Source organism: Kitasatospora sp. NPDC024654, from assembly GCF_055559155.1.
The window spans coordinates 1-57267 of sequence record NZ_JBVHLF010000018.1; the positions used below are offsets into that span (position 1 = coordinate 1).

Annotated in this window: 45 protein-coding genes and 1 riboswitch (1 of these 46 only partly in view); of the genes, 26 read left to right on the plus strand and 19 right to left on the minus strand. The window is 74.3% G+C overall.

Going from position 1 to position 57267, the window contains the following annotated elements:
- The 6 genes from ACZ38L_RS13555 to ACZ38L_RS13580 all read left to right on the plus strand — a co-directional run.
- On the plus strand, positions 1 to 2975 hold a 2975-nt coding region (locus ACZ38L_RS13555), incomplete at its 5' end, for a type I polyketide synthase (protein ID WP_465692358.1).
- Positions 2968 to 9153, plus strand: coding sequence for a type I polyketide synthase (locus ACZ38L_RS13560; RefSeq protein ID WP_465692360.1), 6186 nt, complete (start codon positions 2968 to 2970; stop codon positions 9151 to 9153). The genes ACZ38L_RS13555 and ACZ38L_RS13560, both read left to right, overlap by 8 nt.
- The gene (locus tag ACZ38L_RS13565; protein WP_465692362.1) at positions 9150 to 10022 is read left to right on the plus strand and encodes a 3-hydroxyacyl-CoA dehydrogenase family protein; all 873 of its coding nucleotides are present in this window, start codon (positions 9150 to 9152) and stop codon (positions 10020 to 10022) included. Before ACZ38L_RS13560 ends, ACZ38L_RS13565 begins: the two co-directional genes overlap by 4 nt.
- A complete protein-coding gene (locus ACZ38L_RS13570) occupies positions 10019 to 10321 on the plus strand; it encodes an acyl carrier protein (protein ID WP_465692364.1) in 303 nt (100 codons plus the stop codon). Before ACZ38L_RS13565 ends, ACZ38L_RS13570 begins: the two co-directional genes overlap by 4 nt.
- Positions 10314 to 11435, plus strand: coding sequence for an acyl-CoA dehydrogenase family protein (locus ACZ38L_RS13575; protein WP_465692366.1), 1122 nt, complete (start codon positions 10314 to 10316; stop codon positions 11433 to 11435). Before ACZ38L_RS13570 ends, ACZ38L_RS13575 begins: the two co-directional genes overlap by 8 nt.
- Positions 11432 to 12502, plus strand: coding sequence for an HAD-IIIC family phosphatase (locus tag ACZ38L_RS13580; RefSeq protein WP_465692368.1), 1071 nt, complete (start codon positions 11432 to 11434; stop codon positions 12500 to 12502). The genes ACZ38L_RS13575 and ACZ38L_RS13580 overlap by 4 nt, the downstream gene beginning before the upstream one ends.
- Before the next feature lie 51 nt (positions 12503 to 12553).
- Here ACZ38L_RS13580 and ACZ38L_RS13585 read toward each other — a convergent pair whose 3' ends face one another.
- On the minus strand, positions 12554 to 13219 hold the full coding sequence (locus tag ACZ38L_RS13585; protein ID WP_465692370.1) for an O-methyltransferase: 666 nt from the start codon (positions 13217 to 13219) through the stop codon (positions 12554 to 12556).
- A gap of 24 nt (positions 13220 to 13243) precedes the next feature.
- The gene (locus ACZ38L_RS13590; RefSeq protein ID WP_465692372.1) at positions 13244 to 15148 is read right to left on the minus strand and encodes an AfsR/SARP family transcriptional regulator; all 1905 of its coding nucleotides are present in this window, start codon (positions 15146 to 15148) and stop codon (positions 13244 to 13246) included.
- Between the two features lie 356 nt (positions 15149 to 15504).
- Between ACZ38L_RS13590 and ACZ38L_RS13595 the strand changes: the two genes are divergently transcribed.
- Positions 15505 to 16260, plus strand: coding sequence for a thioesterase II family protein (locus tag ACZ38L_RS13595; protein WP_465692374.1), 756 nt, complete (start codon positions 15505 to 15507; stop codon positions 16258 to 16260).
- Positions 16261 to 16271: 11 nt separating this feature from the next.
- On the opposite strand, the gene ACZ38L_RS13600 is transcribed toward ACZ38L_RS13595, so the two are convergent.
- The 6 genes from ACZ38L_RS13600 to ACZ38L_RS13625 form a co-directional block, all read right to left on the minus strand.
- Positions 16272 to 17690 (minus strand): aldehyde dehydrogenase family protein, encoded by a 1419-nt coding sequence (locus ACZ38L_RS13600; protein ID WP_465692376.1) that lies wholly within the window; start codon positions 17688 to 17690, stop codon positions 16272 to 16274.
- A 121-nt stretch (positions 17691 to 17811) separates the two neighbouring features.
- Positions 17812 to 18579, minus strand: a complete 768-nt coding sequence (locus tag ACZ38L_RS13605) for a 3-oxoacyl-ACP reductase (RefSeq protein ID WP_465692378.1) — start codon at positions 18577 to 18579, stop codon at positions 17812 to 17814.
- A 3-nt stretch (positions 18580 to 18582) separates the two neighbouring features.
- Positions 18583 to 19974, minus strand: a complete 1392-nt coding sequence (locus tag ACZ38L_RS13610; protein WP_465692380.1) for an aldehyde dehydrogenase family protein — start codon at positions 19972 to 19974, stop codon at positions 18583 to 18585.
- On the minus strand, positions 19971 to 20699 hold the full coding sequence (locus tag ACZ38L_RS13615) for a gamma-glutamyl-gamma-aminobutyrate hydrolase family protein (RefSeq protein WP_465692382.1): 729 nt from the start codon (positions 20697 to 20699) through the stop codon (positions 19971 to 19973). The genes ACZ38L_RS13610 and ACZ38L_RS13615 overlap by 4 nt, the downstream gene beginning before the upstream one ends.
- Positions 20696 to 22054, minus strand: a complete 1359-nt coding sequence (locus ACZ38L_RS13620) for a glutamine synthetase family protein (RefSeq protein WP_465692384.1) — start codon at positions 22052 to 22054, stop codon at positions 20696 to 20698. The genes ACZ38L_RS13615 and ACZ38L_RS13620 overlap by 4 nt, the downstream gene beginning before the upstream one ends.
- On the minus strand, positions 22054 to 23646 hold the full coding sequence (locus tag ACZ38L_RS13625) for an amino acid permease (protein WP_465692386.1): 1593 nt from the start codon (positions 23644 to 23646) through the stop codon (positions 22054 to 22056). The genes ACZ38L_RS13620 and ACZ38L_RS13625 overlap by 1 nt, the downstream gene beginning before the upstream one ends.
- 221 nt (positions 23647 to 23867) lie before the next feature.
- On the opposite strand from ACZ38L_RS13625, the gene ACZ38L_RS13630 reads away from it, so the two are divergent.
- The 4 genes from ACZ38L_RS13630 (at position 23868) to ACZ38L_RS13645 (ending at position 27535) form a co-directional block, all read left to right on the plus strand.
- Positions 23868 to 24614, plus strand: a complete 747-nt coding sequence (locus ACZ38L_RS13630; RefSeq protein WP_465692388.1) for a FadR/GntR family transcriptional regulator — start codon at positions 23868 to 23870, stop codon at positions 24612 to 24614.
- A 166-nt stretch (positions 24615 to 24780) separates the two neighbouring features.
- Entirely contained in the window at positions 24781 to 25290 is a 510-nt protein-coding gene (locus tag ACZ38L_RS13635) for a DUF4232 domain-containing protein (protein ID WP_465692390.1), read from the plus strand.
- 2 nt (positions 25291 to 25292) lie between these two features.
- Complete coding sequence (locus ACZ38L_RS13640; RefSeq protein ID WP_465692392.1) at positions 25293 to 26249, plus strand: NAD(P)-dependent alcohol dehydrogenase; 957 nt, start codon at positions 25293 to 25295, stop codon at positions 26247 to 26249.
- A gap of 179 nt (positions 26250 to 26428) precedes the next feature.
- Entirely contained in the window at positions 26429 to 27535 is a 1107-nt protein-coding gene (locus tag ACZ38L_RS13645; RefSeq protein ID WP_465692394.1) for an NAD(P)-dependent oxidoreductase, read from the plus strand.
- Here ACZ38L_RS13645 and ACZ38L_RS13650 read toward each other — a convergent pair.
- Positions 27501 to 30044, minus strand: a complete 2544-nt coding sequence (locus ACZ38L_RS13650; protein ID WP_465692396.1) for a glycoside hydrolase family 2 protein — start codon at positions 30042 to 30044, stop codon at positions 27501 to 27503. The two genes, ACZ38L_RS13645 and ACZ38L_RS13650, sit on opposite strands and share 35 nt — an antisense overlap.
- Before the next feature lie 128 nt (positions 30045 to 30172).
- Entirely contained in the window at positions 30173 to 31069 is an 897-nt protein-coding gene (locus ACZ38L_RS13655) for a LysR family transcriptional regulator (protein ID WP_465692398.1), read from the minus strand.
- A gap of 134 nt (positions 31070 to 31203) precedes the next feature.
- Between ACZ38L_RS13655 and ACZ38L_RS13660 the strand changes: the two genes are divergently transcribed.
- The 6 genes from ACZ38L_RS13660 (at position 31204) to ACZ38L_RS13685 (ending at position 36652) form a co-directional block, all read left to right on the plus strand.
- Positions 31204 to 33246, plus strand: coding sequence for an oxidoreductase (locus tag ACZ38L_RS13660; protein WP_465692400.1), 2043 nt, complete (start codon positions 31204 to 31206; stop codon positions 33244 to 33246).
- Between the two features lie 117 nt (positions 33247 to 33363).
- On the plus strand, positions 33364 to 33894 hold the full coding sequence (locus ACZ38L_RS13665; RefSeq protein WP_465692402.1) for a PadR family transcriptional regulator: 531 nt from the start codon (positions 33364 to 33366) through the stop codon (positions 33892 to 33894).
- Positions 33895 to 33949: 55 nt separating this feature from the next.
- A riboswitch (M-box (ykoK) riboswitch) is annotated at positions 33950 to 34126 on the plus strand.
- Positions 34127 to 34396: 270 nt separating this feature from the next.
- Positions 34397 to 34813, plus strand: a complete 417-nt coding sequence (locus ACZ38L_RS13670) for a hypothetical protein (RefSeq protein WP_465692404.1) — start codon at positions 34397 to 34399, stop codon at positions 34811 to 34813.
- A 465-nt stretch (positions 34814 to 35278) separates the two neighbouring features.
- Complete coding sequence (locus ACZ38L_RS13675) at positions 35279 to 35548, plus strand: hypothetical protein (RefSeq protein WP_465692406.1); 270 nt, start codon at positions 35279 to 35281, stop codon at positions 35546 to 35548.
- Positions 35549 to 35594: 46 nt separating this feature from the next.
- Positions 35595 to 36044 (plus strand): winged helix-turn-helix domain-containing protein, encoded by a 450-nt coding sequence (locus ACZ38L_RS13680; RefSeq protein WP_465692408.1) that lies wholly within the window; start codon positions 35595 to 35597, stop codon positions 36042 to 36044.
- Positions 36045 to 36154: 110 nt separating this feature from the next.
- Positions 36155 to 36652, plus strand: a complete 498-nt coding sequence (locus ACZ38L_RS13685; RefSeq protein WP_465692410.1) for a hypothetical protein — start codon at positions 36155 to 36157, stop codon at positions 36650 to 36652.
- Here ACZ38L_RS13685 and ACZ38L_RS13690 read toward each other — a convergent pair.
- The gene (locus tag ACZ38L_RS13690; RefSeq protein ID WP_465692412.1) at positions 36624 to 37859 is read right to left on the minus strand and encodes a saccharopine dehydrogenase family protein; all 1236 of its coding nucleotides are present in this window, start codon (positions 37857 to 37859) and stop codon (positions 36624 to 36626) included. The two genes, ACZ38L_RS13685 and ACZ38L_RS13690, sit on opposite strands and share 29 nt — an antisense overlap.
- 156 nt (positions 37860 to 38015) lie before the next feature.
- On the opposite strand from ACZ38L_RS13690, the gene ACZ38L_RS13695 reads away from it, so the two are divergent.
- Entirely contained in the window at positions 38016 to 39596 is a 1581-nt protein-coding gene (locus tag ACZ38L_RS13695) for a serine/threonine-protein kinase (protein ID WP_465692414.1), read from the plus strand.
- On the opposite strand, the gene ACZ38L_RS13700 is transcribed toward ACZ38L_RS13695, so the two are convergent.
- The 3 genes from ACZ38L_RS13700 to ACZ38L_RS13710 all read right to left on the minus strand — a co-directional run bounded on the left by ACZ38L_RS13700 (position 39566) and on the right by ACZ38L_RS13710 (position 42893).
- The gene (locus ACZ38L_RS13700; protein WP_465692416.1) at positions 39566 to 40135 is read right to left on the minus strand and encodes a 2'-5' RNA ligase family protein; all 570 of its coding nucleotides are present in this window, start codon (positions 40133 to 40135) and stop codon (positions 39566 to 39568) included. The two genes, ACZ38L_RS13695 and ACZ38L_RS13700, sit on opposite strands and share 31 nt — an antisense overlap.
- Positions 40136 to 40265: 130 nt before the next feature.
- Positions 40266 to 41672: a DHA2 family efflux MFS transporter permease subunit gene (locus ACZ38L_RS13705; RefSeq protein ID WP_465692418.1), complete on the minus strand. Its 1407-nt coding sequence runs from the start codon at positions 41670 to 41672 to the stop codon at positions 40266 to 40268.
- Between the two features lie 174 nt (positions 41673 to 41846).
- Entirely contained in the window at positions 41847 to 42893 is a 1047-nt protein-coding gene (locus ACZ38L_RS13710) for a PHP domain-containing protein (protein ID WP_465692420.1), read from the minus strand.
- A gap of 162 nt (positions 42894 to 43055) precedes the next feature.
- Between ACZ38L_RS13710 and ligD (ACZ38L_RS13715) the strand changes: the two genes are divergently transcribed.
- Complete coding sequence (ligD, locus tag ACZ38L_RS13715) at positions 43056 to 43958, plus strand: non-homologous end-joining DNA ligase (RefSeq protein ID WP_465692422.1); 903 nt, start codon at positions 43056 to 43058, stop codon at positions 43956 to 43958.
- A 123-nt stretch (positions 43959 to 44081) separates the two neighbouring features.
- Positions 44082 to 44279, plus strand: coding sequence for a hypothetical protein (locus ACZ38L_RS13720; RefSeq protein WP_465692424.1), 198 nt, complete (start codon positions 44082 to 44084; stop codon positions 44277 to 44279).
- A gap of 10 nt (positions 44280 to 44289) precedes the next feature.
- Here ACZ38L_RS13720 and ku read toward each other — a convergent pair whose 3' ends face one another.
- Positions 44290 to 45342 (minus strand): non-homologous end joining protein Ku, encoded by a 1053-nt coding sequence (gene ku, locus ACZ38L_RS13725; RefSeq protein ID WP_465692426.1) that lies wholly within the window; start codon positions 45340 to 45342, stop codon positions 44290 to 44292.
- Between the two features lie 239 nt (positions 45343 to 45581).
- Between ku and ligD (ACZ38L_RS13730) the strand changes: the two genes are divergently transcribed.
- Positions 45582 to 46562 carry a non-homologous end-joining DNA ligase gene (ligD, locus tag ACZ38L_RS13730; protein WP_465692428.1) on the plus strand — a complete coding sequence of 327 codons (981 nt, stop codon included), beginning with the start codon at positions 45582 to 45584 and terminating at the stop codon, positions 46560 to 46562.
- A gap of 115 nt (positions 46563 to 46677) precedes the next feature.
- Here ligD (ACZ38L_RS13730) and ACZ38L_RS13735 read toward each other — a convergent pair whose 3' ends face one another.
- Entirely contained in the window at positions 46678 to 47514 is an 837-nt protein-coding gene (locus ACZ38L_RS13735; protein WP_465692430.1) for a (2Fe-2S)-binding protein, read from the minus strand.
- 292 nt (positions 47515 to 47806) lie between these two features.
- On the opposite strand from ACZ38L_RS13735, the gene ACZ38L_RS13740 reads away from it, so the two are divergent.
- The 5 genes from ACZ38L_RS13740 (at position 47807) to ACZ38L_RS13760 (ending at position 54292) form a co-directional block, all read left to right on the plus strand.
- Complete coding sequence (locus ACZ38L_RS13740) at positions 47807 to 49045, plus strand: ATP-grasp domain-containing protein (protein ID WP_465692431.1); 1239 nt, start codon at positions 47807 to 47809, stop codon at positions 49043 to 49045.
- A complete protein-coding gene (locus tag ACZ38L_RS13745) occupies positions 49042 to 50754 on the plus strand; it encodes an IucA/IucC family protein (RefSeq protein ID WP_465692432.1) in 1713 nt (570 codons plus the stop codon). The genes ACZ38L_RS13740 and ACZ38L_RS13745 overlap by 4 nt, the downstream gene beginning before the upstream one ends.
- Positions 50755 to 50824: 70 nt before the next feature.
- Positions 50825 to 52639: an IucA/IucC family protein gene (locus ACZ38L_RS13750; protein ID WP_465692434.1), complete on the plus strand. Its 1815-nt coding sequence runs from the start codon at positions 50825 to 50827 to the stop codon at positions 52637 to 52639.
- Complete coding sequence (locus tag ACZ38L_RS13755; protein ID WP_465692436.1) at positions 52636 to 53862, plus strand: alanine racemase; 1227 nt, start codon at positions 52636 to 52638, stop codon at positions 53860 to 53862. The genes ACZ38L_RS13750 and ACZ38L_RS13755 overlap by 4 nt, the downstream gene beginning before the upstream one ends.
- A gap of 79 nt (positions 53863 to 53941) precedes the next feature.
- Positions 53942 to 54292 (plus strand): VOC family protein, encoded by a 351-nt coding sequence (locus ACZ38L_RS13760; RefSeq protein ID WP_465692438.1) that lies wholly within the window; start codon positions 53942 to 53944, stop codon positions 54290 to 54292.
- 3 nt (positions 54293 to 54295) lie between these two features.
- Here ACZ38L_RS13760 and ACZ38L_RS13765 read toward each other — a convergent pair whose 3' ends face one another.
- From ACZ38L_RS13765 to ACZ38L_RS13775, 3 genes are all read right to left on the minus strand, one after another.
- The gene (locus tag ACZ38L_RS13765) at positions 54296 to 55555 is read right to left on the minus strand and encodes an acyl-CoA thioesterase/BAAT N-terminal domain-containing protein (RefSeq protein WP_465692440.1); all 1260 of its coding nucleotides are present in this window, start codon (positions 55553 to 55555) and stop codon (positions 54296 to 54298) included.
- Between the two features lie 151 nt (positions 55556 to 55706).
- The gene (locus ACZ38L_RS13770) at positions 55707 to 56975 is read right to left on the minus strand and encodes a sugar ABC transporter permease (RefSeq protein WP_465692556.1); all 1269 of its coding nucleotides are present in this window, start codon (positions 56973 to 56975) and stop codon (positions 55707 to 55709) included.
- A 56-nt stretch (positions 56976 to 57031) separates the two neighbouring features.
- Positions 57032 to 57267, minus strand: partial view of an ATP-binding cassette domain-containing protein gene (locus ACZ38L_RS13775; RefSeq protein ID WP_465692442.1) — the 3' portion only. It continues 553 nt past the right edge of the window; 236 of the gene's 789 nt are visible here — the last part of the coding sequence; its start codon lies beyond the right edge, outside the window; the stop codon is at positions 57032 to 57034.

Here is a 57267-nt window from a genome sequence, read left to right on the forward strand (position 1 = left end):
CCCTCCGCCGCGACACCAACAACCACCACCGCTTCCTCCACTCCCTCGCCCACGCCTGGACCCACGGCCACCCCGTCAACTGGACCACCGTCCTCGGCGAAGGCCCCCGAGCCGCCACGCCCACCTACCCGTTCCAGCGACGCACCTACTGGGCGCAGCCGAGGCCGGCGACCGGCGGCGACGTGAGCGCGGCGGGCCTGGAGAGCACCGGGCACCCGCTGGTCGGCGCCGCCGTCCAGATCGCCGACACCGGCGAAACCCTCCTCAGCGGACGCGTCTCCCTGCGCACCCACCCCTGGCTCGCCGACCACACCATCACCGACACCCCCCTCCTCCCCGGCACCGCCTTCCTCGAACTCGCCCTCCGCGCAGCCGACGAAACCCACACCACCCACCTCGAAGAACTCACCCTCCACACCCCCCTCACCCTCCCCAACCCCACCCCCCACCACCTCCAAATCCGCATCACCACCCCCGACCCCACCCACCGCCGCACCCTCACCATCTCCTCCCGCCCCGAACACGCCACCCACGACCACGCCGACGACTGGACCCTCCACGCCACCGGCGTCCTGGCCCCAGCGCCCGCCACCGGCGAGCCGGAGCCGGACCCCGAGGTCTGGCCGCCGGCCGGCGCGGTGCCGGTGCCGGTCGAGGGGCTGTACGAGCGCTTCGAGTCGTTCGGGTACGGGTACGGGCCGGCGTTCCGGGGGCTGACCGCGGCCTGGCGGCGCGGTGACGAGGTGTTCACCGAGGTCCGGCTGCCCCAGGACCAGCACGGCGCGGCGGCCGCGTTCGGCCTGCACCCGGCGCTGCTGGACGCCGCGCTGCACGGGCTGTGGCTGGTGCCGAAGGACGGCGCCGACCAGCGGGAGGAGCCCGGCAGGGCCCGGCTGCCGTTCTCCTGGAACGGCGTGCGCCTGCACGCCTCCGGTGCCACCGTGCTGCGGGTCCGGCTGAGTTACGACGCGACGGGGTCGGTGGCGATCACGGTGGCGGATCCGACCGGTCGCCCGGTCGCCTCGGTGGAGTCCCTGGTGATCCGCCCGGTCGAGGTGGCCGCCCTGCGCGAGGCCCGCCCGGGGGCGGCCGACTCGCTCTTCCAACTGGACTGGCAGGCTCTGCCACTGGCACCGCGAGCCGAACCGGGCAGGCCCCTCCCGCCGACCGCACCCTGCTGGCCCACGATCGGACTGGGTGATCCGCTGCCCCCGGCCACCGCCGCGCCCGCAGGCGTGCTCGTCCGCTGCGCACCCACCGGCTCCGACCCGGGCGGCGTGCGGGCCGCGCTGGCCGACGCGCTGCGACTGCTCCAGGCGTGGCTGGCGGACGAGGACCGCGCCGGCGCGACACTCGTCCTCGCCACCCACGCGGCCGTCGCGGTCGACGCGACCGAAGGCGTCGCCGACCTCGCCGCCGCCGCCGTGCGCGGCCTGGTCCGTTCGGCGCAGTCCGAGCACCCCGACCGCTTCGTGCTGGTCGACACCGACGACCCGGTCGCCCTCCCCACGCTGCTGCCGTCGCTCCTGCCGGCGGCGTCCGCCGCCCGCGAGCCCCAACTCGCCATCCGCCGCGGCACGGTACTCGCCGCCCGGCTCACCCGGGTACCGGCCGCCGGGGCAGGCCCGTTCACGCCCTCCGAGGGCGGCACCGTGCTGGTCACCGGTGCCGGCGGGGTGCTCGGTTCGCTGGTCGCCCGGCACCTGGTGACCGCGCACGGCGTGCGCCACCTCCTGCTGACCGGCCGGCGCGGGACCGAGGACCCGGCGGCGGTGGCACTGGCCGCCGAACTCTCCGAGCTGGGCGCCGAGGCCACCGTGGCCGCCTGCGACCTCGCCGACCGCACCGCGGTGGAGCGACTGCTGGCCGGCGTCCCGGCCGAGCACCCGCTGACCGCGGTCGTCCACTCGGCCGGCGTGCTGGACGACGGGATCGTCGAGTCGCTGACCCCGGAGCGGCTCGATCCGGTGCTCCGGCCGAAGGTGGACGCGGCGCTGCACCTACACGCGTTGACGGAACATCAGGACCTCACCGCCTTCGTGCTGTTCTCCTCGGCCTCCGGCACCGTGGGCAGCGCCGGCCAGGGCAGCTACGCGGCCGCCAACGCCTTCCTGGACGCCCTGGCCCAGCAGCGCCGCGCCGCCGGGCTGGCCGGCCAGTCGCTGGCCTGGGGGCTGTGGGAGCCGCGCAGCGCGCTGACCGGCCGGCTGGGCGCGACCGACCTGCGCCGGCTCGACCGGGGCGGTGTCGCGGCGATCTCCGCCGAGGAGGGTCTGGCGCTGTTCGACACCGCGCTGGCCTCACCGCAGGCGCTGCTGCTGCCGGTCAAGCTGGATCTGGCCAAGCTGCGGGCAGGGACCGGCGAGGCCGGCGTCCCGGCGCTCTTCCGCCGGTTGGTGCGCGCGTTGCCACGCCGGATCGCCGCCGGGGCCGAGGCCGCCGAGGCTGACTCCCTGCAGCGCCGGTTGGCCGCGCTGGGCGGCGAGGAGCGGCTGGCCGTGCTGGTCGAGCTGGTCCGGGCCAGGGTCGCCGAGGTGCTGGGCCACGACGGCCCGCAGGCGGTCGACCCGGAACGCGCCTTCAAGGAGGTCGGGTTCGACTCGCTGATGTCGGTCGAGCTGCGCAACCGGCTGACCGCGGCCTGCGGCCTGCGGCTACCCGCCACGCTGGTCTTCGACCACCCGAGCCCGGTCGCGGTGGCCGAGTACCTGGCCGATCGGCTGGTCCCCACCGGGTCGGCGCAGGTCACGCCGGGCACACCGACCACCCGCCCGGAGCCGGAGATCAGCCGACTGCTGGCCACCATCCCGATCGAACGACTGCGCTCCGCCGGCCTGTTGGACGGCCTGCTCGCCCTGGCCGACCCGACCGCGGTCCAGCAGCCGGTCACCGAGCACCCCGGCCAGGGCGCGGCGATCCGTGCCATGGGCGTCGAGGACCTGGTCCGGCTGGCCCTGGACGGCGACCATGCCTGACACCCGACCGGCGGCCACCCCGCCCGAGTCCGAGAGGGGACGGAGCACCATGCACACCGACCAGGTGGTCGAGGCCCTGCGCGCCTCGCTGCTGGCCAACGAGCGGCTGCGCGAAGAGAACCGGCGGCTGACCGAACGGTCCGGCGAGCCGATCGCGATCGTCGCGATGGCCTGCCGCTACCCGGGCGGGGTGCGCAGCCCCGAGGACCTGTGGGAGCTGCTGCTCGCCGAGCGGGACGCGGTCTCCGACTTCCCCACCGACCGCGGCTGGGACGTCGAGGGACTGTACGACCCCGACCCGGACGCGCCCGGCACCCTCTACACCCGTCAGGGCGGATTCCTGCACGACGCCGCCGAGTTCGACCCGGGCTTCTTCGGCATCTCGCCACGCGAGGCCCTCGCCATGGACCCGCAACAGCGGCTGCTCCTGGAGACCTCCTGGGAGGCGATCGAGCGGGCCGGCATCGACCCGGCCACGCTGCGCGGCAGCGCCACCGGCGTCTACGCGGGCGTGATGTACAACGAGTACGCGGCCCGGCTGAGCCGGATCCCGGCCGAGCTGGAGGGCTTCCTCGGTACCGGCAGCGTGCCGAGCATCGCCTCCGGGCGGGTGGCCTACACGCTGGGCCTGGAAGGCCCGGCGGTGACCCTGGACACCGCCTGCTCCTCCTCGCTGGTGGCGATCCACCTGGCCTGCCAGGCGCTGCGGGCCGGCGAGATCGGCCTGGCGCTGGCGGGCGGGGTGACGGTGATGTCCACACCGGGCCTGTACGTCGGGTTCAGCCGCCAGCGCGGACTGGCCCCGGACGGCCGCTGCAAGTCCTTCTCGGACGCGGCGGACGGCGCCGGGTTCGGCGAGGGCGTCGGACTGCTGCTCCTGGAGCGGCTGAGCGACGCCCGGCGGCACGGGCACCCGGTGCGCGCCCTGGTCCGTGGCTCCGCCGTCAACCAGGACGGCGCCTCCAACGGCATCGCCGCGCCCAACGGCCCGGCCCAACAGCGGGTGATCCGGGCGGCGTTGGCCGACGCCGGGCTGGGCCCCGCCGAGGTGGACGCGGTCGAGGCGCACGGCACCGGCACCCGGCTCGGCGACCCGATCGAAGCCCAGGCGCTGCTCGCGACCTACGGCCAGGACCGTGGACGCCCCCTGCTGTTGGGCTCGTTGAAGTCCAACCTGACCCACACCCAGGCCGCCGCCGGCGTCGGCGGGGTGATCAAGACGGTGCTGGCGATGGCGCACGGCCGGTTGCCGCGCAGCCTGCACCTGGACCGCCCCTCCGCTCAGGTCGACTGGACCGAGGGCGCGGTGGAGCTGCTGACCGAGGCCCGTGACTGGCCGGAGACCGGCCGCCCGCGCCGCGCCGGCGTCTCGTCCTTCGGGGCCAGCGGCACCAACGCCCACCTGGTGCTGGAGGCGGTACCGGCGACGGCCCACGAGCCGGAGTCCGCGCCCGGCCCGACGAGTTGGCCGCTCTCCGCCAAGTCGGCCGCCGCTCTGCGCGCCCAGGCCGCCCGACTGCACGAACAGTTGGCCGGCCACCCCGTCAGCGGTCCCGGCCCACGCGCCGTCGCACGGGCGCTGGCGCTGGGCCGCAGCGCCTTCGCCGAGCGGGCGGTGCTGGTCGGGGACGGCCGGGACGAGCTGCTGGGCGCCCTCTCCGCGCTCGCCGAGGACCGTCCGGACGTCCGGGTGATCCGGGGCAGCGCACCGCAGGGCGGCCGGCGGCCGGTCTTCGTCTTCCCCGGCCTGGGTGCCCAGTGGCCCGGCATGGCGACCGAACTCCTCGACACCTCACCGGTGTTCGCCGAGCGGATGGCCGCCTGCGAGAAGGCACTGGCGGAGTACCTGGACTGGTCGCCGATCGACCTGCTGCGCAGCGGCGACCCGTTGGACCGGGTGGACGTGCTGCAACCGGTGCTCTTCTCGGTGATGGTCTCGCTGGCCGAGGTCTGGCTGGCACACGGGGTGCGGCCGGCCGCGGTGATCGGCCACAGCCAGGGCGAGGTGGCGGCGGCCTGCGTGGCCGGTCTGCTGTCGCTGGCGGACGCGGCCAGGGTGGTGGCGCTGCGCAGTCGGGCGCTGGCCGGCACCAGCGGCGGCAGCGCGATGGCCACCGTACTGCTCACCCCCGACGAGCTGGCCGAGCGGCTGGCCGGGCGGCACGGGTCGGTGTCGGTCGCCGCGGTCAACGGCCCGCGGGTGGCGGTGGTCGCCGGGGACGGTGCCGGGGTCGCCGCCCTGCTCGCCGAACTGGCCGAGGAGGGCGTGCTGGCCTGGCCGATGCCGGTCGAGTACGCTTCGCACTCGGCCGCCGTGGAAGGCCTGCGCGAGGAACTGCACGCCGCGCTGGCCGGCATCTCGCCCGGCGCGGGCACCGTCCCGATGATCTCCACGGTGGACGTCGGTCCGGTCGACGCCCGTGACCTGACACCCGACTACTGGTTCCGCAACCTGCGCGGGACCGTCCACTTCCACCAGGCGATCCGGCAGTTGCTGGCCACCGGGCACCGGACCTTCCTGGAGGTCAGCCCGCACCCGACGCTCACCTTCGGGATCGAGGACACGGTGGCGGACGCCGGGGCCGGCGAGGCGGTGGTGCTCGGCACCCTGCGGCGCGAGGACGGCGGCGCCCGGCGGCTGCTGGTCGCGCTCGGCGAGGCACACGTCCACGGGCTGGCCGTGGACTGGCGGCCGCTGGTCGCCGACGCGCCCGCCGGGCCGGTCACCCTGCCGAGCTACCCGTTCCAGCGGCAGCGCTACTGGCTGGACGCGACCCCGGCCGGTGGCGACGTCGCCTCCGCCGGGCAGACCGCGCTCGGGCACCCACTGCTGACCGCGCTGGTCGAGCTGCCGGAGTCGGGCGGGCTGGTCTGCACCGGGCGGCTCTCGCTGGCCACCCACCCATGGCTGGCCGATCACGCCGTCTCCGGGACCGTGCTGCTGCCCGGGGCGGCGTTCCTGGAGCTGGTGGCCACCGCCGGCGCCCGGGTCGGCAGCCCGCAGGTGGAGGAGCTGACCCTGGCCGCGCCGCTGCTGCTCGGGCCGGACGACGGCGTGCAGCTGCGGCTCACCGTCCGCGGGCCGGACGAAGTCGGCCGGCGCGGTGTCGAGTTGCACTCCCGTGCGGAGGGCGGCGGCCCGTGGCGCGAGCACGCGAGCGGCCTGCTCGGCCCGGCCCCCGAGAGCACCGCGACCGGCTCCACGGCACCGGAGGCCTGGCCGCCCGCCGGCGCGGAGCCGGTCCCGGTCGCCGACTGCTACGCGGGCTTCGAGGCCCGCGGCATCGGCTACGGCCCGGCGTTCCGGGGCCTGCGGGCGGCCTGGCGGCGCGGCCCGGAGGTCCTCGCCGAGGTCGCGCTGCCCGACCAGGTCACCCCGGAGCCCGGCTTCACCCTCCATCCGGCGCTGCTGGACGCCGCGTTGCAGACCGTCGGGCTGCGCACCCCCGACGGACGGACGGCGGCGGGCGGCGTGCCGCTGCCGTTCTGCTGGCAGCGGGTCACCCTCGACCCGGCCACCGACTCCGTGCTACGTGTGCGGCTGCGTCAGGCCGGCGAGGACGGCGAGGACACGGTGACGGTCCGGATCACCGACCAGGCCGACCGCCCGGTGGCCGAGATCGGCGCACTGGCCATGCGCACCGCCGCGTTCGACTCACTGCGCACGCCCGACCAGTCGCTCTTCGAGCTGAGCTGGACCCGGCTGCCCGCCCCGGCCGGCCCACCGCCCGGCGCCGTGCCCGAGCTGCTGTCGCTGACCGACCCGCCACCGGACTCCGGCGCCGAACCCACCGCGCGCGTCCTCGCCACCGTCGGCGCGGTGCTGACCGCCCTCCAGGACCGGCTCGCCGACCCACGGACCGACCAGGCGCCGCTGGTGGTGGTCACCAGGGGCGCGGTCGACCTCGGCGCCCAGCCGGTGGACCTGGCCGGCGCGGCCGTCTGGGGCCTGCTGCGCGCCGCCCAACTGGAACACCCCGGCCGGTTCGTGCTGCTGGACACCGACGACCCCGCGGGCAGCACCCTCGCGTCGTCCGCCCTGCTCACCGGAGAGCCCCAACTCGCGGTCCGGGAAGGCATCCTGTACGCGCCACGGCTCACCAGGCCGACAGTCGACGGACGTTCGATCCAGCCGGCCTTCGACCCCGAGGGCACCGTGCTGCTCACCGGCGGCGGTGGCACGTTGGCCGGGCTGGTGGCCCGCCACCTGGTCGCCCGGCACGGCGTGCGGCACCTGCTGCTACTCGGCCGGCGCGGCCCGGACACCCCCGGGATCGCCGACCTGGTGGCCGAGCTCACCGCCGCCGGCGCCCAGCCGACCGTCGTCTCCGCCGACGTGACGGATCGCCGGCAGATCGCCCGGGTACTGGCCGGGATCCCGGCCCGGCACCCGCTGCGTGCCGTGCTGCACACCGCCGCCGTGCTGGACGACGGGGTGCTGGAGTCGCTCACCCCCGAGCGGCTGGCCACCGTGCTGCGCCCCAAGGTCGACGGCGGCTGGCTGCTGCACGAACTCACCGCGGACGCCGACCTGACCGCCTTCGTGGTCTTCTCCTCGGCCGCCGGCGTCTTCGGCAGCCCGGGCCAGGGCTCCTACGCGGCGGCCAACGCCTGCCTGGACGCCCTGGTGGCGCTGCGCCGACGGGAGGGGCGGCCGGCAACCTCGCTGGCCTGGGGGCTGTGGGAGCAGCGCAGCGAACTGACCGGCACGCTGGACGAGGCCGACCTGCGCCGGCTCGCCCGTGGCGGCGCGCGGGCACTCTCCACGGGCGAGGCGCTGGCCCTGTTCGACACCGCGCTCGGCTCGGACACCGGCGCCCTGGTCCCGATCCGGCTGGATCTGACCGCCCCGACCGGCGGGCCGGTGCCGCACCTGCTGCGCGCGCTGGTCCGCCCGTCGTCCCGGCCGGCCGGGACACCTGCCGAGCGACCCGGCGACGACGCCGCCGGGCGCGAGGCGCTGCGGCGGCGTCTGGCCGCCGCAGCGGACCCGCGGCAGCGGGCGGCCGTGCTGCTGGAGCTGGTCCGGCACCAGGCGGCCCAGGTGCTCGGCCACCCCGACCCGACCGGTGTGCCGGCGGAAACCGCCTTCCTGGCGCAGGGCTTCGACTCGCTGACCGCGGTCGAGCTGCGCAACCGGCTGGCCGCCGCCACCGGCCTGCGGCTGCGGCCGACGTTGGTCTTCGAGAGCGGCACCCCGACCCGGCTGGCGGACCGACTGCTGGCCGAGCTGGCCGAACTCGCCGACACCGCCCCCGAGTTCGCCGCACCCAGCGGTGGCGTCGGCCCGGTCGGCACGCTGTTCCGGCAGGCCTGCGAACAGGGCCGGATCGACACCGGAATCCGGCTGCTCGGCCTGGCCGCCGCGCTGCGGCCGACCCTCGGTCCCGAACCGCCGAGCACCACGGCCGGCCCCGCGCTCCTCCACCTGGTCGAGCCCCCGGACGGCCGCGCCGACCGCCCGCTGCTGGTCTGCTTCGGCTCGATCGTCGCCCTCGGCGGCGCCCACCAGTACGCCCGGTTCGGCGCGCTCTTCCGCGGCCGCTACGGCGTCAGCGCCCTCGACGCGCCGGGCTTCGCACCCGACGAGCCGCTGCCGGACCAACTGTCCACCCTGGTCGACCTGCAGGCCCGGACGGTCCGGGCCGGCGCCGGCGACCGGCCGCTGATCCTGCTCGGTTCCTCCTCCGGCGGCACCCTCGCGCACGCGGCCGCCGCCAGGCTGGAGCGGCTCGGCACCCCGGCGGCGGCCGTCGTGCTGCTGGACACCTACCTCTCGGGCGACCAGGCGATGACGCAGTTCGACGACGTCCTGGTGGGCGGGATGTTCGAGCGCGAGGACCGGGCCGCACCACTGGACGACACCCGGCTCACCGCGATGGGCCGCTACTTCCAGCTGCTGGACGACTGGCGGCCGCCGTCGATCGCGGCCCCGGTGCTGCTGGTGCGGGCCTCCCGCCCGCTGGCCGAGCCGGCGCCCGACCGCACGGTCGACTGGCGGGCCTCCTGGCCCGGCGCGCACACCGTCGTCGACGTCCCCGGCGACCACTGGTCACTGATGGAGGAACACGTGGAGACCACCGGAGCGGCCGTGCGGGACTGGCTGGCCGCCGTCCTGGGCGAGACCGAGCACGAGAACCCGCGCGACACCGAGCGGGAGAAGGGGAAGGGCGCATGAGCACCACAGTGCGACCGGCCGAGCGGCTGGTCATCCTGGGGGCGGGGGTGATGGGCACCGGCATCGGCACCCTGGCGCTGGGCCACGGCGTCCCCGTCACGCTGGTCGACACCGACCCGGACCAGCTGGTCCGGGCCGAGGCCGGGATCGCCCAGGGCCTGCGGCTGGCCCAGCTGATGGGCCGGCTGCCGGCGGGCGTGGCGCCCGGAGAGCTGCACACCACGGGCACCTCGGAAGTCCTGGCCGAAGCCCGGGCGGTGATCGAGGCGGTCACCGAGAACGCCGCGCTGAAAAGCAGGCTGCTGGCCGAGGTCTCGGCCGCGGTGCGCCCCGGAACGCCGCTGATCTCCAACACCTCGTCGATCCCGATCGACGAGCTGGCCGACGCGGTCACCCGCCCGGCCGACCTGCTCGGCACCCACTTCATGAACCCGCCGAGCCTGATCCGGACCGTGGAGGTGATCCGCGGTGCCCGGACCGGGGAGGCCACGATGACCGCCACCCGGAACCTGCTGGGCGAACTCGGCCGGCAGACCGTGGTGGTGGCCGACGCGCCGGGCTTCGTCACCAGCCGGGTGCTGCACCCGATGATCAACACCGCGGCCCGGGTGGTCCAGGCCGGCACCGCGAGCGTCGAAGCGGTGGACGAGCTGATGCAGGGCTGCCTGGGCCATCCCACCGGCCCGCTGCGCACCGCCGACCTGATCGGCATCGACAACCTGGTCGACTCGCTCCAGGTGCTCTGGGAGCGCACCGGGGACGAGAGTTGCCGCCCCTGCGACCTGCTGCTGGCGAAGGTCCGCGAGGGCAGGCTCGGCCGCAAGAGCGGCGCGGGCTTCTACAGCTACCACGAGGAGAGCAAGCGATGAGCACCGCCCGCACCGAGGGAATCGCCCAGCCGGTCGACGGCACGCAGCACGTCCGCCAGGAGATCCTGCGCTTCCTGGAGGCCCGTACCCGGACCGCCTGGCTGCCCGACACCGACCTGTTCAAGGAGGGCGGCCAGTCCTCGCTCTTCGCCATGGAGCTGGTGGTGCACCTGGAGAAGTCGTTCGGGATCAGCATCCGCGGCACCGACCTGCGGATGGACAACTTCCGCACCGTCACCGTGATGACCGCCATGGTCGACCGGCTCCGGCAGCAGGCCGCCGGGGGTCAGGATGGCTGACCGCCTCGCGACCGCGCTGGCCACCGTCCGATCGGCGGTCGGCGACCAGGCCGAGCGCTGGGACCTGACCGGCTTGATCCCGCGGCCGCTGCTGCGCGAACTCGGCTCGGCCGGGTTGCTCTGCGGGCAGGTGGCCGAAACCCTCGGCGGGCTCGGCCTGAACAGCCTGGAGAACGGCGAACTCACTGCCGGAACAGGGGAGTTGTGCAGCTCGCTACGGAGCGTGCAGACCTCGCAGGGGATGGCCGCCTGGACGATCGCCCGGTTCGGGCAGCCGGAGCAGCTGCGCGCCTGGCTGCCCCGGCTCACCGGCGGGGAGCTGGCGGCGGTCGGTTTCAGCGAGCCCGGCGCCGGCAGCGACCTGGCGGCGATGGTCACCACCATCCGGCGGGACGGCGACCAGCTGCTGGTGGACGGCCGGAAGAAGTGGATGACCGCCGCCCGCTACGCCGACCTGCTGGTGGTCTTCGGCCGCCACGAGGACGGCGCCGCGGCCGTGGTGGTCCCCGCCGACGCGCCGGGCGTCCGGATCCAGCCCATCAGCGATCCGCTGGGCTGCCGGGCCGCCGGCCACTGCGACGTCGATCTGGACGCCGTGCGACTGCCGGCCGGCAACCTGCTCGGCGGGGCGGCGCTGCCACTGCCACTGTTGGTCACCACCGCGCTGGCGTACGGGCGGATATCGGTGGCCTGGGGCTGCGTCGGCATCCTGCGGGCCTGCCTGACGGCCGCCACCCGGCACGCCGCGACCCGACAGCAGTTCGGCGCACCGATCGGCCAACACCAGCTGGTGGGTGGCCACTTGGCCGACCTGCTGGTGGCCGAGCAGCTCGCCACCCGGGTCTGCGAGCACGCCTCGCACTGCTGGGACGCCGGCTCGGCCGACCAGGTGATCGCCACCGTGCTGGCCAAGCAGGTCGGGGCGGAGCAGGCCGCCCGGGCCGCCGCGACCGCCGTCCAGGTGTTGGCCTCGGCCGGCGCCCAGGACGGCACGGTGGTGGCGCGCGCCTACCGCGACGCCAAGCTGATGGAGATCATCGAGGGCAGCAGTGAGCTGTGCCGGCTGTTGCTGGCCGAGCACGCCCTGGCCACGCACGGGAGGGGGGAACGGTGACCGCGACGACCGTCAAGTGCCTGGTCTGGGACCTGGACGGGACGCTCTGGCAGGGCACCCTGCTGGAGGACCGCGAGGTGACGCTGCCGGAGGAGATCCGCAAGGTCGTCATCGAGCTGGACGCCCGGGGCATCCTGCAGTCGGTGGCCAGCAAGAACGACCACGAGCCGGCCTGGGCGCGGCTGGAACAGCTCGGCATCGCCGAGTACTTCGTGCTGCCGCGGATCGGCTGGGGCACCAAGTCGGAGTCGGTGCGGGCGATCGCCGAGCAGCTCAACTTCGCCCCGGGGACGATCGCGTTCATCGACGACCGGCCGGCCGAACGGGCCGAGGTGAACCACCACCTACCCGAGGTGCGCTGCTACCCGGCCGAGCAGGCCGCCGCACTGCCGGACCTGCCCGAGTTCACCCCGGCCACCCGCACCGCCGACTCCCGCCGGCGGCGCGAGATGTACCAGGCGGGCTTCCGGCGGGAGGCCGAGCGGGCCGCATCCACCGCCCCCGACGCGGACTTCCTGCGCTCGCTGGAGCTGGTGCTGCGGATCGACCGGGCCAGCCCGGAGGACATCTCGCGGGTGGAGGAACTCACCCTGCGGACCAGCCAGATGAACGCGACCGGGGTGCACTACTCGGACCGGCGGTTGCGCGAGCTGCGGGCCGATGCCGGGCACGAGGTGCTGGTGGCGAGCATGGCCGACCGGTTCGGGCCGCACGGTGCGGTGGGCGTGCTGCTGGTGGAACGGCGGACCGGCAGCTGGCACCTGAAGCTGCTCGCCACCTCCTGCCGGGTGGTCAGTTACGGCGCCGGGTCGACCGTCCTGGACTGGCTGATCGACCAGGCGGCCCGGGCCGGCGTCCATCTGACCGCCGACTTCCGGGCCACCGAGCGGAACCGGATGATGGAGATCGCCTACCGGTTCGCCGGGTTCGAGGAGTCGGCGGGGGCGGACTGCGGCTGCGCCGCGGCGCCGGCGGGGGACGTCCAGGTGCTGCACCTGGTGCCGGGCCGGCGGGCACCGTCGCCCACGGTGCGACTGCTCGCGCCCGACCTCGCCGCCCTGCCGTGACGGCCCCGGGCGGCAACCCGGTTGGGTTGCCGCCCGCCGCCCGCCCGATCGCTACGGCCGCTTGCGGACCAGGGTGATCCCGTCGGCCATCGCCAGCAGCGAGATCTCCACCCGCTCGTCGGCGTGCAGCGCGGCGTTCAACTCCCGGACGCCCACCGTGTCGGGGTCCTGCCGGTCCGGATCGGCCACCCGTCCGAAGAACAGCGTGTTGTCCACCACGAGCAGCCCGCCCGGCCGCAGCAGGGTCAGCGAATCCTCGTAGTAGCGACGGTAGTTGGCCTTGTCGGCGTCGATGAAGACGAAGTCGAAGGAGTCCGGTCCGCGTTCGGCGGCCAGCTTACCGAGAGTCTCCACGGCATCCCCGATCCGCAGCTCGATCCGGTCCGCCACCCCGGCCCGTTCCCAGTAGCCGGCGCCGATGGCGGGCCACCGGTCGGTGATGTCACAGGTCACCAACTCACCGCCAGGAGGCAGGGATTGGGCCATGCAGAGAGTGCTGTAGCCGGTGAAGGTGCCGATCTCCAGGATCGACCGGGCGCCGGTGAGCCGGACCAGCAGGGCCAGCAGCTGTCCCTCCTCCGCCATCACCTGCATCGCCTCGCCGGCCGGCAGCTCGGCGGTCTCCCGGCGCAGCTCGGCGAGCAGCGGTTCGTCCCGGAGCGAGACCTCCCGGATGTAGTCGAGCAGTTCCTCGGTGGCTACCACCTGCTGGGCCATGGGACTCCTCACCTATCGTCGTATTCATGCCAACTCTGGGACGGCGCTGGACGCCGGCGCGCCCTCGGCCCGCTCCACCAGCGCACGCAGTACCCGCTCCCGCTGCTCCGGCGGGTCCTCCACCTCGGCCCGCTCCCGCGCGTAGGCCCGGGACAGGTGGTCGAGGTGGTAGCGCCCGTTCCCCCGGGCGTGCAGCAGGTGCGCGTCGGCGAGCACCTCCAGCACGGCCTCGGCCTCCTCCACCGCGCAGTCCAGCAGCACCGCCACCAGACCGGCGTCGACGTCCTCCGCGCCCACCACGCCGAGCAGCCGCAGCGCCGCCGCCGGGTCGGGCAGACCCGCCGCCAGGTGCGCGGCCTCCCGCAGGCCGCGGTAGCCGACCTCCAGGCTGCCGCGCACCCCCAGGTCGCCGATCCGCAGCTCGTCCAGCAGCCGCGGCGAGCCGGCCAGCCGCCGGGCCAGCCGCTCCAGGTTCCAGTGCGGGCGTCCCAGGTGCCGGGCCCCGACGATGCGCACCGCCAGCGGCAGGCCGGAGCAGCGCCGGACCACCGCCCGGGCCGCGCCCGGTTCCGCCGCCACCCGCTGACAGCCGACGATCGAGCCGAGCAGGTCCAGCGCGGCGGCCTCGTCCAGCGCGGCGAGCGTCACGGTGTGCGCGCCGTCCAGGTCGGCCAGCCGGTCCCGGCTGGTCACGATCAGCCGGCTGGCCCGGCAACCGGGGACCAGCGGGCGGACCTGCGCCGCGTTGCGGGCGTCGTCCAGCACCACCAGGACCCGGCGGTCGGCGGTGAGCGAGCGGTAGAGCAGGGCGGCCTGCTCCTGGGTCGGCGGCACCTCGCCCTCGGGCACGCCGAGGTCCACCAGGAACCGGCCGAGCACCTCGACCGGCTCGACCGGGCGGTCCCGCCCACCCAGGTCGGCGTAGAGCTGCCCGTAGCCGAAGCGCTCCCGCACGGCGTGCGCGACGTGCAGCGCCAGCGCGCTCTTGCCGATGCCGCCGGCACCCGTGATCACCGTGGCCGCGGCGGCCCCACCCGGCAGCACCTCGGCGGTGAGCCGCTCGGTCAGCTCGGCCTCCTCGGCCGCCCGGCCGACCAACACCGGTATGCCGGCCGGGAGTTGGGCCGGGCGATGCCAACGCCGCTCGGTGCGGGCCGACGGCCGGCCCTCCACCACGGCACTCGGGCCGGCGGCCAGCGGGAGGTCGTCGGCGGCCAGGATCCGCCGCTGCATCTCGCGCAGCTCGCTGCCCGGTTCGGTTCCCAGCTGCTCGATCAGCGCGGCTCTGGTCGACTGGAACTGCGCCAGCGCCTCGGACTGCCGCCCGGCCCGGAACAGCGCGAGCATCAACCGGCTCACCAGCGCCTCGCGCAGCGGGCTCTCCCGGACCTCCCGCCAGAGCTCGGGCAGGATCTCGGCGTGCCGGCCCAGCGCGAGGTCGGCGTCCAGCCGCGACTCCAGCGTCCGCAACCGCAGTTCGTGCAGGTAGCGGCCCTCCACGTCACGCAGGGTCCGGGACGGGATGTCCACCAGCGGGTCACCGCGCCACAGCGCCAGGGCGGCGGCGTACTCCGCCGAGGCCCGTTCCAGCTCGCCCGCCCGGACGTGGGCGCCGGCCCGGCTGCGGTGCGCGATGAACCGGCCGAGGTCGGTCTCGTCTTCCGCCAACTCGATGAGGTAGCCAGGTGCTTGGGTCCGGATCCGGCCGCCGGCCTCCGCGCCGAGCACCTGCCGGAGCCTCATCACGTAGGTACGGACCGTGGCGGCGGCGCTCGGCGGCGAGCCACCGTCCCAGACCGCCGCCGCGATCCGGTCGATCGAGACCACCCGGGTGGCGTTGACCAACAGGAGCGCGAGGACCACCCGTTGACGCGGGGCGGACACCACACGCTCCCGCTCGTTGACCTGGACGGAGAGTGGACCGAGCATCCTGAATTGCACGTGCGGCCTCGATTCGTGGCGCGGGAGACGGCGCCGGCCAGAGACAGCGACGACCACGATCCCCCCGGGTCGCGCGTCGGTGTCGACGGCGGTAACAGATATGAATGTAGGGGTGACTCCTTCCGCATAACAACCGTTTCCCGATATGGCCGGAGACAGGTCGTCAAAACGAGCCATTTTTCACGAACCGTCAGAAGTGGGTTTGTGACACCCGGACAGTAGCCAAAGCTGACAAGTCCCTCTCCTGCCCGTAACGACTACACCCCTTGCCCCGCAAGACCGTTGAGCCAGCCGGTCGCCAGCCGGGGCCGCACCCTCCCCGACCCGAAGGGACCTTTTCCGCCATGACGATCTCCGTCGCCCACGACAGCCTCTGGTGCCGCCGCTTCGCGCCCTCCCCCGGCGCCACCCGTCGCCTGGTCTGCTTCCCGCACGCCGGCGGGTCCGCGGTGTACTTCCGGCCGGTGGCCACCGCGTTGAGCCCACGGGTCGAGGTGATCGCCGTACAGTACCCGGGCCGCCAGGACCGGCGCCTGGAACCCGGCATCGACGACATCGGGCAGCTGGCCGACCGCGTCGTGTCGGCTCTCGCCCCTTGGCGCGACACGCCGTTGGACCTCTTCGGCCACAGCATGGGCGCCCTGGTCGCGTTCGAGGTCGCGCTGCGCCTGGAACGCGACGGACGCCCGCCCACCCGGCTGTTCGTCAGCGGCCGCACCGCGCCGACCGCCCCAGCACGGCTCCCGGTCGACCCCACCGACGCCGAACTCATCGCCGACATAAGGTCGTTGAACGGCACCGGCGCCGAGATGCTGGCGGACGACGAGCTGCTGGAGATGATCCTCCCCGCCGTCCGCAACGACTACCGCGCGGTGACCGACTACCGCGGCAACCCCGGCGCCGTGCTGTCCTGCCCGATCACCGCCCTACTCGGCGACCACGACCCCCGCGCGACCATCGAGGAGACCCGCGACTGGCAGGCCCACACCACCGCCGGCTTCGACCTCAGGCTCTTCCCCGGTGGCCACTTCTACCTCACCGACCACGCCCCCGACGTGATCGCCCTGCTCCGCCACCGCCTCACCACACCGAGTCCCTGAGCCGCGGCGGATCAGAACTGCAACGACTTCGGCTGCAGGTACTCCGCCAGGCCGTGCCGCCCGAGTTCGCGGCCCACGCCCGAGGCCTTGTAGCCGCCGAACGGGGCCAGCGGGTTGTAGCGGCCGCCGTTGATGTCGACCTGGCCGGTGTCCATCCGGCGGGCGAAGGCGACGCCGGTCTCCCGGTCGGCCGCCCAGACCCCGCCGGCCAGGCCGTAGACCGTCCCGTTGGCGATCTCCAGGGCGTGCTCCTCGTCGTGGTAGGCGAGGATCGACAGCACCGGGCCGAAGATCTCCTCCTGGGCGACCGTCATCTCCGGGGTGACGTCGGCCAGCACGGTCGGCCGCACGTAGTAGCCGAGCGGCCGCCCGTCCGGCGCCTCCGGGCCGCCCACGACGATCCGGGCGCCCTGCTCGACCGCCGAGCGCAGGTAGCCGCGCACCCGCTCGCGCTGCTTGGCGCTGACCACCGGGCCGAGCCGGGTCTCCGGGTCGGCCGGGTCACCGGGCACGTACTTGTCGGCGGCCTTGACGGCCAGTCGCACGGCCTCCTGGTAGTCGTCCCGGTGGACCAGCAGCCGGGTCCAGGCGGAGCAGGTCTGGCCGGCGTTGGCCATCACGTTGGCCAGGTTGACGTTGACCGCGCGGGCCAGGTCCGCGCCGGGCAGCACCACGTTGGCGGACTTGCCGCCGAGTTCCAGGGCGACCCGCTTGATGCCGCGCCCGGCGGTCTCCGCGATCGCCCGGCCGACCGCGGTGGAGCCGGTGAAGGAGACCAGATCGACCTCCGGGTGCTCGGCGAGCGCCGCGCCGGCGACCTCGCCGACGCCGGTGACCAGGTTGAACACCCCCGCCGGGAAGCCGGCCGTGTGCACCGCCCGGGCGAAGAGCCGGGCGGTCAGCGGGGTGTCCTCGGCCGGCTTCAGCACCACCGGGCAGCCGGCCGCCAGGGCCGGGACGACTTTGGCCACGACCTGGTGCAACGGGTAGTTCCACGGCGTGATCGCACCGACCACGCCCGCCGGCTCGGCGAGCACGGTGGAGTTTCCGACCTGCTCGACGAACGGGTACTCGGCCAGGATCGGCAGGTAGGAGCGGGCGACGGTGATCGGCAGCCCGGCCTGCACGGTGGTGGCGAAGGAGATCGGGCTGCCCAGCTCGGCGCTGATGGTCCCGGCGATCTCGGTCCGCGCGGCCTCCAGCTCCTCGCAGAGCCGGGTCAGCAGGACGAGCCGCTGCTCGCGGGTGGTGGCGCCCCAGGCGCGGGCGGAGGCTCGGGCGGCCCGGACGGCGGCGTCGACGTCCTCGGCCGTACCGGCGGGGACGGTGGCGATCACCTCCTCGGTGGCCGGGTTGACCACCTCCAGCACGTCGTCGCCGAGCGAGGGACGCCAGGCGCCGTCGATGTACTGGTCCGCATGCTGCTGCACGAGCTGGTCCTCTCCTCGCGGTGCGGCGGCCGCCCGGACACCGTCGTCGGGGCCGGCCCGCCGGGGTCGACTACCGCCGCTAGTCAACTCCGGCGGGCGCCGGCCCCGCAACACCGACCCGCTACTGCGGGGTGACGTACGCCCCGGAGATCCCGCCGTCCACCAGGAAGGTGTTGGCGGTCATGAACGAGGAGTCGTCGCTGGCCAGGAACGCCACCGCGGCGGCGATCTCGGACGGCTCGGCGAACCGGCCGAGCGGGATGTGCACCAGCCGGCGGGCCGCCCGCTCCGGGTCCTTGGCGAACAGCTCCTGCAGCAGCGGGGTGTTGACGGGCCCCGGGCAGAGCGCGTTCACCCGGATGCCGTCCCGGGCGAACTGCACGCCCAGCTCACGCGACATCGCCAGCACGCCGCCCTTGGAGGCGCTGTAGGAGATCTGCGAGGTGGCCGCGCCCATCACCGCGACGAACGAGGCGGTGTTGATGATCGAGCCCTTGCCCTGCCGCCGCATGTGCGGGATCGCGTACTTGCAGCAGAGGTAGACGCTGGTGAGGTTGACGTCCTGCACCCGCTTCCACGCCTCCAGCTCGGTGGTCAGGATGGAGTCGTCCTCGGGCGGCGAGATGCCGGCGTTGTTGAAGGCGATGTCGAGGCTGCCGTACTCGGCCACCGCGGTCTCGTACATGGCCTCGACCTGGCCCTTGTCGGTGACGTCGGCCTGCACGAAGAGGCCGCCGACCTCGTTCGCGGCCGCCTTGCCGGACCGCTCGTCGAGGTCGACGCAGACCACCTTGGCGCCCTCGGACGCGAAGCGCCGCGCGGTGGCCAGTCCGATGCCGCTACCCGCGCCGGTGATGACGGCCACCCGGCCGTCGAGACGGTTGGTCATTGCTCAATCCTCCGTGGAGATGAAGACGTTCTTGGTTTCGGTGAAGGCGGCCAGCGCGTCCGGGCCGAGTTCGCGGCCCAGGCCGGACTGCTTGAACCCGCCGAACGGGGTCGAGTAGCGCACCGAGGAGTGCGAGTTGACGGACAGGTTGCCGGCCTCGACACCGCGCGCCACCCGCAACGCCCGGCCCACGTCGCGGGTCCAGATCGAGCCGGAGAGGCCGTACTCGGTGTGGTTGGCGATCCGCAGCGCGTCCTGCTCGTCGCTGAACGGCACCACGGTCACCACCGGGCCGAAGACCTCCTCGGTGAAGACCCGGGCGCCCTGGTCGACCGGCGCCAGCACGGTCGGCGGGAACCAGAAGCCCTTCCCGCCAGGAGCCGTCCCCTGCACGGCTACTGACAGGTCGTCGGTCAGGAACCCGGCCACCCGCTCGCGGTGCGCGGCCGAGATCAGCGGGCCCATCTCGGTCCTCTCGTCCCACGGGTCACCGACCCGCACACCGAGCACGGCCGGTTCCAGCAGCGCCATGAACTCGTCGTAGACCGACTCCTGGACCAGGATCCGGGAGCGGGCGCAGCAGTCCTGCCCGGCGTTGTCGAAGACCGCGTACGGCGCGGTGGCCGCCGCCCTGGCCAGGTCGGCGTCGGCGAAGACGATGTTGGCGCTCTTGCCGCCGAGTTCCAGGGTGACCGGCTTGACCTGCTCGGCGCAGCCCGCCGCGATCTCCTTGCCGACCCGGGTCGAGCCGGTGAAGACCACCTTACGCACGTCGGGGTGGGTGACCAGGCGCCGGCCGACCACCGGGCCGCGCCCGGGCAGCACCTGCAGCACGCCCTCGGGCAGGCCGGCGCGCAGCGCGAGCTCGGCCAGGCGCAACGCGGTGAGCGGGGTGTACTCGGCGGGCTTGACGATCACCGTGTTACCGGCCGCGAGCGCCGGGGCCAGGCCCCAGGCCGCCACCGGCAGCGGGAAGTTCCACGGCACGATCACGCCGACCACGCCGAGTGGTTCCTGGAAGGTGACGTCCAGGCCGCCGGCCACCGGGATCTGCCGGCCGAACAGCCGCTCGGGGGCGGCCGCGTAGTACTCGACGACGTCCCGGGCGTTGCCCGCCTCCCAGCGGGCGTTGCCGATGGTGTGGCCGGCGTTGGCGACCTCGAGGCCGGCCAGGTGCTCGCGGTCGGCGTCGATCTCGGCGGCGAAGGCGCGCAGCAGGCGGGCCCGGTCGGCGGGGGTGACCCGCCGCCACTGCTCGAAGGCGGCCTTGGCGCGGGCGATCGCGGCGTCGGTCTCGGCCGGGCCGGCCAGCGGCACGGTCTGCAGCACCTCCTCGGTGGCCGGGTTGACCACGTCGAAGAGTTCGGGCCCGGCATCAACCAGCTGGTCGGTCACTGGACTGGCTCCTTGACTGCCGCCGCTCGGGCGGCGGTGACGAAGGCTTCGAAGAGCCTGGGATCGGCGGAATCGGCCTCGGGGTGCCACTGCACGCCGAGGACGAAGCGGGCGTCGGGGAGTTCGACGGCCTCCACGGTGCCGTCGCCGGCGCGGGCGGCGGGGCGCAGGCCGGTGCCGAGCCGGCCGATCGCCTGGTGGTGGTAACAGCGCACCTCGGCCGTCGTGCCGAGGATGCCGGCCAGCCGGGTGCCGGCCCGGACGGAGACCCGCTGGTCGAGGTACTGGGCCCGGCCCGCGCGGTGGGTGCGGCCCTCGCCGAGCAGGTCGGGCAGGTGCTGCACCAGGTCACCGCCGAGCGCGATGTTGAGCACCTGCATGCCGCGACAGACCCCGAGCAGCGGCAGGTCGCGGTCGAGCGCGCCCCGCAGCAGCTCGAACTCCCACGCGTCGCGCTTCCGTTGGGGCGCGTCGTTGCTGGGGTGCGGGCTGGCGCCGTAGCGGTCGGGGGCGATGTCGGCGCCGCCGGCGAGCAGCAGGCCGTCCAGCCGGTCCAGCAGCCCGCCGTTGACGGTGGTCTGCGGCGGCAGCAGCACGGGCACCCCGCCGGCCGCCTCGACCGCGGCGACGTAGCTCTGCGGAACCAGCGCGGCCGGTTGGCGCCAGACGCCCCAGGCGGCCTCGTCCAGGTAGCTGGTGATCCCCACCAGCGGTCCGGCGGTCACAGCCGCTCGAATCCGCGCCGGCGCTCCCAGTCGGTCACCGCCGCGTCGAAGGCGGCGAGTTCGACCCGGGCGGCGTGCGTGTAGTGGCGCACCACGTCCTTGCCGAAGGCGGTGGCCGCGGCCTCGCTGGCCTCGAAGGCGGCGGCGGCCTCGCGCAGTGTGGCGGGTACCCGAGGAGCGTCGGAGGTGTAGGCGTTCCCGGTCAACTCCGGTTCCAACTCCAGCTCCTGCTCGATGCCGTGCAGTCCGGCGGCGATCAGCGCGGCGACCGCCAGGTACGGGTTGACGTCGCCGCCGGGCACCCGGTTCTCGAAGCGCAGCGAGGAGCCGTGGCCGACCACCCGCAGCGCGCAGGTGCGGTTGTCGCGTCCCCAGGCGATCGCGGTGGGCGCGAAGCTGCCGGCCTGGTAGCGCTTGTAGGAGTTCACCGTGGGGGCCAACAGCAGCGCGAAGTCCGCCAGGCAGGCGAGTTGGCCGGCGAGGAAGTGCTCCATCACCCGGGAGAAGCCGTGCTCGCGGTCGCCGGCCATCACCGGGTCACCGTCCGCGTCGCGCAGGCTCAGGTGGATGTGACAGGAGTTGCCCTCGCGCTCGTTGTACTTCGCCATGAAGGTGAGGCTGACCCCCTCCTGGGCGGCGATCTCCTTGGCGCCGGTCTTGTAGACCGTGTGGTCGTCGCAGGTCTCCAGCGCGGTGCGGTACTTGAAGGCGATCTCGTGCTGGCCGAGGTTGCACTCGCCCTTGGCGGACTCGACGGTGAGCCCGGCACCGGCCATCTCGTTGCGGATCCGGCGCAGCAGCGGCTCGATCCGCCCGGTGCCGAGGATCGAGTAGTCGACGTTGTACTGGTTGACCGGGGTGAGCCGCTGGTAGTCCTTGTCCCAGGCCTGCTCGTAGCTGTCCCGGAACACGATGAACTCCAACTCCGTTCCGGCGTAGGCCTGCCAGCCGTGTTCGGCGAGCCTCTCCAGCTGGCGGCGGAGGATCTGCCGGGGCGAGACGGCGACCGGACTGCCGTCCTGCCGGGTGAGGTCGCACTGGACCATGGCGGTGGCCGGGTGCCAGGGGACCAGCCGCAGCGTGTCCAGGTCGGGGCGGAACACCAGGTCGCCGTAGCCGCTGTCCCAGGAGGAGAGTTCGTAGCCCTCCACGGTGTTCATGTCGATGTCGACGGCGAGCAGGTAGTCGCAGCCTTCGGCGGCGTGTGGCACCACGTCGGTGAGGAAGTAGTCGGCGGCCAGCCGCTTGCCCTGCAACCGGCCCTGCATGTCGGTCATGGCGAGCACGACGGTGTCGATGCCGCCGTCGGCGACCCGGGCGCGCAGCTCGTCGAGGGTGAGCCGGGGGTTGCCCATCAGATCTGCACCTCACGTTCGTCGGCGGGGAGTTGGGTGAGTGTCCCGGCGGCGGCCGGCTCGTCGGCCGGCCCGGTCACCCGCGGTCCGGTGAACCAGCGCCGGGCCGAGAGCAGCCACCACAGACCGGCGAAGCCGAGCACCACGGCGACCGCGACGCTGGTGTAGTTGAAGCTCTTGACGGTGATCGGGCTGACCGTGGGCAGCATGAACAGGACGGTGATCAGCACGGTCCAGGCGACCGCGGCGATGCCGATCGGGCGGCTCCAGCGGCCCAGGTTCCACGGCCCGACCGGGAACGCCTCGCCCTGCCGCAGCCGGAGGAACACCGGGATCACGTAGGCGATGTAGAGGCCGATCACCGAGACCGAGGTGACGGCCGCGTAGGCGGTGGAGTTCCACAGTGCGGGCAGGCCGAGCAGGAAGGCACCGGCGGCGGCGAACCAGACCGCGTTGGTCGGGGTCTGGGTGCGCGGGTCGATCCGGTGCCAGAGCCGGGAGCCCGGCAGTGCGCCGTCCCGCGAAAAGGCGTAGATCATCCGGGAGTTGGCGGTGACCGAGGCCATCCCGCAGAAGAACTGGGCGCCGATCACGATCAGCAGCAGCAGTTCGGCGCCGCGGGTGCCGAGCGCGTCCAGGAAGATCTGCGCGGGCGGCACACCGGTCGAACTGTTCAGCGCGCCGTCGTAGTTCTGGATCGCGAAGGTGATGCCGAGCAGCAGGACCCAGCCGGCCACCAGCGAGACCAGGATCGAGTTGACGATGCCGCGCGGGCCGGAGCGGGCCGCGTCCTGGGTCTCCTCGGTCATGTGGGCCGAGGCGTCGTAGCCGGTCAGGGTGTACTGGGCGAGCAGCAGGCCGAGCAACGCGACGTAGAACGAGCTGTGGAAGCCGGTGTCGTTGACGAAGTGGCCGAACACGAAGGCGGCGGAGGCGTGGTGGGAGGGCACCAGGAGCAGCGCGCCGACGATGATCAGCACGCCGAAGACGTGCCACCAGACGCTGACGTTGTTGAGCACGGCCACCAGCCGCACGCCGCGGGTGTTCAGCAGCCCGTGGACCAGCAGCAGCACCGCGAATATCTCCACGGTGTGCGCGGGGGTGGCGGCGAAGCCGAACTGCATCTCCAGCAGCGCGTTGGCGAAGGTCGCGGCGCCGTAGTCGACGCCGGCGGTGACGGCGACCTGGCCGAGGAAGTTGAACCAACCGGTGAACCAGCTCCACGCCGGGCCCCGGGAGGGGGCGAGCTTGGCCGCCCAGTAGTACAGGCCGCCCGCGGTCGGGTAGCTGGAGCAGATCTCGGCCATCGCGAGGCCGACGCAGAGCGTCATCAGGCCGACCACCGGCCAGCCCCAGGTGATCAGTGCCGGGCCGCCGGTGCTCATGCCGAAGCCGTAGAGGGTGAGACAGCCGGAGAGGATCGAGACGATCGAGAAGGAGACGGCGAAGTTGGAGAAGCCCGACATCGAGCGGGCCAGTTCCTGGGTGTAGCCGAGTTCGCGCAGCCGTTGCTCGTCGGAGGAGAGCACCGGTGAATCGGAGGCGGGAGCGGGTGGGTGGTCCGGCGGGAGTACCGGCTGTTCAGCAGACATGCGCACCCCTTGGGGGTTCGGTGGGGGATCCGAAACATGCGCCCACGACACTGTGGTTTCTCAATGGCCCAGAAGCAGACCTTTGACGTAGTGCGCATGTTTCCCCCTGCGCCGCCACCACGTCAAGAAGGCCCGCCCGGCTTCCCGGCCGCCTTGCCCCGATCGTGACCAAGCGGACCACGGACCGCGGCGAACGGTCCGCACCTGGGTACGATTCCGGGGTGGACCAGGCAGCGGAAAGCGATCTGCGGATGGACTGGCAGGGCGGCGCGATCTTCCGCCCCGTCCGGACCGGCAACGCCTTCGAGGAGACGGTCGAGCGGCTCCTGGAGGCCATCAAGCTCGGCGTCTTCGCCTACGGCGACCGGCTGCCGGCCGAGCGCGAGCTGGCCGCCCGGCTCAACATCAGCCGCGAGACGCTGCGCGAGGCGATCCGCTCGCTCCAGCAGGCCGGCTGCGTGGAGTCGCGGCGCGGTCGCTACGGCGGCACCTTCGTCACCTACCGGTTGCCACCGCCCGACCTCGGCGAGCTGCGCCGGGTGGTGGCCGACATGGGTCTGGAGCTGGAGGACGCGCTCACCTACCGGATGGTGCTGGAGACCGGCGCCTCCGAGCAGGCCGCCCGACGAGACCTGACAGCGGATCAGCGTGCCTACCTGGCCCGGAGGTTGTCCGATCTGGAAGACGCCACACCGGAGCAGTACCGGCAGCTCGACTCGCGCTTCCACCTGGCGATCGCCGAGCTGACCGGCTCGCACTCGCTGGCGGCCGGGGTCGCCGAGTGCCGGATGCGGCTGAACGACCTGCTCAACGCGATCCCGATGCTGGAACGCAACATCGACCACGCCTCGGAGCAGCACCGCGCGATAGTGGAGGCGATCCTGACCGGCGACGTCGCCGCCGCCCGCCGCTCCACCGAGGAGCACCTGGCCGCCACCGCGGCCCTGCTGCGCGGCTTCCTCGGTTGACACCCACCCACCACCCGGCCGAACCACCGCACCACCCCGGCCCACCGGTGCCGGCGCGGCCGTCCCCATCCACGCTGTCGGCGCCCCGCAACCGCACGGCCGCAGCGCGCGTCCTCATCGGTACGACGATGTTCCACCGGCTCACTTCGGCAAGGAGTAGCAGACCGTGACCATCTCCCTTCGGCGCACCGTCGCCCTCGGCGCGGCGGGCGTGTTCGCCCTCGCCGGCACCGCCATCACCGCGACCCAGGCCCAGGCCGCCCCGGCCGCCCCGCGCACCTGCCAGGTCTCCGACCTGTACGTGTCCGCGGGGACCGCCAGCCCCGGCGCGGGACAGCTCTACGTCACCGTCGTGTTCACCAACACCAGCACCACCGCCTGTGCGCTGCGCGGCTACCCCGGCGCCTCGTTGGTCGGCGTCGACCACGCCGAGGTCGCACCGCCGGCCACCCGCACCGGCGAGCCGGTGAGCACCGTGACGATCGCCCCCGGCTCCTCGGCCAGCGCGCTCCTGCACACCACCAACGGGCCGATCGGTGGTCCGTGCAGCGCCGCCAGCACGTACCTGCAGATCTACCCGCCGGCCTCCTACCAGGCGGTCCTGATCCCCTACACCCTGGAGGCCTGCAGCAACGTGTTCACGGTCTCCCCGGTGCACGCCGGCGCCCAGGGCTGAGCATGCGTGCGGCGCTGTACGACCGCTACGGCCCTCCGGAGGTGCTGTACCAGGGCACGGCGCCGAAGCCGGTCGCCGGACCCGGCGAGGTGCTGGTCCGGGTCCACGCCGCCAGCGTGAACAGCGCCGAACTCGCCGGGCGGGCCGGGAGGCTGCGCCCCCTGACGGCCGCGGCCGGGTGGGGTTTCCCCAAGCGCGTGGGAATGGACTTCACCGGCGAGGTCGCCGCCCTCGGCTCCCCGCGGTCCGGCCTCAGGACCGGCGACCGGGTCTGGGGAGTGCTGCCGCGGACCTTCGGCAGCGCGGCCGAGTTCGTGACCGTGTGGCCCCGGCAGCTGGCCTTCGCGCCGCCCGGACTGGATCCGGTCCGGGCGGCGGCGCTGCCCGGGGTCGGCACGACGGCGATCACCGCGCTGCGGGACCAGGCCCGCCTCGCCGCGGGCGAACGGCTGCTGGTGCGCGGCGCGAGCGGCGGTGTCGGCAGCGTCGCCGTGCAGCTCGGACGGGCGTACGGCGCCCGGGTCACCGCCCTCGCCGGGGCCGGCAACCTCGACCTGGTACGGGACCTCGGCGCCGACGAGACCTTCGACTACGCGACCACCGGCGCGGGCGACCTCGGCCCGTTCGACGTCGTCCTCGACACGGTGGGCACCGACTTCGCCGCCTACCGCCGGCTGCTGGCACCGGGCGGGCGGATGGTGTCGATCACCTTCGACCACCGGCACCCGGTCGCCTCGCTCGGCTACCTGCTCGCGTCGGCCGCCTTCGGTCCGCGCCGGGTACGGTTCTTCAGCGGCCACCCCACCCACCAACTCCTGGCCGATCTCGCCCAGTTGGTGGAGGACGGCGCGATCCGTCCGGTGGTCGACACGGTGTACCCGCTCGCCGACATCGCCCGGGCACACCGTGCCCTGGAGGCCGGCGGGGTCCGCGGGAAGATCGTCGTCGCGGTCGGCTGAGCCCCGGCCCGCGAGCCCGTCGCGGGCCGCCGAAGCCGTGCGCCGACCGGCCGGCCCCACCCACCGCCGACGGCCCACCCGCCGCGCACCCCGCCGGCCGCCGCACCGCACACGCTGGCATGATCGACCTGACCGGCCCCGGGGATGCGCCCCGGGCGGGAGTGAACGGGGGGACGACCATGGCGGACGACGAGCGGCACCGGGTGCTGGTGATCGACGCGGCGCCGGACGAACTGCTGCCGTTGGAGATCGACCGCCTGCTCGAACTCGGCCTCGACGTGACGCTCAACCTCTGGCGCGTGGTCGACCCCGCGGCGGCGCGCCGTCGCTACGCCGGCCGCCTCGGCTTCGTCGAGGTGGACGGCTTCGACCAGGCCGCCGTGGCCGAGGCGGTGGTGGCCGGCGGCGGGCACGACGCCGTGAAGACCCGGGTGAACGTACCGCTCGGCGAACCGCTCTTCCGGGCCGGGACGGCCGCCGGGCTGGCCCGTCCGCTGCGGGTGGTGGCGCAGGCCGGTGCCGGCACCAACCACGTCGACCTGGCGGCGGCCAGCCACTACGGGATCCGGGTGACCCACACCCCGGGCTCCAACGCCGACGCGGTGGCCGAGTTCACGCTGGCCCAACTGCTCACGCTGAGCCGGAATCTGGCGGTTCACAACAGCCACTCGCACCGCGGGGTGTGGCGCGGGGCACCGGCCGGGCAGCCCCGGCAGCTGGCCGAACTGACCCTGGGCGTGGTGGGGTTCGGGCTGATCGGCCGGGCACTGGCCCGACGGGCCCGCGCACTGGGCATGCCGGTGCTGGCGCACGGCCCCCGGCTGACCGAGCGGCAGGCCGCCGCGTACGACGTGCGTCGCGCCGCCTCCCTGCCCGAACTCCTCGCCGGCAGCGACGTGGTCTCGTTGCACACCCCGCTGACCGCGCGGACCCGAGGGCTGATCGGCGAGCGCGAACTCGCCCTGCTGCGCCCCGGCGCGCTGCTGCTGAACACCGCGCGCGGCGGGGTCGTGGACGAGGCGGCACTGGCCCGGGCGCTGCGCGACCGCGACCACCCGCTGGCGGGTGCCGCGCTGGACACCTTCGCCGACGAGCACCACGCCTTCGCCTCACCGCTGTTCGGCATCGAGGCCGCACTGCTCACCCCGCACATCGCCGGCATGACCCGGACGGCGATGACCGAGGCGGCCCTGCGCAGCGCGCAGTACCTCGCGGCCCTGCTGGCCGGCTCGGACCACGAGGTACCGCTGGCTAACACACCGTCGAGCGCACCCGGTTCGCGCTGAACAGCACCGCCGCCAGCCGCTCGGGCGTGAGCGCGGCCCGTTCCGCGCGATCCAGGCCGCGGACCGTGAACACCGCGCTCTCACCGGGCAACAGGGTCAGCAGCCCGCGGTCGACCACCGCCCGCGGGCCGAGCCGGTCGGCCTGCACCAGCAGATCGCGGACCAGGGTCCGGGCGGTGAAGCGCAGTCGGACCTCACCCTCGGCCGTGGCGGGCAGCAGCGTGAGCTCGCCGCGGCCCGGCGGGTAGCCGAACTCCCGGTCCGGGCAGCCGAGTCGGATGTCGCGCAGACCGTCCGTGCCGTCCACCTCCGTGTCGACGCAGAGCAACTCCCCGGTCGGGTCGGCGAAGGCGGTCAGCCGCTCGGGCAGCGGCAGCACGGCGACCGTGCGAGCGGGTGCGACGACGCTCAGCAGCTCCTCGGCCACCATGCTGCCGTCCGCCCGCAACCGGCGCACCCGGGCGGCGCACGACCACGGCTCGGCCGACTGGTTGTCGACGGCCAACACGGTCAGCCCGTCCCGCTGTTGGAAGGTGAGCAGCCGGTCCGCGTAGAGCCGGCGCAGCTCGTGGAGAAGCGGCTTGGGGCGACCGTCACCGTCCACGGCGGCCCAGGAGGTCACCGGCCAGCAGTCGTTGAGCTGCCAGAGCACGGTGCCCGCGCAGCGCGGCCAGTGCGAGCGCCAGTGGGCGATCCCGACGGCGACGGCGCGGGCCTGGTTGAGCTGGGTGAGGTAGTGCCATTCGTCGAAGGTGGCGGGTGGCGCGAAGTGCCGCTCCAGGCCGCGCGCCAGCTTGGCGTTGCCGTCGGTGGCCTTCTGGTGGTGCAGCATGCCGGGCGAGTCGGCGGCCGGCGGATCGTCGCTCAGCGCCCGCCGGAGGGTGGCGTACGCGGGCGGCGCCTGCCAGCCGAACTCGGCGACGAAGCGCGGCACTTGGCCTAGGTAGTCGGTGTAGTCGCGACTGTTCCAGACCTCCCAGGAGTGATGGGTTCCGTGCGCCGGGTCGTTGGGGTGGTGCGCCCAGGAACCGGACCACGGGCTGCCCGCCCAGTACGGCCGGGTCGGGTCGAGTTCCGCGGTGATCCGCGGCAGCAGACCGAGGTAGTAGCCCTCACCCCAGCTGTCTCCGGCCAGTTGGGGTTCCCACTGCCAGTCCCGGAAGCCCCAGAGGTTCTCGTTGTTGCCGTTCCACAGCACCAGGCTCGGGTGCGGGGCGAGCCGGACCACGTTCTCCCGGGCCTCGGCCGCCACCTCGCCGCGCAGCGGCTGCTCCTCGGGGTAGGCGGCGCAGGCGAACGGGAAGTCCTGCCAGACCAACAGACCCAACTCGTCACAGGCGTCGTAGAACTCCTCGCTCTCGTAGATGCCGCCACCCCAGACCCGGACCAGGTTCACCCCCGCCTCGGCGGCCTGCCGCAGCCGGTGGCGGTAGCGCTCGCGGGTGACCCGGGAGGGGAAGACGTCGTCGGGGATCCAGTTGACCCCGCGGGCGAACAGCCGTTCGCCGTTGAGCAGCAGGGTGAAGGCGGTGCCGTGCGGATCGGCGGAGGTGTCCAGCCGGACGGCCCGGAAGCCGATCCTGCGCCGCCAGCTGTCCAGCGGGGTGGCGTCGACGGCGTCGGAGAGGACGATCTCGCATTCGTACAGCGGCTGTTCGCCGTAGCCGCGCGGCCACCAGAGGTCGGGGCGCGGGACGGTCACGGCGACCGTGGTGGTGAGTGCGCCGGACGCGACGGCGGCCTCCTGGACCACCTCCTCCCGGGCCGTCCCGCCGACCCGGATCCGGACCGCCAGCGGGCGGGCGGCGCCGGAGGGGGTGCGCTCCAGGTCGAGGTGCAGCTCGACCCGGCCCGTGCCGTCGGCGTCGACGGTGACCAGCGGGCGGACCCGGGCCAGCCGCGCCGTGCTCCAGTGCTCCAGCCGGGCCGGGCGCCAGATCCCGGCGGTGACCAGGGTCGGCCCCCAGTCCCAGCCGAAGGCGCAGGCCATCTTGCGGATGTGGTTGAACGGCTCGGGGTAGGCGTTGGGGCGGTCGCCGAGCTGGGCGCGGACGGCTTCGGCCTCGGCGTGGGCGGAGCCGAGACGGACGGTGAGCGCGGCGGGGTCCGGCTCCCGGGCGGGTTCGGCGAGCAGGCCGGTCACGTCGAAGCGGTAGCCGCGGTGCATGTTGCGGGTGCTGCCGAGCCGGTGGCCGCGCAGGGTGATCTCGGCGACCGTGTCCAGGCCGTCGAAGACCAGGTCGGTGCGCTCGAACCCGGCCGGAGGGGCGGGCAGCACGGTGTCGTAGCGCCAGTCGGCCCGGCCCACCCAGGCGACGTCGAACTCGTTGCGGTCCAGGAAGGGATCGGGGATCAGACCGGCGCCGAGGAGATCCGTGTGCACGCACCCGGGCACCTCGGCGGGGACCACCTGCCCGGCCCGCAGCCCGGGCGGAGCCTGCGCGGGGAGCCGATCCGCGGCGGCCGGGCCCAGCGTCCAGCCCTGGTCCAGCGGAGTGATCTGCTTCAACCCTGCCTCCCTCGAAGCGATTTGGCCCGCTCCCCCGCGCGCAGCGTACCGCTCTCCGGGCGGGCCCGCCCGGGGTGCGGACGCGGGCGCGGCCCCGGATGCCGGGCGCCAGTGAGCGGAGCGAGGGGTCAGGCGGACACCTCCGGAAGGGCGGCCCGAGCGTGCGCCACCAGCGCGCGGGTCGCGGGGCCCGGGTGCCCGTCCGTCCGCCAGGCCAGGGCCAGCCGCCCGCGCAGTGACGCCCCCGCGACCCGGAGGACGCGCAGCTCCGGCTGGTAGGAGCGGGCCAGCAGCTCGGGCAGGACGGTGACCCCCAGACCACGGCAGGCCAACCGGGCCAGCGCGTTCGGATCGGCGGCCTGGAACGCGATCCGCGGCCGGAACCCCGCCGCCGCGCAGGCCTCCTCCACCGTGGCGCGCAGCCCGGTGCCGTGCGGCAGGCTCATCAGCGGCCGGTTGGCCAGCTCGGCGAGCCGGACAGCGGCCCGGCCGGCCAGCGGATCGTCCGGACCGACACCCACGACGAGCGCCTCGTCGACCACCACCTGGTGGGCCAGGCCGGCCGGCGGTGCGGCGAGCGGGGCGACGATCGCCAGGTCGAGCGTGCCGACCGCCAGCGCCTGGAGCAGGCGTTCGGAGGTGTCCTCGGTGAGGCCGATCTCCACGGCCGGGTGGTCCAGGTGGAAGCCGGCCAGTAGTCCGGCCAGGTCGATGGACGGGCCGAACGAGGTCACCATGCCGACCGTGATCCGTCCGCGCACCAGCCCCGCGAACTCGTCGACCACCTGCCGCGCGGCGTCCACCGCGGCCAGCGCGGCCCGCGCGTACGGCAGGACGGCGGCGCCGACCTCGGTGGGCCGCACCGCGCGGCCCGACCGGTCCAGCAGCTCCTGCCCCAACTCCCGTTCCAACAGCCGGATCTGCGCGCTCACCCCGGGCTGGGCGACATGCAGTCGGGCCGCGGCCCGGGTGAAGTTCGCCTCTTCGGCGACGGTGACGAAGTAGCGCAGCTGACGCAGTTCCATAACCAGCCATTCTAGAAGCGCGCCGATCCATCCAACGAGCGCATAGTCGCGCCGTCCGTCTTTATGCACCTAGTTGCACAATCCCATGCGCTGGTCTAGAAAGTTCTCGACGAGTCCGTGTGAGGAGGCCCTGGATGAGCGCGTACCCCCACCTGCTGAGCCCGTTGGACCTGGGCTTCGCCACGCTGCCCAACCGGGTGGTGATGGGCTCGATGCACGTCGGACTGGAGGAGGCCCCGGGCGGCTTCGAGCGACTGGCCGAGTTCTACGCCACTCGCGCCCGGGGCGGCGTCGGCCTGATGGTGACCGGCGGGATCTCGCCCAACGAGCAGGGCCGCCCGTGGGCCGGCGGCGCCAAGCTGACCACCGAGGCCGAGGCCGAGCAGCACCGCGTGGTGACCACCGCCGTGCACCGCGAGGGCAGCCGGATCGCCCTCCAGCTGCTGCACTTCGGCCGCTACGCGCACCACCGGGACCTGGTCGCGCCGAGCCCGCTGCAGGCACCGATCAGCCCGTTCACCCCGCGCGCGCTGGCCGACGAGGAGGTGGAACAGACCATCGAGGACTTCGTCCGGGCCGCCCGGCTGGCCCGCGCGGCCGGCTACGACGGCGTCGAGATCATGGGCTCCGAGGGCTACCTGATCAACGAGTTCATCGCCGCCGCCACCAACCACCGCGAGGACCGCTGGGGCGGCGAGTACCGCGACCGGATCCGGTTCCCGGTCGAGATCGTCCGCCGGGTGCGCGCCGCGCTCGGCCCGGAGTTCATCCTGATCTACCGGCTCTCCATGCTGGACCTGGTGCCCGGCGGCTCCTCGCTCGCCGAAGTGGTTACCCTGGCCCGGGAGATCGAGGCGGCCGGCGCCACCGTCATCAACACCGGGATCGGCTGGCACGAAGCCCGGATCCCCACCATCGCCACCTCCGTGCCGCGCGGCGCCTTCACCTGGGTGACCAAGCAGCTGATGGGCGCGGTCGGGATCCCGCTGATCACCAGCAACCGGATCAACACCCCTGAACTGGCTGAGCAGTTGCTCGCCGACGGCTGCGCGGACCTGGTCTCGCTGGCCCGCCCGCTGCTGGCCGACCCGGAGTTCGTCGCCAAGGCCCGGCGCGGGAAGCCCGAGTCGATCAACACCTGCATCGGTTGCAACCAGGCCTGCCTGGACCACACCTTCAGCGGTCAGCTCACCTCCTGCCTGGTCAACCCGCGAGCCTGCCACGAGACCGAGTTGGTGCTCGCACCGACCAAGCGCCGCAAGCGAATCGGCGTGGTGGGCGCCGGCCCGGCCGGGCTCGCCTTCGCCACCGCGGCCGCCGAACGCGGGCACCGGGTCACGCTCTTCGACAGCGCCGAGCGGATCGGCGGGCAGCTCAACATCGCCCGCCGAGTGCCCGGCAAGGAGGAGTTCGACGAGACCATCCGCTACTACCGCAACCAACTCGACAACCTCGGCGTCGAGTTGGAGCTCGGCTCGACGGTCACCGCCGACCGGCTCGCCACGGCCGACTTCGACGAGATCGTGCTCGCCACCGGGGTCACCCCGCGCGTTCCCGAGCTGCCGGGCGTCGACCACCCGAGCGTGCTCGGCTACCTCGACGTACTGCGGGACGGCGCGCCGGTCGGCGAGCGGGTGGCGATCATCGGCGCGGGCGGCATCGGGTTCGACGTCGCGGAGTTCCTCACCGACCAGACCGACCAGACCGGCCGGCCGGCCACCGCGGCCGACCGTGACCCACAGGCCTTCTACCGCCAGTGGGGCATCGACCCCGAGTACCGCGCGCCCGGCGGCCTGCGCCGGCCCGAGCGGGCCGCCCCGCCGCGCGCCGTCCACCTGCTGCAGCGCAAGCCCGGCAAGGTCGGTGCCGGTCTCGGCCGGACCACCGGCTGGATCCACCGCACGGAGCTCAAACACCGCGGGGTCACCATGATCGCCGGCGCCACCTACCACCACGTGGACGACGAGGGCCTGCACCTCACCGTCGACGGCGAGCGTCGCACCCTCGCGGTGGACACCGTCGTGCTCTGCACCGGCCAGGAGCCCCGGCGCGACCTGTACCAGGAGCTGCGCGCCCGGGGCCTCGATGCGCACCTGATCGGCGGCGCGGACGAGGCCGCCGAACTCGACGCCAAGCGGGCGATCCGCCAGGGCACCGAGCTGGCCGCCACCATCTGACCGGCCCGTCCCACCCAAGGCAGGCCCTAGGCTTCCCCCAAGCACCCGCACGCGGGACGGGCCGGCGGTCCGCTCCGCGCGCCCGCCGCCCGCACCGCACCGGAGGCTTGGCCGACCATGTCGCTACCGCACGCGATCCTCACCGCGCTGCTCGAAAAGCCGTCCTCCGGGCTGGAGTTGACCCGTCGGTTCGACAAGTCCATCGGGTTCTTCTGGTCCGCCACGCACCAGCAGATCTACCGCGAACTGGGCAAGCTGGAACAGGCCGGGCTGATCCGCGCGCTCCCACAGACCACCCCCACCCGGGGGCAGCGCAAGGAGTACGAGGTGCTGCCGGCCGGCCGGGCCGAGCTGGCCACCTGGGTGGCCGAGCCCGCCGAGCCGAAGGCGATCCGCGACGCCCTGCTGGTCCGGCTGCGGGCGGCGGCGGTGGTCGGCACGGACGGCCTGGTCGACGAGCTGCGCCGGCACCTCGCCCTGCACCGAACGCGACTGGCCGAGTACGCGGAGATCGAGCGGCGCGACTTCCCGGCCGAGCGGTCGGCCGAGGAGAACCGGCTGCACCACCTGGTGCTGCGCGGCGGAATCCGGCTGGAGACCTTCTGGATCGACTGGCTCACCGAGGTGCTCGCCGAACTGGACGCCTGACTCCCGACGGCTGACGCCGGTCGCCCGAAGGGTCTATAGTTGCCAACGTTTGCAGGAGGCACCTCGTTCGGTGAGGCCTCTTCACGGACACAGGCCACTGACCCGACGACGTCGAGAGACGCCCAGGTTCAGGACAGATCTTCCCGAATTAAGGGTTGATCCCAAGTGGCTTCCCACCTTCGGGAGGGATCACGCCGTGGAGTGCCAAAGCTCTGACGAGTTGGGGTGAACCAGCAGTTTCGTGCTGGTCCGTTCCTTGCCGCGTACGAGGCGAGAACCGCCCCGACCGGAAGGAGGCGAGCGTCATGGACAACGGTCCGAGTAGTGGAAGCAGTCCGAGTAGTCCGGGCGCACCGGCCCTTCTCCGGTTCGGTGACCGCCCGTATCCGCCCGCCTCCGGCCCGCGCTGACCCGCTCCCGGCTTGCCCGCCCCGTTCCCGGGGCCGCCACACCGGGTTTCCGCGTGCCGTCCAACGGCCTTGCCCGCCTTGGAGGTTCCGCCATGACCATGGTCGCCCTGCCGCACGTCCTCGGCCGCCCGGAGACCGCCCGCCGGCACTCCGGCGGACGCCTGCTCCGCGCGATCCGCGGCTACCGGCGCCCCGCCGCCGCACCAGCCGCCCGGACCGCCCCGGTCGTCCCCGTTCTCCCCACGGCACCCGCCGTGCGCGGGTCGCTGCGGCTCACCCTGCACGACGGCACGCCGCGCCGCTACCTGCTGGACGCCCGCGACTTCGCCGCCACCACCTCGCCCGACGTCGCCTACGACGCCCGGGTGCACACCGCCTACCTGCTGGCCATGCAGGGACACCGCGCGCCCTGGCTGGCCCAGCACCTGGACCTGCCGTCGACCGCGGCCCACGCCATCGTCGAGCGGGCGGCCCGGTCCGGCACCGGACGGCCGGCTCCGGACGCCTGACGCCCGGCCACCCGGCGTCCGCGACAACCCCGCGTTCACGTCACGTCAGGGTTCCGTCAAGGGCGCGGACACCGAGCCGGACCGGACTATGCTGGCTTGGGTTTGGTCCACCAACTGCGGGATCGATCGATCTCAAAAACCTTCCGACTCAGCCGAGTTGGAGCACACCACGCGGGGCGACCGGCCGTTTCGAGCCGGCCCACGCCCTGCTGCGGCCGAGACGGGCAGACCGTCGCGAACACCGGGAGGAGGCGAGCGCCCATGGATCCCAGTACCCATAGTCCGGGCCGCCCGCGGCCCGGACTCCGAGCGGCCCGGTCCGCCCGCGACACGCGCTGACGAGGTCCGTCACGCGCCACCGCGTCGGGGCCGCCGGGGCCGTGCGCAGCGCGCCCTCACACCCGTCACCCGCACGTGCCGTGCCGCATTCGGCCCGCACGCCATCCGTCCGGAGGTCACCCGGTCATGTCCGTCTTCACCGCGTTCCACCACCCGATCGCCCGCCCGGCCAGCGCACCGCAGCGCCGCCCGCTGCGCGACGTGCTCGCCCGGGTCATCGGGCGGCTGGCCGACAGCCCGCTGGACAGCCCGGTCATCCAGGCCATCGCCGCCCAGGCACCCACGCCGAGCGGGGCGACGGTCCGGCGCGCCGGCGCGCCGCGCGCGCACTGGCGGACCGTGCCCGGCCCGGGCGGCTCGCCGCGACTGGAAGCCGCCTGGCGGCCCGAGAACTGACGTCACGTCAGTTGAGTGAAAGCCGCCCGCACGCGACGAAGGAGCAATGATGCCTCTGTGCTACCCCCGGATCGCCCGGATCCACCACGACTGCTCGGTGGCCCTGCCCGCAACCGGACCGGCCGCGCCCAGCCCGGCGCCGCGCCCCGTCAGCACTCCCGCCGAGCCCGGCCCGAGCCGCCTGCAACCGCTGGCCGCACTGGTCATCGACGACGGCCAGCGCACCGCCGTGCTGGAGGGCCGCCGGCTGGATCTCACCTACATGGAGTTCGAGCTGCTCACCCACCTGGCGGCCCATCCGCTCCAGGTCCTGACCCGGCGCCAACTCATGTCGAGCGTCTGGGGGCAGGGCGTTCCGACCGACACCCGCACGGTGAACACACACGTCGCGCGGCTGCGCCGGAAGCTCGGGCCGGCCTACCGCTCGGTGATCACGACGGTCCGCCAGATCGGCTACAAGTTCGACCCGGACGCCGTGACCACCGCGGCCGGCTGAGCACGCGGGCGGCGCACTCCGGTCACCCGGCGCGAGCTGTCGAACACCAGGGGTGGTCCTTCCCGGGCGGGCCGCCCCGGCGGCACCATGGAGAAGGTAAGGAGGCGGCCATGCGTGCACTCCCCCACCCCCGGTCCCGCGAAGGCACCGTCGTCCTCGGCGTGCTCACCCTGCTGGCCATGGAGATCGTGGCGCTCGGGCTGACCCCGGTGCCGGCGCGGCCCGCCGTCGGCGGGGTGCTGCTCGCGGTCGCCGCACTCGGCCTGGCCCTCGGCGCGATCGCCCTGGTCGTCCACGCGCACCGGCACCGGCAGACCGGAGCGATCCCGGCGCCCGCGCCGGCCGAGCCGGACGACGAGCCGTTCGCACCCGAGGCGCTGGACGGGTTCCCACTGGAGGCCGTCCGCCGGTTCCTGCCGGACCCGGCGACGCCCGTCCCGGAGAGCCTGCACACCGCCTGGGTGCTCGCCACCCACGGTCACGACGCCGACTGGCTCGCGCACCACCTCGACCTGCCGGCCGGGGTCAGTGGCGTGCTGGTGGCGGCCGCCCGGCAGCACCAGGGACTGGAGGTCGCCGTCAACCCCGCACCGCGGGAGGCCTGTTGAGGCCCGGCGCCCGGCCCGGCGGAGTCCTGGGTGGCCCGTCCAACACCGTGAACCGCAGCCCCGCCGCGGTCAACCGGTCGATCAGCGCGCTACCCATCGCCACCGCGGTGGTCACCTGGCCGGCGGTCGGCGGCAGTTCGTCGAAGGCCAGGCAGAGCGCCGACTCCGCGAGCATCTTGGCCGTCTCGGTGTAGCCCGGGTCGCCGCCGGAGACCTCGGTGAACACCCGCCGTCCACCGCTCTCCCCGACGAACCGCACGGTGAACCAGGACCGCGCCCGCCGCGCCGCCGCAGGGCCGTCACCCGGCTTTCGCAGGCCCTCCAACGTCCTTCGGAGTGCGGGGAGTTGGGCGGCACCGACGAACAGCCCGAGTCCCGCGGTGCCGAGCAGCGCGACCGGCAGCCGCTTGACCGCCGCGTAGTGGCGGTAACCGAAGTCGGGCCCGTAGCCGGACAGCGCCGCCGCCGATCGGCCGACCACCTGCGGATCAATGGTGGGCAGCGGCCAGGCCCAGGCGCGGGCCTCGGCGGACCAGCCCGGCCGGTCCGCCGAGGTGCGGATCCGCCGACCGGCCGGCCGGGGGTCGGCGGCCCGTCGGGCCCGGGCGATCCGCGCGGCGGCCCGCGGGCGGGAGACGGCGGTCAGCGCGGAGGCGAAGGTGCCGCCCGAGAAGGTGCCACCGGCCCGCACGAAGCCGCGCACCCGGACCGGCACGTCGGCGGGCAGCAGGCCGACGGTGAAGAGCACCCCCAGATCGTGCGGGATCGAGTCGAACCCGCAGGAGTGCACCAGCCGAGCGCCGGTCTCCACCGCGCGCTGGTGGTGCAGCAGGTACATCCGGTCCACGAACTCGGGCTCGCCGGTCAGGTCGAGGTAGTCGGTGCCGGCCTCGGCGCAGGCGGCCACCAGCGGTTCGCCGTAACGCAGGTAGGGGCCGACGGTGGAGGCCACCACCCGGGCCGAGGCCGCGACCTCCCGCGGCGCGGCCCGGTCCGTCGCGTCGGCGCGGAGCAACGGGAGGTCGGCGCAGCGCGGTTCGATCGCCGTCAGCCGTTCGCGCAGCGCCGTCAGCTTGGCCGGGTCACGGCCCGCGAGCGCCCAGCGGCACTCGGCCGGCGCGTTGCGGGCCAGGTACTCGGCGGTCAGCCCGCCGGTGAAGCCACTCGCGCCGAAGAGCACGAGGTCGTACGGGCGCTCGGCAGGCATGGTGGTCCCTACAGGCCGGTAGTCGGAGGCGGCCCCACGCTAGAGAGCGGGCGGACGCGGTGTCAACGTCCGGAGCCACCCGATCCGATCGTCAGACCACCCCCACGGCCGCTACCGTCTGCCGTGGGAAGAACGCGACGACGGAGCGGGTGGGGCATGGAGTTTCTGCGACCGGAGGACCCTCGGCAACTCGGCGGGTACCGGCTGCTCCGCCGGCTCGGCGCCGGTGGCATGGGCCAGGTCTACCTGGGACGCACGCCCGGCGGCCGGACCGTCGCCGTGAAGACGGTGCACCGCGAGTACGCCACCGACCAGGAGTTCCGTGCCCGCTTTCGGCAGGAGGTCGCGGCGGCTCGCCGGGTCGGCGGGCGGTGGACCGCTCCGGTGCTGGACGCCGACACCGAGAGCGACCATCCGTGGGTCGCCACCGGCTACGTCGCCGGCCCCTCACTGGGCAGCGCCGTACGGGAGTTCGGGCCACTGCCGACGGCGGCGGCCCGTTCGCTCGGCATCGGGCTGGCCGAGGCCCTCGGTGCGGTGCACCGGCTCGGGCTGGTGCACCGGGACGTCAAGCCGTCCAACGTGCTGCTGGCGCTGGACGGGCCACGGCTGATCGACTTCGGCATCACCCGGGCGCTGGACGCGGCGACCGCGCTCACCCGCTCGGGCTTCGTGGTCGGCTCGCCCGGCTACCTCTCCCCCGAGCAGGCCCAGGGGCTGGCCGCCGGCCCGCCCAGCGACGTCTTCTCGCTCGGCGCCGTGCTCGCGTTCGCGGCGAGCGGCACCCCGCCGTTCGGGGAGGGGGTGAGCGCGCCGGTGCTGCTCTACCGGGTGCTGCACGAGGCCCCGGAGCTCGGCGAACTCGACGAGGAGCTGCGGGTGTTGGTGCTGGCCTGCCTGGCCAAGCAGCCGGCCGACCGGCCGACCCCGGACGAGCTGCGCGCCCTGCTCGCCGCCGGCGGGCAGGCGCTGCCGGCCCCGGGCGCCGAGGACTGGCTGCCACCGGCCGTCGCGGCGTCGGTGGCACGGCTCGCGGTGGAGCTGCTGGACCTCGACGGGGCGGGCGAGGACGTGCCCACGGCCGCGCCGGCGACGGAGGCCGGCGGGCCCTCGACCGGAACGGGCGCAACCGGTGGCACGGGCGGCGCCGGTGCGCCGACCGGCCGGTTCGGCCCGCCGCCGACGGCCTGGACGCCCGCCGAGCCGACGAGCCACCCAGGACCGGTCCCTCCGGCCGCGCCCGCTCCCCTCCCCGCCTGGACCGCGCCGGCTCCCGCCGCCCCTCCCACCGCTCCGGCCCGGCCCCGGCGCGGCTGGGCACTGGCGGCGGTCGCGGCCGCCCTGGCCGCCGTGGTGGCGGGCACCGCCGTCTGGCTCTCCAACGGCAACGGCGGCACCCACTCCGGCCCGATCGCGGCGGCGTTCCTCGGCAGCTGGCGCGGCACCCTGACCAGCTCGGCCTTCCCGACCCCCGTCGGCTTCCAGATCACCATCGTCCAGGGGCGACCCGGCTCCGCGGTCGGTGCCATCCGCAACAGCGCCGGAGGTAGCTACTGCGACAGCAGCGCGCTCCTGACCACCGCCGGGTCCGGCCGGTTGGTCCTGACCACCGCCCAGGGCAGCGCGAGCAACGGCTGCACCCCCGACTCCGACCCGCAGGTCTACACCGTCAACAGCAACGGCAGCCTCCACCTGACGGTCAGCGGCTACTCCGGCGACCTCACCAGGGAGGGCTGACCACCCCGCAGCGCGAAGGACGCCCGCTGCCACCACCTGGTGCCGTCGTGCGCCATGAGGTCGACCGACGAGATGTGCGCCGTGATGGGGAGCACGCCGGCGAGGGCGGCCTCCACCTCGTCCAGGGTGTCGGCCCGCTGGCCCTGGGCGATCGTCAGGTGCGGCACGAGGTCGGTGAACCGACCGCCGAACGGCGGGACTTCGGGCCATCGATCGGCGATCGCCCGAGTGAGCCGGCGAAGTTCCCGGTCGGGCTCGGGAACGAGGTACAGGATCCCGGGAAACCTGCCGCAGGTCTCGAACCGCAGGTCGAAGGGTCGGTGGGCCCCCAGCGTGTCAGCGATGGCGGCCCGGACCCGGGCGTCCATCCGGGCTTCCCGGAGGAACGGGAAGAGCACGGTCACGTGCGCCGGCACACCGGCCCGGGCTGAGGGATCCAGCCGTTCGCGCCATGCGCGGACGGCTGGCTCGGCCTCCGGGATCCTGACGATGAGCCCGGTCTGCCCGGCCTGGGGCGTAAGGGAGTTGTCGTCCGTCATGGAACGGCATCGTCCCATTCGGCGACCTCCTCCCGGGCGGCGCGGCCCTCTGACCGCGGTGCCGGCGGGTGGGCGGCAGGACGTGCGGGTGCCGGTGCGGTGATCCTTGCCGCCGGTGACGGGTGCCCGGCTACCTGCCGGAGCGGCTCCGCCCGCTGGCCGGGCCGTTGCCGTTGCCGTTGCCGTCGGGGAGGAACGACGCCGGCGCCGCCGCCAGGGCGATCAGGCCCAGCGTCACCCAGAACGCCGCGTGGAAGCCCGCCACCGCGTCACCCCGGTCGGTGCAGCGCTGGAGCACCACCGCCACCGCCGCGGTACCGGCCGCGCCGCCCACCTGCTGGCCGATGGCGTTGGCCGTGGTCGCCGCCGGGACCTGGGCCACGGGCAACGAGTGGTAGAGCGTCTTCATGGTCGGCGCGACCGCGAAGGCCAGCCCGATGCCGCGGACGAAGAGCGCACCGAGCAGGAGTGCCCCGGACGGCGACAGGTGCGCCGATCCGGACCCGACCAGGGCGAACGGAACCGTGCCGAGCGCGACCAGCAGCAGCCCGGCCAACACCATCGTCCGCGCCCGCGCGGCGGCCACGTCGACCAGCCGGCCGACCAGCAGCACCGCGACCAGCGAGCCCAGCCCCTGCGGCGCCAGGACCAGCCCGGCGTCCAGGGCGCCGGCACCGCCCGCCTGCTGGCAGAAGAGCGGCACCAGGAAGGCCGCCGCGAAGAGCCCCGCGTTCGCGAGGAAGCCCAGCGCGGCCGAGGCGGTGAAGGCCCGGTCGCGGAACAGGCTCAGCTCCACGATCCCGGGCGCCGACGAACGGGCCGCCCGAGTCGCGTGACCGCCCAGGAGCGCGACGCCCAGCAGCAGCGCGGGCCCGACCTCGGGCGCCGTCACCGCGCGCCCCTCGCCCAGGCCGCTCAGACCGAAGAGCAGCGCGGTGATCCCACCGCTCACGCAGAGCAGCCCCAGGACGTCGAGCCGGCCGACGTCCGCGGCACGCGACCGCGGGATGAAGAGCGCGGAGAGCACCATCGCCGCCAGCAGGATCGGGACGTTGAGCAGGAACACCCACCGCCAGGACAGCCCCGCGAGGACGGCACCCCCGGCCACCGGGCCGACGATCGGCGCCACCGATACCGGGACGGCCATCAGGGCCGTCATCCGCCCCAACCGCTCCCGACCGGCCACCTCCATGACGATCACTCGGGAGAGCGGGAAGAGCCCGCCGGCCCCGATCCCCTGCACCACCCGGAAGAGCACCAGGCTCCCCAGCGACCAGGCCGACCCGCACAGCACCGACCCGACGAGGAAGACCCCGAGCGACCCCAGCCAGGCCGAGGTCGCGCCGAACCGCCGGGCCGCCCAGCCGGTGGCGGGGATGACCGCCGCCAGCGCCAGCAGGTAGCCGGTGGTCACCCACTGGGTGTCCGCGAGGTCGGCGGCGAAGGCGCCCGCGAGGGTGTGCACGGCCACCCCGACCACCGTGCTGTCCAGCAACGCGACGAACCCGCCGAGCACCAGGATCAGCGCGATGCGCACCGACGAGCGGTCAAGGCCGCGCGGGCCGTCGTCCGGGCCGCTCGACGTGGATATCCGTGCTCCGTTTCGGGATGACGTCAGCTCAGACACCAGTTCCCCCTCCCCTGCTCACTTACCTAGGAACTCTAGGTGTTCGCCTAATATACATAGTCAGCGGGCCTCGAGTGACGGCATTCACCGCGGCCGGCGGCCCGTGCGGGTCCAGGTCAGCAACTGCGCCGCCGTCCAGGTGGTGATCACCCGGGCGGGCGGGACACCGGCCGCCGAGGCACGGGCGCAGCCGAAGGGCTGCCAGGCGAGTTGGCCCGGCGCGTGCGCGTCGGTGTCCAACGCGAAGAGGCAGCCGGCCTGTTCGGCCAGGCGCAGCAGGCGTATCGGCGGATCGAGCCGCTCGGGGCGGCTGTTGATCTCCACTGCGGTCCGGTGTTCGGCACACGCGGCGAAGACCTCCGCCGCGTCGAAGACCGACTCCGGTCGCTCCTTGCCCGCGCCGCGCGGGTTGTCCGGGCGCGCCGCGACCAGCCGGCCGGTGCAGTGACCGAGCACGTCCACCAGGGGGTTGGCCACCGCCGCCAGCAGCCGCCGGGTCATCGCCGGTGCCGGCATCCGCAGTTGGGAGTGGACCGAGGCCACCACCACGTCCAGCTCGGCCAGCAGGTCGTCCTCCTGGTCGAGCGAGCCGTCGTCGAGGATGTCGCACTCGATGCCGGTGAGCAGTCGGAACGGCGCCAGCCGGTTGTTCAACTCGGCTACCAGGCCGAGCTGTTCACGCAGCCGCTCGGGGCTCAGGCCGCGTGCGACGGTCAGCCGTGGCGAGTGGTCGGTCAACACCGCCCAGTCGTGGCCGAGTTCACGCGCGGTCCGGGCCATCAGCTCGATCGGGCTGCCGCCGTCCGACCAGTCGGAGTGCAGGTGGCAGTCCCCGCGCAGCGCCGCGTACAACCGCTCGGCCGGCGCGTCCAGTTCCAGCACCGGGAGGGCCGCCCGCTCCTCCAGCTCGGCGAGGTAGTCGGGGGTCCGGCCGGCGAGGGCCTCGACGACCACGGTCGCGGTGACCGGGCCGAGACCGGGCAGCGCGGCCAGGCCGGCCGTGGTGCGCGGCAGCTCGGTGCGCGAGCGCAGCGCGTCGGCCGCCGTGCGGAAGGCCCGCACCCGGTACGTCGAGGCGTGCTCCCGCTCCAGCAGGAAGGCGATCCGCTCCAGCGCGGCGATCGGGTCCATCGGCTCATCCCCTCGGGACCGCCCCGGTCCGGCGCGGCGTCCCGGGACGCGTGCCCCTGGCCGGTTCGCCCGAATCGGGCCGTCCGGGTGAACGGCGTGAAGGCTCCCGCCGCGCACACGCTCCGGCGTGCGCGCGAGCGGTTCACGCCGTGCGATGGAGGCATGCCGGATCCGGACCCCACCCCGACCGTCGCCGAGCTGGAGGGCCGACGGCTGCGGCTGACCCATCTCGACCGCGTGCTGTATCCCGCCGCGGGCTTCACCAAGGCCGCCGCGCTGCGCTACTACACCCAGGTCGGCGCGACGATGCTGCCGCATCTGCGGGACCGGCCGGCCAGCTTCCTGCGGCTGCCGGAAGGCGTGGACGGCGAGCGGTTCTGGGCCAAACGGGTGCCGCCGGGCGCTCCGCGCTGGGTGGCCGGGCTGGAGGTGACGCACGGCGCCGAGACCATGCGGCAGACCGTGGTCGGCGACCTGCCCACACTGGTCTGGGCGGCCAACCTGGGCTGCCTGGAGATCCACGTGCCGCAGTGGCGCACCCGCCCGGAGACGCACGACCGGCTGATCATCGACCTCGACCCGGGCGAGGGCGCCGACGTGCTGGACTGCTGCGAGGTCGCGCTGCTGACCCGGGAGCTGCTGACCGCCGACGGGCTGACCGCGTGGCCGAAGACCACCGGCAGCAAGGGGTTGCACCTGACCGTGTCGCTGGTCGAGACCCCCGCCGAACGGGTGAACGACTACGCCCGGCAGCTGGCCCGCCGGCTCCGGACGGCCCGGCCGGAGCTGGTGGTGGACCGGATGGCCAAGCACCTGCGGCCGCGCCGGGTCTTCGTCGACTGGTCGCAGAACAGCAGCGCCAAGACCACGATCGCGGCGTACTCACTGCGGGCCCGGCCACAGCCGACCGTCTCCACGCCGCTGACCTGGGCCGAGGTCGAGTCCTGCGAGCGGGCCGAGCAGTTGGTCTTCACCGCGGACCAGGTGGCCGCCCGGGTCGCGGCCGGCGGCGACCCGCACCGCTCGCTCACCGAGCCCGCCGGGGCCTGCCGGCTGCCCGGGTGAACGGCCGCGGCTGGCTCGGCCGGCCCGCTCGGTTCGCCCGGTCCGTCCGGGGTAGGCGGCTGAACGGGGGGACGCGCCGCTCGCCCGCCGAGCCCACCGCCACGCTTGATCCGGAGGTCCGTGATGAGCATCCCCGTCCCGCTCGACCCCGACATCCGACCGCCGATGCCCGAGCCGCTGCCGGTGCCGCCGCCACCCGGCCCCGACCCGTTCCCCGGACCTGGTCCCGACCCGTTCCCCGGGCCGGACCCCGCGCCGGAACCGCAGCCGGAGCCGGACCCCGCGCCCGAACCGCAGCCGGACCCTGCCTCCGCCCGCTGACCCACGCGGCTCAGGACACCGCGTGCAGCCGCCGGGGCTTGCCGGCGGCAGCGCCCAGGGCCTGTCGCAGCTCGTCGCGGCTCATCGTGGAGCGGCCCGGGATCCCCTGCTCGGTCGCCAGCCGGTACAGCTCGGTCTTGCTCATCGCGGCCAGGTCGGGCGCCTTCGCCGCCCTCGTGCCCTTCGCCCCGGTCTGCTTCTCCGCCGCCGGTCCGGCCGCCTTCCGGCTCCGACCCCGGCCCTTGGCGCGCTCCCCCTGCTCCGCCGCGACCGCGCCGGCGCCGGCGCCCGCCTCCTCGAGGCTCCGCTCCAGCACCGCCATCAGGTCGACCACGTTCGTGCTCTCCGGCGCCGGCTGGGCCACCACGACCTCCTTGCCCTCCAGCTTCGCCTCCACCAGTTCGCGTACCTGCTCGGTGAAGGTGTCGTGGTACTCCTCCGGATCCCAGTCCGCGCTCAGCGCCTCGATCAGCTGCCGGGCCGCCGTCAGCTCCTTCTCGCGCACCTCGCCGTCCTCGGGCAGGTTGTCGACCTCCCGGTGCGGGTCGCGGACCTCGTCCGCGTAGTGCATGGTCTGCAGCACCAGCACGTCGCCCTCCACCCGGACCGCCGCCAGGTACTGCTTGCCCCGCATCACGAAGGTGGCCAGGCCGGCCCGGTTGGTCTCGCTCAGCGCCCGGTGCAACAGCCGGTACACCCGGGCGTACTCCTTGCCGCGCGGCCCGAGGTAGTAGGTCCGGTCGAAGTAGATCGGGTCGATCTCGGCGAGGTCGACGAAGCCGCTGATGTCGATCGCCCTGGAACGGCCGGGCGAGATCTGCTCCAGCTCCTCGGGCTCGACCACCACGTACTCGCCGTCGGCCAGTTCGAAGCCCTTGACGATGTCGGAGTAGCCGACCTCCTGGCCGGTGCGCTCGTTCACCCGCTGGTTGCGGACCCGGTCGGAGGTGCCGCGTTGCAGTTGCCGGAAGTGCACCGAGTGGTCCTCGGTGGCGGAGTAGAGCGCCACCGGGACGGTGACCAGTCCGAAGCTCAGCGTGCCGGTCCAGATCGGTCTGGCCATCGGCGCCACCTCCTCGACCTGCGCGGAACCACCGCCCGGTCGGTTTCCCGTTCTTCGTGTCGGAATCCGTGTCTCGACGCCCCGAGACAGCACCCCTCCGCGGCGACCGCGCGCGGTCGCGCACCGGCCGGCCCTGCGGCCGACCCGGCCCCTCCATGGTGCGCTTCCCACCACACGGCCGCAGGGCGGCCTCGGACGGAGAATGGGAGGCACGGGTTCGCCGTCGAAAGGGGACCGTGATGACCCGGCCCGCCACCCCGGCGCACGTCCCGGCCCCGGTGCCGACCGCACTGCACCCGATGCTGGCCACCGCCAGCGACCGGCGCGTGTTCGACGCCGGCTGGCTGCTGGAACGCAAGCTGGACGGCATCCGCGCGCTCGGCTACCGCGACGGCGACCGGGTCCGGCTGGTCTCGCGCACCGGCAAGCCGCTGGACGCCGGCTTCCCGGAGCTGGTCGCCGCACTCGCCCGCCAGCCCGTCCGGCACTTCGTGGTGGACGGCGAGATCGTCGCGCTCGCAGAGGGCGCCACCAGCTTCGAACGGCTGCAACGCCGGATGCAGCTGAGCGACCCGGTCCGGGCCCTCGCGACCGGGGTCGAGGTCACCTACTTCCTCTTCGACCTGCTGCACCTGGAGGGTTACGACACCACCGGCCTGCCGCTCCGCGACCGCAAGCGTCTCCTCGCCCGGGCCGTGCGGTTCGAGGATCCGCTGCGCTTCACCGAGCACCGGACCGGCAACGGCCCGGCACCACTCGACCAGGCCTGCGCGGACGGCTGGGAGGGTCTGATCGCCAAGCGCGCGGACAGCCGCTACGTGCGGCACCGCTCGCCCGCCTGGCTCAAGCTGAAGTGCACCAGCGGCCAGGAGCTGGTGGTCGGCGGCTTCACCAACCCCTCCGGCAGCCGGATCGGCTTCGGCGCCCTGCTGTTGGGCCACTACCAGGACGGCCGGCTGCGCTACGCGGGCAAGGTCGGCACCGGATTCGACGCCGCCCTGCTCCGCCGGTTGCGCCCGGTGCTCGACCGGCTGGAGCAACCCGGACCGCCGTTCGCCGACCCCGTCGCCGAACCGGGAGCCCACTGGGTCCGCCCCGAGCTGGTGGTGGAGGTCGCCTTCACCGCGTGGACCCGGGACGGCCGGCTGCGCCACCCCCGCTTCCGCGGCCTGCGCCCCGACAAGGACCCCCGCGAGGTGGTCCGGGAGACCGGAGGTTAGCTTCGTGAGACGGGAGTTCGCCGACCCGGGCACCCGGCCGTCACCGGACTCGAAGTCCGGGGTCCGGCCGGGGTGATCCCGCGCGTGGTCGGCCGGCCGGCCCCGTGCCGTTGCCTCAGCTGCCCGCCGCTTCCAGCCGGCGGACCCGCTCGGCGTCGGTGGTGCGCGGGCAGGTGAGGCAGGCGTCGGCGGGGCGGATGGCGTAGTAGAGGCAGCAGCCCAGGCGGGTGCGGGTGAGGTGGGTGCGCCCGCGGGTGCCCGGCAGGCGGCGGAAGTCGGCGGCGCCGGGGAACGGCGGGGTGCCGCCGGGCAGGGCGGCGGTGGCTGCGGCGACCGCCCGTTCCTCCTCCCCGCGCATCCGGCCCAGGTACCAGAGGGCGGAGGCCAGGTCGTCCGCCACCATGCCCCACAGCGCCCGTGGTCCGCGTCGCAGCACGGGGCGGAAGGCGGCCAGCAGCGGTTCGGCCGACTCGGCCACGGCAGAGCGCAGTTCGGCCTGGAGCGCGGCCTCCCCGGGGAGCACCCGGACGCCGGGGCGGCCGGCCGCCGGGTCGTCGGGCAGGCAGGCGAAGCCGCTGGGACGGACGGCGAGGGCGCCCGTCGCCGGGTCGGTCCGGAGCAGCTCCGGACGCAGTCGTGGGACCCGGCGCTCCAGGTACCAGGGGCCACCGGCCAGCACTCCGAGCGACCACAGGTAGTGGTGCAGCAGTCGCGAGGCGGCCACCGGGAGCGGTGGTTCGCAACCGTGTGCGACTCGGATCCGGTCCGCCTCGCCGGCGATCGCCCGGCCGACCTGCTCGGCCGACCCGATCAGCGGCAGCCAGCCCGCCGGGGCGGTCGGCCGAGCGGCCGGCAGCACCGTGACGTCCAACGCGGGCGCGCAGTCGGCGACCCGTCGCCAGGAGTCGGCGAGCAGCCCCGCGGCCACGGGCAGTACCGGCGAGTCGAGCATGCGTCACACTCCGGAGTTTATAAGGTGAGCCTCACCTTACATGCCGTCGGATACCAGAGGGACGCCAGAGAAGCTCCGACTCATCCCTTCTCGGTCGTCGAAAATCCCGGATTGGCCGAACTTTCCAGATTCCGGCTTGACTTGTTTAGGTTTGCCTAACCTAAGATCCCGTCTCGTGCTGAGAACCGATCCGTCGGCCGCTCCGCCCCGGGCGCCGCGTGTCCCCGGGTCAGGCCACCCCTGGCCGTCGCCACCGTCGCCGACGACCTCAGCCCGACCAGATGAGGAATCCATGCGGCTCTACCTGCTCGCGCTCAACCCGACGGACTCGGTCACCGAGGGCTTCCTGCCCGCCGCCGCGACCCTCGGCCTCGACGTCACCGTGCTGACCCACGACGCTCCGGCACACCGTGCGGCCTACGCCGAACGCGCTGACCTGCCAGTCGAGTTGGAGGTGCTGGAGTGCGATGTCCGGGACTTCCGCGAGGCGATCGGGCTGATCTCCCGGCACCACACCCCCACCGCGGTGTTCAGCAACAGCGACCACCTGCAGACCCAGGCCGCCTTGGCCGCCGAGTACTTCGGCCTGCCCGGCAAGGACTGGCGGGCCACCCTGCGGGCCAAGAACAAGGCCGAGCTGCGCCGCCATCTGGCCGCCGCCGGCCTGGACACCGTGTGGGCGGCCGAGCTCCCCGCCGGACAGGATCCGGCGGAGCTGGGCGGGATCCCGTTCCCGGTCGTGCTCAAGCCCCGCGAGGGCGTGGCCAGCGAGGACGTCGTGCTGGTCGCGGACGAGGCCGAACTGGCCGCGCACTGCCGGGAGATCAGGCACCGCCGGCCCGGTGCGGCACTGCTGGTCGAGGAGTTCCTCAAGGGCCGGCTGCACACCCTGGAGACACTGGGCGACGGCCGCATCCGCCACGTGCTCGGCGGCTTCCGCACCCAGCTCTCGCCCCCGCCGGACTTCGTCGAGGTGGCGCTGGAGTACGTCCCGGACCATCCGCAGCCGGTGCTGGAGCAACTGCTCGGCCAGCTAGACGCGTTGGGGGTCGGTCTGGGGGCCTGCCACACCGAGTTCGTGCTCCAGCCGGACGGCCGGGCCCGGATCGTCGAGGTCAACTACCGTGCCATCGGCGACCAGTGCGACCTGCTGCTGGCGCAGGTGCTGGAACTCCCCTACTTCGAGCTGGTGCTGGCCACCCACCTGGGTCGCCCGCTCCCCGCCGACCTCGGCGCCCGCCGCGACCTGCGGGCCCGCCACCGGGCGGTCTGCGCCGACCGGGCCGGCCGGCTCACCGCCGCGCCCGATCCGTACGACGGCGGTCCCTGCGGCCGAGGTCGCCACGACGGCGAGGCGGACGGCGTCCGGCTCCGCTACCGTCCGCTGCGCCCGCTCGGCGAGCGGCACGAGCACCACCGCACCAACCGGGACTACCTGGGCCTGGTCTGGGCCGTCGGGCCGTGCCAGGAGGCCGTCGACCGCGCGGTGGCCGGCTTCCTCGCCGCCAACCGCTGGGAGATCACCCCGTGAGCGCCGCGGCCGAGTTGACGCTGCGGGTGCTCAGCGCGCTGCTGCGCGAGGACGTGTCCGGGTTGCGGACGCACGGCACGACGGTCGAGCGCGCCGACGGGCGCTGGCTGTACCGGGCCGGGGCGGCCGGCCTCGCGCTGCCGGTGACGGACGACGGATTCCAGTGCGAACTGGTGGCCAGGCTACCGCTGCTGGAGGTCGCCGGGGTGCCGCTGACCGAGCTGGACGCCATCCTCGCCACGCTGCGGCAGGCCGCCGATCCCGCGGACCGGCCCGGGTACGACGCCTTCGCCGAGGAGTGCCGGCAGACCCTGGCGACCATGCGCCTGCACGAATCCGAACAGCCAACCGTGCTGGCCGAGTTGGCCGCTCGCTACGGCACCGACCCGGCCGACTGGACCGGCCCGCTGGGCAGTCTCGCCCTGGACAGCCTGGCCGCCTTCCTGGACCACCCGGTCTACCCCACCGCGCGCGGCCGGTCAGGTCTCGACGAGCGACAACTGCGGTGCTACGCACCCGAGTTCCATCCATCCTTCGAGCTGCGCTGGCTACTCGTACCGGCTGCGGCGCTGACCGTGCACGGCACCGGGCCGCGGCCCGCCTGGTGGCCCACCCCGGCCCAACTGGGGATCACCGGCCCGGCCCACGCCATCCCGGTGCACCCACTGTCGGTGGGCGAGCCACTGGACCGGGCGCTGCGCGAGAGCGGCCTGGCCGGCCACGCGGTGCTCGCCGAGCGACCGTACCTGAAGGTCGTCCCGACCCTGTCGATGCGCACGGTCGCGGTGGTCGCCGACCCGGCCTGGCACCTCAAGCTGCCGCTGGCCACCGCCACCCTGGGCCGTCTCAACCGACGGACCATCAAGCCCGGCACGCTGCGCGACGGCGCGGCCGGCCAGCGGCTGCTGGCCGCCGTGCTGGACCACGAGCCGCGCTTCCGGGAGAGCGTGCTGCTGGCCGACGAGCAGCGCTACGCGCACGCCGGGCACGAGCTGCTGGCCGTGCTGCTCCGCCGTTACCCGAGCGGACCCGGCGGACCGGACGGCGCGCTGACCATCCCGCTGGCCGCGCTGCTCGCCGTGGCCCCCGGCGGCCGGCTGGTCATCGACCACCTGGCCGACCGGTTCTACGGCGGCGACCCGGTCGCCCTCTACGACGCCCTGCTCACCCTGCTGCTGGACTGGCAGACCACGCTCTTCGGCTACGGCATCGCGCTGGAGTCGCACCAGCAGAACACCTCGCTGCTGCTCGACACGCCCGGCGGCCACACCCGGTTGCGGCTGCTCCACAAGGACAACGACGGCCCGCGACTGCACACCGCCCGGCTCGCCGCGAAACTCGGCCAGTTCGCCCCGCGTCCGGCCGAGTTCGACGACGCGCGGATCCCCGCCGAGGACGACCGGGCGCTCACCGACCTGTTCACCACCATCACCGGCCACCTCTGCACCGCCGCCCTGGCGTTCGGTCTGGCCGCACACGGCCGGGCCCCGCGCGAACAGCTGCTCGGGCTGCTACGCGAGCGGCTCACCGAGTCGATCGACCGGCTCGGCGCCGAGGGCGCCCCGCTGCGCGCCGCCCTGCTGGCGGCCGACCGGCTGCCGGTGAAGGCGATGGTCAGCGCCGGCACCCTGCTCAGCAAGGTGCGCTCGGGCGCGGCCGACATCAACAAGCACTACACCGACGGGCCCAACTACCTGGCGGGCGCGTGAAGACCACCATCATGCCGACCGTCGTGCCGCTCGTCCCTCGTCCTCTTCCCCGCCCCCACAGGAGCCGCTGATGTCCGCCGTCCCACCGCCCCCGCCGCCCGTCCCGGCGTCCCGGATGCCCGCCCGGACGCCCGCCGAACTGCCGGACGCGGAGCAGGTGGTGGCGCACACGCTGGTCAACTGCCTGCTGCGGGAGGTCTCCGGCCCCGAACACCAGACCGCGGTCAGCGACGGCCGGCTGCTGCTCCGGCTGCCCCGCTGCGGTGTGCTGCTGCGGGTCGCGCTGCGCCGCGGCTCGCTGCTCGGCGCGCACCGGTTCAGCGGCCCGGTGGAAGTCGAACAGGTCGGTGGTTGGGTCGAGTTGGACTGGCTCACGCTGGCCGGACAGGTCCGGCGGGAACTCACCCTGCGGACCGGCGGTGACAACGAGGAGTTCCTCGACCAGCTGGTCTCCAGCCACCGGATCGTCCGCGCCGCACTGCGCGACCGCCCGGCACCCGGTGCGGACCGCTACCTGGAGTCCGAACAGGCGCTGCTCTTCGGCCACCGGTTCCACCCCGCGCCCAAGTCCCGTTCGGCGGACGGCGACCTGGGCGGGCAGCAGTGGTCCGCGTACGCGCCGGAGGCCCGGGCCGCCTTCCCGCTGCGCTATCTCGCCGTGCGCGAGGGCCTGTTGGCCGAGCAGACCACCGACCCGGCCGCCACCGCGCTGCTCGACGGGCTGCTCGACCCGGTGCGCGGCGGGCCGGGCGACGGAGTCCGCGAAGTCCCCTCCGGCTACCGGCTGTTGCCCGCGCACCCGTGGCAGTACCAGCTCCTCGCGGACCACCCGCTGCTGCGGGCCGCCCTGGCCCGCCGCGACGTGCTCGATCTGGGCACCGGCGGCCCGGAGTTCGCCGCCACCGCCTCGGTCCGCACCCTGCGCGGCGCCGGCGCCTTCCTCAAGTTCAGCCTGAACGTGCGGATCACCAACTGCCTCCGGGAGAACGCCGCGTACGAGCTGACCGGCGCGGTGGAACTGACCCGCCGGCTGGAACCGGCGCTGGCCGACCTCGCCGAGCGCTTCCCAAGAGCCGCGATGCTGCGCGAACCGGCCTACCGGTCGCTGGCGTTGCCCGGCCCGGACGGCACCCCGGAGCTCGCCCTCCTCGAGGGCTTCGGCCTGATCGTCCGCGAGGACCTGACCGCCCGGCTGCGCCCCGGCGTCACCCCGCTGCTCGCCGCCGCGGTCGCCGACGAGTACCCGACCAGCTCCGCCCAGATCTCCCGGCTGCTGCCCGACGCCGGCCCGGGCGAGCTGCTCGCCTGGTGGGCGGCCTACCTGCGGCTGCTGCTGCCGCCCGTGCTGGCGGCCTACTTCGACCACGGCGTGGTGCTGGAGCCGCACCTGCAGAACGTGCTGATCGGGGTGGACCCGACCGGCCACCCGGCCCAGGTGCTCTTCCGCGACCTGGAGGGCACCAAGCTGCTCCCCGAACGCAACGCCGCGCTGCTGGCCGGGCTGCCGCCCGAGGTGAGCGGCCCGATCAGCTACGAGGCCCAGCGCGGCTGGGACCGGGTGGTCTACTGCCTGCTGGTGAACCACGTCGCGGAGCTGCTGGCCGCGCTGGCCGACCGGGTGCCGTCGCTGGAGGCCGAACTCTGGGCGCTGGTCCGCGCCACGCTGGCCGACTACGCCGCCGAGCACGGCTGCCCGCCACGGCTCGGCGCCCTGCTGGCGGGCGCGCCGCTGCCGGCCAAGGCCAACCTGCTGACCCGTTGGGAGCGCAAGGCCGACCGCGCGGCCGGGTACGTCCGGCTGCCCTCCCCGCTGGCGGAGGAGGTGCTGGCCCAGGCCGCCCGCACTTCCGCGTCCACCCCCGACCTGGCCCGGAGTACCCGATGAGCGCCTCCGCGACGAGCACCTCCGCCGACCCCACCCCGGCCGTGCTGGCCCGGCTCGCCGACCTCGCCCCCGACCAACTTCCCGCCTACCTCTACGACCTCCCCGCGCTGCGCCGGCACGCCGCCGCCGTCCGGGCCGCGCTGCCCGAGCGGGTCGAGCTGTACTACGCCGCCAAGGCCAACCCCGAGCCCGCCCTGCTGGCCGCCCTGCGCGACGCGGTGGGCGGCTACGAGGTCTCCTCCGGCGGCGAGTTGGCGCACGTCCGAGCGGCCGCGCCGGGCGCCGCGCTGGCCTTCGGCGGCCCGGGCAAGACCCCGGCCGAGCTGGCCGCCGCGCTGCGCGCCGGGGTGCACCGCTGGCACCTGGAGAGCGTCCAGGAACTGCGCCAACTGGCCGCGCTCACCGCCGCCGCCCCGGGAGCCACGGTCGACGTCCTGCTGCGGGTCAACCCGCCGCTCGCCACCGGCCTGCCGGACTCCGCCGCGCTGGCGATGGGCGGCCGGCCGACCCCGTTCGGGCTGGACCCACGGGCGACCGAGGAGTGCCTGCGGCTGCTGGCCCGCCCGGAGGCCGCCCGGCTGCGGCTGCGCGGCCTGCACGCCCACCTGGCCAGCGGCCTGGCCCCGGCCGAGCACCTGGCGATTGGCGAACAGGTGCTCGACTGGTCGGCCGCGCTGGCCGCCCGGCACCGGCTGGAACTCACCGAGGTCAACCTGGGCGGCGGCATGGCGGTGGACTACACCGCCCCGGCCGCCCGCTTCGACTGGGCGGCGCTCGGCACGGGCCTGCGCCGCCTGCTGGCTCGCCACCCGGGCCTGCGACTGCGGATCGAACCGGGCCGGGCGCTGACCGCGTACTGCGGCTGGTACGCCACCGAGGTGCTGGACGTCAGGCGGAGTCACGGCGAGCAGTTCGCCGTCCTCCGTGGCGGCACCCACCACCTGCGCACCCCCGCCACCCGCGGCCACTCCCAGCCGTTCGGTGTCCTCCCCGTCCCCGCCTGGCCGCACCCCTGGCCCCGCCCGACCGCCACCGCCGCCCCGATCACTCTGGCCGGCCAACTCTGCACCCCCAAGGACGTCCTGGCCCACCACGCGACCGCCCCCGGCCTGCGAGCCGGTGATCGGGTGGTCTTCCAGCTCGCCGGCGCCTACGCCTGGAACATCTCCCACCACGAGTTCCTGCTGCACCCCCGCCCGACCTTCCACGTCCTCGACGAGTAGGGCCGGTCCGGCGGCCCACGGTCGGCCGGTCCGAGCGTGGCTGGGCCGCGCGCGGCCGGACCGCCCCTACCCTGGCCGCGTGATCACTGGCACCCACGTCGTCATCCACAGCGCCGCCCCCGAAGCCGACCGGGACTTCTTCCGTGACGTCCTGGAGTACCCACACGTCGACGCCGGCGGCGGTTGGCTGATCTTCAAGCTGCCGCCGGCCGAACTCGGGGTGCATCCCGCGGAAGGGCCGGGAACCCAGGAGCTCTATCTGATGTGTACCGACATCGCGGCAACCATGGAACAACTGGGCGCCAAGGGTGTGGAGTTCACCCACCCGGTGAGCGACGAGCGGTGGGGGCGGGTGACCCGGCTGCGGCTGCCGGGCGGCGGCGGAGTCGGCCTGTACGAGCCGCGCCATCCGCTGGCAACGGAGTTGTAGTCGTCAGCCGCTCAACGATCCCAGCAGCGACAGCACCTGGGGCCATCCGTCGGCGCGGGCCCCGGCGTTGGCCGCGGGGCTGCCGCCGAGGTCGGTGACCACGCCGGTGAGCGGGTCGGTGAGCCGGATGCCGCCCGGCTGGTAGGGGAAGGTGCCGACCTGGTGGCCGGCCTGCGGGTAGACCAGCGTCTTGTGCGGGTAGGCGTGACCGGCCGCGTCCAGGGCGGCGGTCACCGCTTGGGCGGCCGATGCCGCGGGCCAGAGCGGGTCCTGGCCGCCGGCCAGGGTGAGCACCGGCCCGTTGACCCGGTCCACCGGGATCGGGCCGCTCGGGACCGGTCGACCCGCCAGCGTCCAGGCCGCGCCGGGTCCGTGGAACGCCACACCGACCCGGTCGGCCGGCGCGTAGAGGACCGCGCCGTGCACCAGGTCCGGGTAGTCCTGGGCCAGTTGCAGGGCCGCCTCGCTGCCCCGCGCGTAGCCGAGGACGGCCAGGTGGGCCGGGTCCGTGCCGGGCTGGCCGGCCAGCAGCTGGGCGGCGGCGCGGAAGTACTCCAAGGGGACGTCGGTCAGCGTGCCGGGCAACCCGGCCTGGCCGGGGTAGGCCACCGAGAGGGCCGGGTAGCCGTGGGTGGCGAGCAGCGCCGCGGTCGGACCCAGTGCCTCGTCCTCCGTGGTGCCGCCGATCAGCAGCACGGGCGGGTGCCGGGGCGTGCCGGGCGCGGGCAGGTACAGTTCGCCGGCCACGCCGCCCAGGCGCGGCTGCAGCACCTGGCGGGTGACGCCGGGACCCTGGCCCACCCGGGTCAGGGTGCGCACCGCCGTCCGCCGGCCGCTCGCGGCCACCGCGAGCCAGACGTCGTAGCCGCGGTCGGCCCGCGGTCGCGGGACGAAGACGGCCTGCTCCGAGTCGCCGCTCGAGGGGGCCATCGACCAGAACAGGCCCATGCCGTCCGGCTGCTGGTAACTGCCGCTGAGCGGCCGGGCGGTGTCCAGCGCCACCGTCCCGGAGCGGTCGGCGCGGTACTCGGCGCCGGACTGCCAGGTGACGTTCTCGGCGTCCACCGCCTCGGCCGCCACCCAGATCCGCTCGTTCGGCGACAGCCCGGTGATCCGCAGGTGGGCCGACTCGTCCAGCGGCGCGCTCGCCTGGTCCGTCCGGATCACCGGCGCCGCCCGCGGCACCTCCCCGCAGCCGGCGGCGGTCACGGTCAGCACGACCACCAGCGCCGCCGAGCCTGCCCACCCGCGGAACCGCCGCACGGCATCCCCCCACCATCGAATCGCCGGATCGGGCCCGGTCCCCGCCTGGTCATTCCACGGCCACGTGATCGACGCGCCGCTCCGGATGGTACGCCGTGCACGTCCGACCAGCCCAGTTCTCACCGAAAGCGGACCGGGTACACCGGGAAGGCTACGCCCGACCCGCCGCCCGCTGGGTGCGGCGGGCCAGTGAGTCGATCACCACGGCGGCCAGCAGCACGGCACCCGTGATCATGAACTGGACGGCGTTGCTGAGCCCCTCGATGTTCATCCCGGACTGGATCGAGCCGATCACCAGCGCGCCGAGCAGCGCCGACCAGGTCCTGCCGTGCCCGCCGAACAGGCTGGTGCCGCCGATCACCGCCGCCGCGATGGCGTTCATCAGCAGGTTGCCGCCGCCCGAGGTCTGGCTGGCCGACTGGATCTGCGCGGCCAGGAAGAGCCCGCCGACCGCCGCCATGGTGGAGGCGATCACGAAGACCGAGACCCGGACCCCGGCCACACCGATGCCGGCTCGCCGGGCCCCCTCGATGTTGCCGCCGAGCGCGAACACCCGCCGACCGTAGGAGGTGCGGCGGAGCAGGAAGTCCAACAGCACGATGAGGACCAGGAAGACCAGCAGTGCCAGCGGCAGTCCCTTGTACTGGTTGAGCGTGTACGCCGCCGAGAACGCCACCACCGCCAACAGCACCGTGCGCAGCGCGATGTCGCTCATCGGCCGGAACGGCACACCCGCGCGACGGCGGCGCTCGGCGTCGTACACCGAGGCACCGAGGAAGAGCAGCACGCCGGCCAGCGCGAGCCCGTACGCCGCGATCACCTGCGGATAGACGGTGGTGTAGAGCCGCGACACGACGTCGTGCCCGGAGAGGTTCACCGTGCCGCTGGCGCCCAGGAGTTGCAGCATCAGGCCGTTCCAGGCCAGGTTGCCGGCCAGTGTGACGACGAAGGCCGGTACCCCGACCCGGGCGAAGAGGAGGCCCTGCACCAGCCCGACCAGCGCGCCACCGGCCAGCGCCGCGGCCAGCGCGGCCCACTGGTTCACCCCGTGCGTCACGTTCAGCACCGCGAAGATCGCCGCGCACAGGCCGCTGACCGAGCCGACCGACAGGTCGATCTCACCCAGCAGCAGCACGAAGACCACCCCGAGGGCGATCATCCCGGTGCCGACGACCTGCTGCGAGAGGTTGGAGAGGTTCTGCGCGGACAGGAAGGTGCCGTCCAGGCTGCCGAACACCACCCAGATCACCACCAGCGCCGCCACCACCGGCACCGAGCCGAGTTCGCCGCTGCTCAGCCGGCGTCTGAACTCGCCGAGGTAGCCGGCCACCCCCTGGTCGCGGACGATCAGCCGCGGATCGACCGCCGGCGTGGCCTCGGCCGCGACCGGGACGGTGGTGTTGACGCCGCCCCTGGGCATGGTGTCCTCGGGCAGCGGACCGCGCTGGAAGCCGCCGTCCTGCGGGGTGTCGCCGTTCACGAGGTCCCTTCCTGGTCACGGGCCTGTCGGCGGGTCACGGCGTTGTCCGTGGCCCCGGTGATGGCCGAGATGATCTGCTCCTGGCTGGTCCGTCGGCGATCGAAGACGCCGTTGTTGCGGCCCAGCCGCAGCACCGCGATCCGGTCTGCGACGGCCATCACGTCGGCCATGTTGTGGCTGATCAGCACGACCCCGAGGCCGCGCTCGCGAAGCCGCTCCACCAGGTCAAGCA

What these genes read in the sequence shown, in the direction of transcription:
- ACZ38L_RS13560 (WP_465692360.1), top strand. Translation starts at nt 2,968, where the DNA reads ATGCCTGACACCCGACCGGCGGCCACCCCGCCCGAGTCCGAGAGGGGA.
- ligD (WP_465692428.1), top strand. Translation starts at nt 45,582, where the DNA reads ATGACCCGGCCCGCCACCCCGGCGCACGTCCCGGCCCCGGTGCCGACC.
- ACZ38L_RS13740 (WP_465692431.1), top strand. Translation starts at nt 47,807, where the DNA reads ATGCGGCTCTACCTGCTCGCGCTCAACCCGACGGACTCGGTCACCGAG.
- ACZ38L_RS13690 (WP_465692412.1), bottom strand. Translation starts at nt 37,859, where the DNA reads ATGCCTGCCGAGCGCCCGTACGACCTCGTGCTCTTCGGCGCGAGTGGC.
- ACZ38L_RS13575 (WP_465692366.1), top strand. Translation starts at nt 10,314, where the DNA reads ATGGCTGACCGCCTCGCGACCGCGCTGGCCACCGTCCGATCGGCGGTC.
- ACZ38L_RS13660 (WP_465692400.1), top strand. Translation starts at nt 31,204, where the DNA reads ATGAGCGCGTACCCCCACCTGCTGAGCCCGTTGGACCTGGGCTTCGCC.
- ku (WP_465692426.1), bottom strand. Translation starts at nt 45,342, where the DNA reads ATGGCCAGACCGATCTGGACCGGCACGCTGAGCTTCGGACTGGTCACC.
- ACZ38L_RS13670 (WP_465692404.1), top strand. Translation starts at nt 34,397, where the DNA reads ATGACCATGGTCGCCCTGCCGCACGTCCTCGGCCGCCCGGAGACCGCC.
- ACZ38L_RS13640 (WP_465692392.1), top strand. Translation starts at nt 25,293, where the DNA reads ATGCGTGCGGCGCTGTACGACCGCTACGGCCCTCCGGAGGTGCTGTAC.
- ACZ38L_RS13770 (WP_465692556.1), bottom strand. Translation starts at nt 56,975, where the DNA reads ATGCCCAGGGGCGGCGTCAACACCACCGTCCCGGTCGCGGCCGAGGCC.
- ligD (WP_465692422.1), top strand. Translation starts at nt 43,056, where the DNA reads ATGCCGGATCCGGACCCCACCCCGACCGTCGCCGAGCTGGAGGGCCGA.
- ACZ38L_RS13710 (WP_465692420.1), bottom strand. Translation starts at nt 42,893, where the DNA reads ATGGACCCGATCGCCGCGCTGGAGCGGATCGCCTTCCTGCTGGAGCGG.
- ACZ38L_RS13750 (WP_465692434.1), top strand. Translation starts at nt 50,825, where the DNA reads ATGTCCGCCGTCCCACCGCCCCCGCCGCCCGTCCCGGCGTCCCGGATG.
- ACZ38L_RS13735 (WP_465692430.1), bottom strand. Translation starts at nt 47,514, where the DNA reads ATGCTCGACTCGCCGGTACTGCCCGTGGCCGCGGGGCTGCTCGCCGAC.
- ACZ38L_RS13680 (WP_465692408.1), top strand. Translation starts at nt 35,595, where the DNA reads ATGATGCCTCTGTGCTACCCCCGGATCGCCCGGATCCACCACGACTGC.
- ACZ38L_RS13755 (WP_465692436.1), top strand. Translation starts at nt 52,636, where the DNA reads ATGAGCGCCTCCGCGACGAGCACCTCCGCCGACCCCACCCCGGCCGTG.
- ACZ38L_RS13695 (WP_465692414.1), top strand. Translation starts at nt 38,016, where the DNA reads ATGGAGTTTCTGCGACCGGAGGACCCTCGGCAACTCGGCGGGTACCGG.
- ACZ38L_RS13605 (WP_465692378.1), bottom strand. Translation starts at nt 18,579, where the DNA reads ATGACCAACCGTCTCGACGGCCGGGTGGCCGTCATCACCGGCGCGGGT.
- ACZ38L_RS13675 (WP_465692406.1), top strand. Translation starts at nt 35,279, where the DNA reads ATGTCCGTCTTCACCGCGTTCCACCACCCGATCGCCCGCCCGGCCAGC.
- ACZ38L_RS13590 (WP_465692372.1), bottom strand. Translation starts at nt 15,148, where the DNA reads ATGCTCGGTCCACTCTCCGTCCAGGTCAACGAGCGGGAGCGTGTGGTG.
- ACZ38L_RS13700 (WP_465692416.1), bottom strand. Translation starts at nt 40,135, where the DNA reads ATGACGGACGACAACTCCCTTACGCCCCAGGCCGGGCAGACCGGGCTC.
- ACZ38L_RS13645 (WP_465692394.1), top strand. Translation starts at nt 26,429, where the DNA reads ATGGCGGACGACGAGCGGCACCGGGTGCTGGTGATCGACGCGGCGCCG.
- ACZ38L_RS13685 (WP_465692410.1), top strand. Translation starts at nt 36,155, where the DNA reads ATGCGTGCACTCCCCCACCCCCGGTCCCGCGAAGGCACCGTCGTCCTC.
- ACZ38L_RS13565 (WP_465692362.1), top strand. Translation starts at nt 9,150, where the DNA reads ATGAGCACCACAGTGCGACCGGCCGAGCGGCTGGTCATCCTGGGGGCG.
- ACZ38L_RS13585 (WP_465692370.1), bottom strand. Translation starts at nt 13,219, where the DNA reads ATGGCCCAGCAGGTGGTAGCCACCGAGGAACTGCTCGACTACATCCGG.
- ACZ38L_RS13625 (WP_465692386.1), bottom strand. Translation starts at nt 23,646, where the DNA reads ATGTCTGCTGAACAGCCGGTACTCCCGCCGGACCACCCACCCGCTCCC.
- ACZ38L_RS13655 (WP_465692398.1), bottom strand. Translation starts at nt 31,069, where the DNA reads ATGGAACTGCGTCAGCTGCGCTACTTCGTCACCGTCGCCGAAGAGGCG.
- ACZ38L_RS13620 (WP_465692384.1), bottom strand. Translation starts at nt 22,054, where the DNA reads ATGGGCAACCCCCGGCTCACCCTCGACGAGCTGCGCGCCCGGGTCGCC.
- ACZ38L_RS13720 (WP_465692424.1), top strand. Translation starts at nt 44,082, where the DNA reads ATGAGCATCCCCGTCCCGCTCGACCCCGACATCCGACCGCCGATGCCC.
- ACZ38L_RS13595 (WP_465692374.1), top strand. Translation starts at nt 15,505, where the DNA reads ATGACGATCTCCGTCGCCCACGACAGCCTCTGGTGCCGCCGCTTCGCG.
- ACZ38L_RS13570 (WP_465692364.1), top strand. Translation starts at nt 10,019, where the DNA reads ATGAGCACCGCCCGCACCGAGGGAATCGCCCAGCCGGTCGACGGCACG.
- ACZ38L_RS13665 (WP_465692402.1), top strand. Translation starts at nt 33,364, where the DNA reads ATGTCGCTACCGCACGCGATCCTCACCGCGCTGCTCGAAAAGCCGTCC.